The sequence below is a fragment of the Pseudomonas sp. FYR_5 genome, from assembly GCF_043106315.1.
GTDB lineage: Bacteria > Pseudomonadota > Gammaproteobacteria > Pseudomonadales > Pseudomonadaceae > Aquipseudomonas > Aquipseudomonas putida_Y.
On sequence record NZ_JBICMK010000059.1, the window covers coordinates 57672 to 114519 of the forward strand.

Sequence of the window (56848 nt, forward strand, 5' to 3'; positions counted from 1 at the left end):
CGTACGTTGAACGCTTACGTGCGCGGCGGCTACCTGCTTGACCCGTTCTACGTTGCTTGCGTCAACGAGCACCCATCCGGGCTATGGCGCATGAGCGAACTGGCACCTGACTGCTTCTTCTCTTCAGGGTTTGCCATTTCCAAGGACATCCACCCCTGTGTGTCGTCCGACTATGGGACGGCGGTGGATGAGGTGGGCTTCATCATTCCCCTGCGGCCCCAGTTGGCGATCGTCTATTCGCTGATGCGCAACCACGGCAGTGGGGATTTCGATGCAGGGGAAATGGAGCTGTTGGCGGCAATGTCGCCGCTGCTGGCTTCGGTTTTTGGTCAGCACTGTCGATTGCGTTACGCTGATATCCTGCGCGCGGCACCAGAGGGGGTGGTGCTGGAGGACGCCTTCGTAGAGATCTTGCAAGGGCAACTGACTGAAACCCAGCGCCTTATCGCCAAGTTGTTGTTACAGGGGCACAGCAATGCGTCGATTGCGCGGCAGCTGAATATTTCCGATGGGACGGTAAAGGTGCACAAGCACAACATCTATCAGCGCCTGGAAATTTCATCCAACGCCGAACTGTTTCGCCTGTTTATCGATTATCTGGCCAAGGGCTGATACAGCAAGGGGCTGCAAAGCAGCCCCTTGCTGTATCAGGTACAGGTCACCTGAACAGCGGACTCAGGTGCTCGCTGAGGTAGATCCCTTGCGGATCGAGCTGGCGGCGCAGCTTACGGAAGTCCTCGGCACGCGGGTATATTGCACTCACATCTTCACCCGTCAGGAAATGCAGCTTGCCCCAGTGCGGCCTGGCGCCATAGGAACGCAGGATCTGATCCACCGCCCGCAGATAGTCCCAGTAGTCGGTACCCGGCTGGCCGGACACCGAAATGGTCACGCTGTCCTGCTCGAAGAATGGGCTCATCCACGCCCCGTCTCCGGCAGTAAAGCGGTACTCGATGGGGTAGATGGCCTCGGGGAAGTCCTCCAGCATCAGCTTGCGCACGGCCCGCAACGCTTCCTTGCTGTGGCGCAACGGCACAGCGTATTCCAGTTCGTGAAAGTTGGGCAGGTACTCGATCGGGTACACATCCGAGCTGTAGGCCACTTTCTCGAACTCGCTTTCCCAGATCGGGTGGTCGGTGATGTCCATGACCTTCACTTCGCAGACATCGGTGGTGCGCCCGCTTGTAGAGGTGGCGGCGGTATCGGGTAGGCAATAGCAATGGCGGCTTTGCTCGTAGGGGCACCAGAAGAAGCTGAAGTGGCGGTGTTTGCGTGCCAGTTCGTCGTGCTTTTCCATCACGCTTTCGAAGTCTTCGCGCCAGATGCGCTCGTGCAGGTTGAAGCTGTCGGTCACCTGCAAGGTCAGTTCGGAAACAATGCCCAGTACGCCCAGCGACACCCGGCCCGCCTGTAGCAGGTCGGGGGTGCTTTCGTCGACCACGAGTATTTCGCCATCGGGTTGCACCAGCTTCATGCCGACAATCGACGAGGCCAGGTTGCCGAGGGTCAGACCGGTGCCGTGGGTACCGGTAGTCAATGCGCCTGCAATAGACTGGCTGTCGATGTCGCCCTGGTTGACCATTGACAACCCGGCGGCACGCAATGTCTTGCCCAAGGCATTGATGGTGGTGCCGGCGGCAGCGGTGACGCGCTTTTTCTCGTGGTCGACATGGCGTACGCCGCTCATGTTGGCCAGGGTCAGGTGCAGGCCATTGGTCAGTGCCACCGGGGTGAAGGAATGCCCCGAGCCGGCCACGCGCACGTTCATGCCATTGCTGCTGGCCTGGCTGACCATTGAGCACAATTCGTCCTCGCTGGCCGGTGCCCCGCGTGCTGCACGGATGCAGGACTGGTTACCGGCCCAGTTGCGCCAGTGCGCGTGTTCAAGGCCGAATTCGTTGATATGCATGTTGTTGGAAGAGGTACTCACATCGTTCTCCTGCCGGTTGTTCTTGTAATCAGAGGGCGGTGTAGCCATTGTCGGCAAACAGGTGCGCGCCGTTGACGAAACTGGCGTCGTCACTGGCCAGGAACAAGGCTGCGCTGGCGACTTCCGAGGGTTGGCACAAGCGCCCCTGGGCGGCAGCGATGGCCTGTTCGCTGACGTCTACGCCATGCTTGCGCAACATGTCGATCTCGCGCAGGCCGTGGGCGGTGGCGATGAAGCCCGGGCAGATGGCATTGGCGCGAATGCCTCGGTCGCGAAACTCCACAGCGATGGCCCGGGCGAACATATGCGTGGCACCCTTGCTGGTGCAATACAGCACCTCCATCGGCGTGCCCACCACTGCCGAGATTGATGAGGTGCAGACGATACTGCCGCCGCCGGCCGCAAGCATGCCCGGCAACACCGCGCCGGTGACCAGGAACATGCTCTTCACGTTCACGGCCATGATCCGGTCCCATTCTTCTTCACTGGTTTCCAGGAAGGGCATGGCCGACAGGATGCCCGCGTGGTTCATCAGCACGGTGATGTGGCCGAAGGCCTCTTCTACGGCCGCCACCGCGGCCTTCACTTGCTGTGCGTCCGAGACATCGGCGGCAGCGAAGATGGCCTGGTAACCTGCATCACGCAATCGCCTTGCAACTTCGGCGCCCTTGCTGCCGGGCAGGTCGACAATGCCCACCCTGGCCCCTTCTGCCGCGAACAGCTCCGATGCGGCCAGCCCGCAGCCACCCGCACCGCCAGTAATCAGCGCCACCTTGCCGTTAAGACGTCCAGCCATGTTCGACTCCCGATGATTTTTGATTGACTGTCTTGAGCCCGGGCGTTTCGCGATTCGCGTGCTGGAGCATGAAACAGATCATCGGGAACATCCATATACCGATGGGTATACGGGGCACGCATAGGCAATGGGGCAGGGCTATACAGCCCCTGTGGGGCGCGCCCGCTCCCACAAGGTGCATGGTGTGTTCATATGGCCTGTTGCTCGATCAACGCCAGGCACCGCTGCACGATCGGGCTTACATCACCCTTGCGCCGGCTGAGGATGATCGGGCTGACGGCGCCGCTATCAAGCAGGTCGACATACTCGATATCGGTACGGTGCTGCTGCTGTACCGTTGCCGGCACCAGGGTCACGCCGACGCCAACCGCTACCAGGCCGATGGCGGTCTGCAGTTCGTTGGCCCACTGGCTGACACGAATGCTCATGCCGTGGTGGGCGAACAGCGCCAGCACGTGGTCGGCATAACTGGGCCGGGGATTGGCCGGATAGAGGATGAACGCTTCGCCAGCCAGCTGGGCCAGACTGAGCGGGCGGCCCGCCAGGGGGTGGCCCTTGGGTAGCACGGCCACCAGCGGGTCCTCGCACAGCACCTGCTGGTGAATCACCGGGTCGTCGATGCGAATGCGCCCGAAGCCAATGTCGATACGCCCGCTTTTAAGCGCCTCCACCTGTTGCAAGGTGGTCATCTCGTTCAGGCCCAGTTCCAGCTCGCTGTCCTGGCGCAGTTCGCGGATCAGCTCCGGCAGCACGGTGTACAGGGTAGAGGGAGCAAAGCCGATGCCCAGCCACTGGCGCTGGCCCTGGCCGATGCGGCGGGTGTTGTCGCTGATGTTCTGCAACTGCTGCAGCACAGTGCAGGTCTGCTCGTAGAAGAAGCGGCCGGCTTCGGTCAGCCGCAGCGGACGTTCGCGCACCACCAGCAGGGTACCGAGCTGGTCCTCCAGTTGGCTGATCTGCCGACTCAGGGGTGGCTGGGCGATGTGCAGCAGCTCGGCGGCGCGGGTGAAGTTCAGGGTCTCGGCCAAGACTTTGAAGTAACGCAGGTGGCGCAGCTCCATCAGACCTCCAGGGTATGGTGGGAGATTCATTTGATATTGGACGGTCGTCAGGGTCTCGCGCAATCCTTCAACAATCAAGTAAACGCATCACTCGGGCCTGCAACTGAAAGCCCGACCTGACGGGACCTGGCAACAATGACAAGCGCGCTGATTGAACACATAGATGCAATTATCGTCGATCTCCCGACCATTCGCCCGCACAAGCTGGCGATGCACACCATGCAGCAGCAGACCCTGGTGGTATTGCGCCTGCGCTGCAGCGATGGCGTGGAAGGCATCGGCGAAGCCACCACCATCGGTGGCCTGGCTTATGGCTACGAAAGCCCCGAAGGCATCAAGGCCAATATCGACGCGCACCTCGCCCCGGCGCTGATCGGCCTGCCAGCAGACAACATCAACGCCGCCATGCTCAAGCTGGACAAGCTGGCCAAGGGCAACACCTTCGCCAAGTCCGGCATCGAAAGCGCCTTGCTCGACGCCCAGGGCAAACGCCTGGGCCTGCCGGTCAGCGAACTGCTGGGGGGGCGCGTGCGTGACAGCCTGGAAGTGGCCTGGACCCTGGCCAGCGGCGACACCGCTCGCGATATCGCCGAAGCCCAGCACATGCTGGACATTCGCCGGCACCGGGTGTTCAAGCTGAAAATCGGCGCCAACCCGGTGGCCCAGGACCTCAAGCACGTGGTCGCGATCAAGCGCGAGCTGGGTGACAGCGCCAGCGTGCGGGTCGACGTCAACCAGTACTGGGACGAGTCCCAGGCCATCCGCGCCTGTCAGGTACTGGGCGACAACGGCATCGACCTGATCGAGCAGCCGATTTCGCGCGTCAACCGCGGTGGCCAGGTGCGCCTGAACCAGCGCAGCCCGGCACCGATCATGGCCGATGAGTCGATCGAAAGCGTCGAGGACGCCTTCAGCCTGGCCGCCGACGGCGCCGCCAGCATCTTCGCCCTGAAAATCGCCAAGAATGGTGGTCCGCGCGCGGTGCTGCGCACTGCACAGATCGCCGAGGCCGCTGGCATCGCCTTGTACGGCGGCACCATGCTCGAAGGTTCGATCGGCACCCTGGCTTCGGCCCATGCATTCCTCACCCTGCGCCAGCTCACCTGGGGTACGGAGCTGTTCGGGCCGCTGCTGCTGACCGAGGAGATCGTCAACGAGCCGCCGCAATACCGCGACTTCCAGCTGCACATCCCCCATACCCCAGGCCTGGGCCTGACGTTGGACGAACAGCGCCTGGCGCGCTTCGCCCGTCGCTGATCAGCAAGCAAGGAGATAACCATGTTGTTCCACGTGAAGATGACCGTGAAGCTGCCGGTCGACATGGACCCGGCCAAGGCCGCCCAGCTCAAGGCCGACGAAAAGGAACTGGCTCAGCGCCTGCAGCGCGAAGGCATCTGGCGTCACCTGTGGCGCATTGCCGGGCATTACGCCAACTACAGCGTGTTCGATGTGCCCAGCGTCGAGGCGTTGCATGACACGCTGATGCAGCTGCCGCTGTTCCCGTACATGGACATCGAGGTCGACGGCCTGTGTCGGCATCCCTCGTCTATCCACAGCGACGATCGCTGATTCGCACCTGTATGCCTGACAAGAACAATACGAGGTAAGCACGATGACCGTGAAAATTTCCCACACTGCCGACATTCAAGCCTTCTTCAACCAGGTGGCTGGCCTGGACCATGCCGAAGGAAACCCGCGCTTCAAGCAGCTCATTCTGCGCGTGCTGCAAGACACCGCTCGGCTGATCGAAGACCTGGAAATCACCGAGGACGAGTTCTGGCACGCCGTCGACTACCTCAACCGCCTGGGCGGTCGTAACGAGGCGGGCCTGCTGGCTGCTGGGCTGGGCATCGAGCACTTCCTCGACCTGCTGCAGGATGCCAAGGACGCCGAAGCCGGCCTTGGCGGCGGCACCCCGCGCACCATCGAAGGCCCGCTGTATGTTGCCGGGGCGCCGCTGGCCCAGGGCGAAGTGCGCATGGACGACGGCACTGACCCGGGCGTGGTGATGTTCCTTCAGGGCCAGGTGTTCGATGCCGACGGCAAGCCGCTGGCCGGTGCCACCGTCGACCTGTGGCACGCCAACACCCAAGGCACCTATTCGTACTTCGATTCGACACAATCCGAGTTCAACCTGCGCCGGCGTATCATCACCGATACCGAGGGCCGCTACCGCGCGCGCTCGATCGTGCCATCGGGGTATGGTTGCGACCCGCAGGGCCCAACCCAGGAATGCCTGGACCTGCTCGGCCGCCACGGCCAGCGCCCGGCGCACGTGCACTTCTTCATTTCGGCACCAGGGCACCGCCACCTGACCACGCAGATCAACTTTGCGGGCGACAAGTACCTGTGGGACGACTTTGCCTATGCCACCCGTGACGGGCTGATCGGCGAACTGCGTTTTGTCGAGGATGCGGCGGCGGCGCGCGACCGCGGTGTGCAAGGCGAGCGCTTTGCCGAGCTGTCATTCGACTTCCGCTTGCAGGGTGCCAGGTCGCCTGACGCCGAGGCGCGAAGCCATCGGCCGCGGGCGTTGCAGGAGGGCTGAGTCCGAGGTTCTGTCACTGTGATTTTGCCTGGGGCTTTCCGTGCGGGGAGGTCCCGGGCTTTATGCTGCAAGGGCCTAGAATCGTCCTTTTGCTCAGGCCCCACACCATGCTCCCCCTCGCGCTGCTGCCAACCACCATCGAACAGGCTCCGCTGATCCGCAATCTCTACCAGTTCTATTGCTACGAGTCCTCCGACTGGGAACAGGAAGACGTTGAGGCGGACGGCCGCTTCTACATCCATGAGGAGCACCTGCAACGCTACTGGCAGGACGACGGCTGGGGCGCGTATCTGGTGCTGGCGGACGGGTTCATCGCCGGCTTCGTGCTGTTAGAGCGCAGCGAACTGCCTGGTATCGATGCGCAGGAGCTTGCCGACCTGTTCATCTTGAAGAAGTACCGCCGCCAGGGCATCGGCCAGGCGGTGGCGTTGCAGCTGCTGGGGGGCGAGGGTGACTGGCTGCTGCGCTGCTATGCACAGGATCTGGCCGCTGTGGCTTTCTGCAATGCAGTGCTGGCCAACCTGCCGCGGCCGGCGCAGGCTATCGCCTTGGGGGATGAGCCGGACTTGCTCAATTTTCTGGTGACCGGCACCCGCCATTGAGGGTTGGTGCGCTTTCGTTCGTCCTGATAAGGGGACGCGTCATTTTTGTGAGTTGCTTCACAAAATTTTCATGGGCAGCATAATGCCATTATCGCTTTCCAAGACTCGGCCGCCGCTTGCCGGGCCCCTTTTCATGCGTTTCGAAGGTTCAGGTAAAGTTCATGTCGCTCGCAGCAAACCCCGACATCATGTACCGGCTATTGATCCAGAGCGTGGTGGATTATGCCATCTACCTGCTTACCCCTGAAGGTATCGTCGCCAACTGGAACCCCGGCGCCCAGCGCGCCAAGGGGTACCATGCCGATGAGATCGTCGGCCAGCACTACTCGGTGTTCTACACCGATGGCGAGCGCGCAGCCGGGTTGCCGACGTTAAACCTGGAGCAGGCGCGCAGCACCGGACGCTTTGAAGAAACGGGCGTGCGCCTGCGCAAGGACGGTACGGCCTTCCACGCCCATGTGGTCATCGAAGCGGTATACGACGATGCCGGACACCTGGTGGGTTTCGCCAAGGTCACCCGCGACATTTCCGAACGCCACCGCCAGGAACTCGAACTGCTGCAGGCCAAAGAGCTGGCCGAGCAGTACAGCCAGGAGATGGCCAAGCTGTCGCAGTTCCTCGATTCGGTCATTGCCAACATTCCCGCGAGCGTCATCGTCCAGGACCTGGAAAGCCAGCGCATCCTGTTGGCCAACCAGCAGGCCGAACGCCTGTTCGGCGGGCCGCAGCGCAGCATGATCGGCCAGTTGCCCCGGGAATGCCTGGCACCGGCTGCCGGTGACTACCTGGAGCAGCAACTCGTGCGTGGTGCCCGCAGTACCAAGGGGCACGCCGCCGAAACCCGCGTCGACACTGCCCGTGGCCCCCGCACCCTGCGCAGCCGTACCCTGCTCAGCCAGAGCCGCGAGGGGCAGGCCGATTACGTGTTGTTCGTGGCTGAAGACGCCACCGAAGAGCTGGCCGCCCATGCGCAGATTCACCACATGGCGCACCATGACGCGCTCACCGGGCTGCCCAACCGGACGCTTTTCCACGAACGGCTGCGTCAGGCCTTGTTGCGCGGCAGCGAAAACGCCAAGCTGACCGCTGCCCTGTGCCTGGACCTGGACAACTTCAAAAACATCAACGACTCCCTTGGCCATGCCTTTGGCGACAAGCTGCTACGCGAGTTGGGCAAGCGTCTGCGCCGCGAACTGCGTGAGCACGACACCTTGGCCCGCCTGGGTGGCGATGAGTTTGCCGTGGTGCTGACGGGCCTGGAAGGGCGGGATGCCGCATGTAATACCGCGCAGCGCCTGATCAAGGCCATCAGCCCGCCGTTCCAGATCGAAGGGCATCAGTTCGCGGTGGGGGTGAGCATCGGGATCGCCATCGCGCCTGATGACAATGACCAGGCAGAGCAACTGTTGGGCTACGCCGACATGGCGCTGTACCAGGCCAAGCGTAACGGCCGTAATCGTTATGAATGCTTCGATGTCGAACTGGACGTTGCCGCCCGCCAGCGCCGCCTGGTGGAAACCGACCTGCGCACAGCGCTGCACCTGGGGCAGTTGCAGCTGCACTACCAGCCGGTAGTCGATCATCAAACCAGCAGCGTTACCGGTTATGAGGCGTTGCTGCGCTGGGAACACCCGACCCGGGGCATGGTCATGCCGATGGATTTCATCCCCATTGCCGAAGAAACCGGGTTGATCCACGAGTTGGGCAACCGTGCGCTGAATCTGGCCTGCCAGGAGGCGGCCAGTTGGGACGGTGAGCAGACGGTGTCGGTCAACCTGTCGGCGGTGCAGTTCAAGAACGGCGATCTGGTGCATACCGTCGCCCTCGCGCTGGCCGACTCGGGCCTGCCGCCGCAGCGACTGGAGCTGGAAATTACCGAATCGGTGCTGCTGGGCAACAGCGAGGAAAACGTGCGCACCTTGCGCGCCCTGAAAGACCTGGGCGTGTCCATTTCACTGGATGACTTTGGTACGGGCTACTCATCGCTGGGCTACCTGCGCTCGTTCCCCTTCGACCGGATCAAGATCGACAAGTCGTTTGTGCATGACATGTGCGACAGCCGCGAGGCCATGTCGATCATTCGCGCCATTACCGAGCTGTCCAACAGCCTGATGATCAAGACCACGGCCGAAGGCGTGGAGTCGGAGGAACAGATGCGCCGGCTCGCGGCGGAAGGGTGTTCGCACTTCCAGGGCTACTTTTACGGGCGGCCGGCACCGGCGAGCGAGCGGTTGAAGCAGGTCATCACGCAAGAACAATGACTTGCGCGGCGGCCTCAGCTGTTCCAGTCCGGGGCAAACGGCGGGCTAACCACGCGCTGGTCTTTCGGCAGCCCGGCGATGGCTGCGCGGTCTTCGTCATCCAACTGCACGGTCAACGCGGCCAGGTTGGCCAGCTGGTTTTCGCGGCTGCTGGCTTTGGGGATCGCCGCCACGCCGTCCTGGTCCAGCAGCCATTTCAGCGCTACCTGGCTGGGCAGCATGCCATGCTTGCGGGCAATCGCCTGGATCACCGGCTGCGCCGCTGCCTGGCCGCGTGCCAGCGGGGTATAGGCGGTGAGCAACAAATCATGGCTGCGGGCGAAGTCGAGTAGCGGCTGCTGGTTGAGCAGAACATGGTACTCCACCTGAATCGCCGACAACGGCGCGCCCAGGGTTTCCACCACCTGGCGCAGTAACCCCAATGGGAAGTTGGCCACGCCAATGTGGCGCGCCTTGCCTTCGTCACGCAGGGCTATCAGGGTGTCGATGCTGCGGGCCAGGTCCCAGTCTGTGCCTGGCCAGTGGATGTGGAACAGGTCGACCTGTTCGGTACCCAGCGCGCGCAGGCTGTCTTCCAGCGACTGACGCATGGCTTGGGGCGCCAGACGGTCCCACCAGACCTTGGTGGTCAGATGGATCTGCTCGCGTGGCACGGCGCTGTCACGCAGCGCCCGGCCAACGGCTGCTTCGTTTTCGTAGGCGGTGGCGGTGTCGATGTGCCGGTAACCCACGTCCAGTGCCTGGCGCACGGCCTGGGTGCATTCACTGCCGGTCATTGGCCAGGTGCCCAGGCCGATGGCGGGCAGGTCCAGGCCGGTTCGGGTGGTGAGCCGTTGCATGTAAATTCCTTGTAGGGTGCAGGGGGCGGTCGATGGTCAGCGATCAACCGTGCACGGGCCATGCATGCCAGATGGAAAGTGGTCGATCAGCGAACAGAAATTGCACTTGGCCGGGGCAAGCGGCAAATGAACTTCCTTATTCTGCGGCATCTCTTCTAGAATCCCAGCTGTTTCATCCGCCGGGCAATGCCTGCGCGTCCTTCCCCGGGCGCGGCTTGCTGCCGCGCCGTCATCGAGAGAGCCATGAGTTCCAGCACACCGCTGTCCGGCGTCAACCAACCCCTGCGCGGCATCGCGTTGGTGGTGGTAGCGACGTTCCTGTTCGCCAGCCACGATGCCTTGTCCAAATTTCTGGGTGGCCTGTACCCGATAGTCATGGTGGTGTGGGCGCGTTATGTGGTGCACACGTTGCTGATGGCCGGCATCTTCCTGCCCAAGTCTGGGCTCAACGTGTTGCGCACCCGCCGGCCGGTATTGCAGACCTTGCGGGCCCTGAGCCTGCTGAGCACCAGCCTGCTGTTCACGACCGGCTTGCAATACCTGCCACTGGCAGAGGCCACGGCCGTCAACTTCCTTGCCCCGGTACTGGTCACCGCGCTGTCGGCGCCGCTGCTGAAAGAGCGAGTGACAGTCGGGCAGTGGGTGGCGGTGGTCATGGGCTTTATTGGCGTGCTGGTGGTGGTGCACCCTGGCGGGGCGATGTTTACCCCGGCCATTCTGTATCCGTTCGGTTCGGCGTTGGGCTTCTGCTTCTATCAGTTGCTGACGCGCATTCTGGCGGCGCATGACAGCCCGACCACCAGCAACTTCTATGCGGGGTTGTGCAACACCTTGGCGATGAGTGCGCTGGTGCCGTTCTTCTGGGAGGTCCCGCGCTGGGACCATGCCCTGTTGATGCTGGCACTGGGCGGCTTTGGCATGACTGCGCACCTGCTGTTGACCCAGGCCTTCCGCCATGCAGCGCCAGCGTTGCTGGCACCGTTCAGCTATTGCCAGATCGTGTTTGCCGGGTTGCTTGGCTTCGTGGTCTACAGCCAGGTGCCGGATACCCTGAGCCTGGTAGGGATTTTGGTGATCTGTCTCAGCGGGCTCGGTGCAGCGTGGATGCAGCGCGGCAAATAGTAGCCGCGTGCTTCAGGCTGTACGGGCGGTAGGCGCAGCGTTGCGCTGCGAAGAGGGCATCACTGCGTGGCCATGAACTGCAGGATGCGGTCGCGCAGCCAGCGCTCGGCGGGGTCGTTGTCCTGGGCGCCGCTCCAGACCATCGACAGCTCGGCCTCGGTGATGTCGAACGGCGCCGGGTCGGCGCGCAGGCTGCCGTCGTCGGCGAGAGCGCAAGCGGCGTAGTCCGGCACCGTGGCGATCAGCTCGGTGTTGCGCAGCAGGGCGCGCAGGCTACCGAACTGCGGCACCGCCAGCACCACCTTGCGGCAACGACCGATGCGTGCCAGATCGAGGTCGATGTTGCCGCTCATGTCACCGGAGAACGACACCATCACATGCGGGCGGGCGCAGTATTCGTCGAGGGTCAGCGGCCCCGGGCGGTCGTCGGCGCGCAGCACCCGTACGCCGATGTCGCGCAGCTTGCGGCGTTTGGCGGTGGCCGGTAGGTCGGTGGTATAGCTCACGCCTACCGAGATCTCGCCGCTGGCCAGCAAGCCGGGCATCAGCAGAAAGTTGGCCCGCCGCACTACCACGCTGATCTCCGGGGCCTCTTCACGCAGGGCCTGCAGCAGAGCCGGAAACAGGCCGAACTCGGCATCATCGGAAAGCCCCAGGCGGAACACGTTGCAGCTGTTGGCCGGGTCGAATTCGCGGGCGCGACTGATGGCGGCGGAAATCACGTCCATGGCCGGGCCAAGTTCGGCAAAGATCTGCAGGGCCCGTGGCGTGGGCTCCATGGCCCGGCCGTTGCGTATCAGCAGCGGGTCGTCGAACAGTTCGCGCAGGCGGGCGAGGGCGGCGCTGACGGTGGATTGGGTGATAAACAGCTTTTCGCCGACGCGGGTCAGGTTGCGTTCGATCATCAGGGCTTCGAACAGCACCAGCAGGTTCATGTCGACGCGGCGCAGGTCGTTGCGGTTCATGAGGGCTCGGCGTCCGGGGCAAAGGGTATGGCTGTGTATTTAAGCAGGGTGCCGGGCCTTGTGCCTTGTATGGATGTGCCGGCTTGGTCGCGGGCTTGATCGCGATGCGGCCGATACAGGCCAGTGCCTGACAGAGCCAGCCTATCAGGCTCCAACAGCCACTCTATTAGAACTCTGCCCAAGCTCGACTAGTCTTTCCCGTGGCCCCGCGAATTCCGCGACCGGGCAGCGCGTCAGCACCTGTGTGCAAGACCGTGGCCCCCCGGCGTGACAGCTTCGCAAGCCCCGTGTACACCTGATGAGGGGTAGTACGAGCCCACCCGCTCGGCTGAAAGAACACTGGCATAGACCGGAAATCTGGATAACCGACCCAAAGGTACCCGCAGATGTCGAACGAATCGAAATGCCCGTTCCATCAAACCGCAGGTGGCGGCACCACCAACCGTGACTGGTGGCCTGACCAGCTCAACCTGAGAATTCTTCACCAGCATTCCTCCAAGTCCAGCCCTGACCCGGACTTCGACTATGCCAAGGCGTTCAAGAGCCTCGACTTCCAGGCCCTGAAGAAAGACCTGACCGCCCTGATGACCGACTCGCAGGACTGGTGGCCGGCCGATTTCGGCCACTACGGCCCGCTGTTCATCCGCATGGCCTGGCACAGCGCCGGCACCTACCGCATTGGTGACGGCCGTGGGGGGGCGGGCTCCGGCCAGCAACGCTTCGCCCCGCTCAACAGCTGGCCGGACAACGTCAGCCTGGACAAGGCCCGGCGCCTGCTGTGGCCGATCAAGCAGAAGTACGGCAACAAGATTTCCTGGGCCGACCTGATCGTACTCACCGGTAATGTTGCCCTCGAATCCATGGGCTTCAAGACCTTCGGCTTCTCCGGCGGGCGTGCCGACGTGTGGGAGCCGGACGAAGACGTGTACTGGGGGTCGGAAAAGGAGTGGCTGGGCGGCGATACCCGTTACGGCAAGGATCAGGCCAAGGCGCAGGCGCCAGGGCAGGGTGACCTGGTGGCCGAGCCGGCCAAGCATGGTGAAGAGCAGAATCGCAACCTGTCGGCCGAGCGTAACCTGGAAAACCCGCTGGCCGCCGTGCAGATGGGCCTGATCTACGTGAACCCGGAAGGCCCGGAAGGTAACCCCGACCCCGTGGCCTCGGGCAAGGACATCCGTGAAACCTTTGGCCGCATGGCCATGAACGATGAAGAAACCGTGGCCTTGATCGCCGGTGGGCACGCGTTCGGCAAGACCCACGGTGCCGGCCCCGCCGACAACGTCGGCCCCGAGCCGGAAGCGGCAGGCCTGGAGATGCAGGGCCTGGGCTGGCACAACACGTTTGGCTCCGGCAAAGGCGGGGATACCATCACCAGTGGCCTGGAAGTGATCTGGACCTCCACCCCGACCCAATGGAGCAACGAGTACCTGAATAACCTGTTCGACTTTGAGTGGGAGCTGACCAAAAGCCCGGCCGGCGCGCACCAGTGGCGGCCGAAAGACGGCAAAGGCGCAGGCACGGTGCCAGATGCACACGATCCCGGTAAAAGGCATGCACCGTCGATGTTGACCTCCGACCTGGCATTGCGCTTCGACCCTATCTACGAGCCGATCGCCCGCCGCTTCAAAGACAACCCTGACCAGTTGGCGGATGCGTTCGCCCGTGCATGGTACAAGCTGATCCACCGCGACATGGGCCCGCTGGCGCGCTATCTGGGCCCGGAAATGCCCAATGAAGAGTTGCTGTGGCAAGACCCGTTGCCCAAAGCTGACCCATCCACGATCAGCGAGCAAGACATCGCGACACTCAAGGCCAGGATCCTGGCCTCGGGTTTGAGCGTGGGCGAACTGGTCTCCACCGCCTGGGCATCCGCGTCGACCTTCCGCGGCTCCGACAAGCGCGGTGGTGCCAACGGCGCCCGTTTGCGCTTGGCGCCACAGAAGGACTGGGCTGCAAACCAGGGCGTGGACAAGGTGCTGGTGGCATTGGAGAAGATCCAGGGCGAGTTCAACAGCAGCGGCAAGAAGGTTTCCCTGGCTGACCTGATCGTGCTGGCCGGTACCGCGGCAGTCGAAAAAGCTGCCAAGGATGCGGGCTACAGCGGCAGCGTAGGGTTCCGCCCGGGCCGAGTCGATGCGTCGCAGGAGCAGACTGACGTCGAGTCGTTCGCCGTGCTGGAACCGCTGGCCGATGGCTTCCGCAACTTCACCAAGGCACGCTACAGCGTCAAGGCCGAGAAACTGTTGCTGGACAAGGCGCAGTTGCTGACCCTGACCGCGCCAGAGCTGACCGTGCTGATCGGTGGCCTGCGGGTGCTCGGTGCCAACCATGGTGGCAGCAAACTCGGGGTGTTCACCGACAAGCCGGGGACGCTGAGCAACGACTTCTTCCGCAACTTGCTGGATATGAGCGTGGAGTGGAAACCGACCTCGGCGGACAACGAGACCTTTGAAGGCCGCGACCGCAAGACCGGGCAGGTGAAGTGGAGCGGTAGCCGAGTAGATCTGGTGTTCGGTTCGCATGCCCAGTTGCGGGCGTTGAGCGAGGTGTATGCCAGCAGTGATGGCGGTGACAAGTTTGTCCGGGACTTTGTGGCCGCCTGGCAGAAGGTCATGGAGCTGGACCGCTTTGATCTGAAATAGCGTTGCCTGGCGGGGGGCGCTCAGCGCCCCCTTGGCCAGTGGTCATCCCGCCAATTCCAGGTCGGATAGATACAAAAGTGTCCTCGTCGGTTCTGTTGCAATGCTTCTCAGGCGGCCGGCCTGAACAGCGTGCTCACAACGACAAGGAACCCCGACCATGCAAATGCCCAAGACCCTGAAAATCCGCAATGGCGACAAGGTGCAGCCAACCTTCTCCGCCCAGGAATACGCTGCTCGCCACGCCCGGCTGCGGGCCTATATGGCCGAGCAGGACATCGAGGCGGCAATCTTCACCTCGTATCACAACGTCAACTATTACAGCGATTTCCTCTACTGCTCGTTCGGCCGCCCTTATGCGCTGGTGATCACCCAGGACAAGGTGGTCTCGATCAGTGCCAACATCGACGGCGGGCAACCCTGGCGGCGCACGGTGGGCACTGACAACATCGTCTACACCGACTGGCAGCGCGACAACTATTTCGTCGCCATCCAGCAAGCGTTGCCGCTGGCCTCGCGCATTGGCGTGGAGTACGACCACCTGAACCTGCAAAACCACGGCAAATTCGCCGCCTGCTACCCCAAGGCCGAGCTGGTGGACATCGCTGCGCCGTGCATGCGTATGCGCATGATCAAGTCGGCCGAGGAGCAGGCGCTTATCCGTCACGGTGCGCAGGTGGCCGACATCGGCGGGGCGGCAGTGGTCGAGGCCCTGCGTGAGCATGTGCCCGAGTACGAGGTGGCACTGCATGCCACCCAGGCGATGGTGCGCGAAATTGCCAAACGCTTCCCGGACGCCGAGCTGATGGACACCTGGACCTGGTTCCAGTCCGGGCTCAACACCGATGGCGCGCACAACCCGGTCACCAGCCGCCGTGTGGGCAAGGGCGAGATCCTCAGCCTCAACTGTTTCCCCATGATCGCCGGCTACTACACCGCGCTGGAGCGCACCTTGTTCCTTGACCACTGCCCGGACGAGTACCTGCGCCTGTGGCAGGCCAACGTCGAAGTGCACGAAGCCGGGCTGCAACTGGTGCGCCCAGGCATGCGCTGCAGCGATATCGCCCGCGAACTGAACGAGATCTTCCTGCGCCACGACCTGCTGCAGTACCGCACCTTCGGGTATGGCCATTCGTTCGGCACGCTCAGCCATTACTACGGCCGTGAGGCGGGGCTGGAGCTGCGCGAGGACATCGATACCGTGCTGGAGCCGGGCATGGTGGTGTCTATCGAGCCGATGATCATGCTGCCTGAAGGGCGACCGGGGGCGGGCGGTTATCGCGAGCATGACATCCTGATCGTCAACGACAACGGCGCCGAGAACATCACCAAGTTCCCGTATGGGCCGGAGCACAACATCATTCGCCAATAAGCATCGGCGTCGGCTGCTTCGCGGGCAAGCCCGCTCCTACGGGGGTTTCCCCGTTTTCGTAGGCGCGGGTTCACCCGCGAAAAGGCTGGCCCAGACAACAACAAGATCCCCGTATGACCACCAGACCCTGCCTCCAATTAAAAGAATCAGAGGGTACCCGTCATGTCCAGCACCACCCTTGACCCGTCCGCTATTGCCGGCCCCGCACACAACGCCGAACGCCAGGCGCTGCGCAAGGCCGCCCGAGCCAGCTTCATGGGCAACTTCGTCGAGTGGTTCGACTACGCTGCCTACGGCTATCTGGCCACCATCATCGCCGCCAACTTCTTCCCGCAAACTGACAAGACCACCGGTTTGCTGGCCACCTTCGCGGTATTCGCCCTGTCGTTCCTGGTACGCCCGCTGGGTGGCATCGTCTGGGGCCATTTCGGTGACCGACATGGTCGGCGCAACGCGCTGTCGTGGTCGATCCTGATCATGTCGGTATCCACCTTCTGCATCGGCTTGTTGCCGGGCTATGCGCAGATCGGGCTGTGGGCGCCGGCCTTGCTGTTGCTGATCCGCCTGGTACAGGGGTTTTCCGCCTCGGGTGAGTACGCCGGGGCCGCTGCGTTCCTGGCCGAGTACGCGCCGCCTGGGCGGCGTGGCTTGTACACCAGTATCGTGCCGGCCAGCACGGCGGCGGGGTTGTTGTTCGGTGCGGCGTTCGTTGCGGTGCTGCATGAGCTGCTCAGCAGTGAAGCCCTGCATGAGTGGGGCTGGCGCCTGCCTTTCCTGCTGGCGGCGCCGTTCGGTCTGGTAGGGCGCTATATCCGCATGAGCCTGCAGGACACGCCCAAGTTCCTGGAGATGGAGCAGCGCCTGGAAACCAAGGCCGGCATGGCCACGACGCCGCTGCGCGAACTGCTGGGCCAGCACCGGCGCAGTCTGGCGATCGGCATAGGTGTCACCTGCCTGAATGCGGTTGCGTTCTACCTGTTGCTCAGTTACATGCCGACCTACCTGTCCAGTGAAATGGGCATGAGCGAGCGGGATTCGTTCATCGCCTCGACGGTGTCGCTGGCCACCTATATCGGCTTGATCTTCCTGATGGGGCGGCTGTCCGACCAGTTTGGTCGCAAGACCATGCTGGTGGTGGCCTCGCTGTTGTTCCTGGGGTTGACCGTGCCGTTGTTTCGCCTGCTGGACGGTCAACCGCTGCTGGTGATTCTGGCCATCCAGATCCTTTTCGGTGCGATGCTGGCGATGAATGACGGGACCTTGCCGTGCCTGCTGGCCGAAATCTTTCCGACCCGGGTGCGCTTCAGCGGGTTTGCCTTGAGCTTCAATGTGGCCAATTCGTTGTTTGGCGGGACTGCGCCGTTCATTGCCACCTGGCTGATTCAGGTGACGGGCAGCAAGCTGGCCCCGGCAGGCTACTTGCTGGTGGCAGCACTGGTGGCGCTGGTGGCCATGCTGATGTGTCGGGAGACGGCGCACGCGGCCCTTGAAGATTAGTTGACCTGCACTGGCTTCTTCGCGGGCAAGCCCGCGCCTACAACGGCCTGTGCCGGACCACCGATGTGCGTGTAGGAGCGGGTTTACCCGCGAATACGGTGGCGGCGGCAACGGTGAGCGGCGGGTGGAGATTGGCCAGCAGGTCCGGCCCTTTCGCGGGTGAACCCGCTCCTACAACAGCCTGTGGCGGACCACGTGCGTGTAGGAGCGGGCTTGCCCGCGAAGAGGCCAGCAATGCCAATACCTGACCCAAGTCAGTGGAGAGAGGCCTGTCGCCGCTCCCCTAAAGGCGACAGCCCGAAGAACCGGCTGTAACTCTTGGAGAAATGCGCAGGCGAACTGAAGCCGCAAGCCAGCGCTACCTCACGGACTTGCACGTCACTGCGCAGCAGTAACTCCCGCGCCCGCGACAACCGCAGCTCCAGGTAGTACTGGCTGGGCGTGCGCTGCAGGTACTTGTGGAACAGCCGCTCCAATTGGCGCACGGTCACTTCGTTGAGGTTGGCCAGTTCCTCCAGCCCCAGCGGTTCCTCCAGATTGGCCTCCATGATCGCCACCACCTGGCTCAGTTTGGGCTGAGCGCTGCCGAGCAGGGTGCGCAGCGGCACACGCTGGCGCTCACGTTCACCGCGTACGCGGTCGCACAGCAACAGTTCGGCGGCCTTGGCCGCGATGTCCTGGCCGCCCGTGTCCCGGGCCACCAGTTGCAACATCATGTCCATGGCCGCCACGCCGCCTGAGCAGGTGTAACGGTCGCGGTCCAGTTCGAACAGCTGGCTGGAGATCACGATACCGGGGAAGTGCGCCTGCAACGTCGGCAGGTCTTCCCAGTGGATGGTGCAGCGGTAACCCTTGAGCAATTCGGCCTTGGCCAGCAGGTAACTACCGGTGCAGATACCGCCCAGCGGCAAGCGCTGGCGGGCCAGTTGGCGCAACCAGTCGATCAGTGGGCGGTTGCTACGGCTTCGGTCGATCGGGTTGGCGCCGACCACCAGCAAGGCATCCAGCGCGGGGGCGTTGGCGATGTTGTAGTCGGGCAGTACGCGCATGCCGTTGCTGGCCACCACCGGCGCGTCGTCTGCGGCGATCAGCACACTGCGATACAGTGGCTTTCGTGCGGCCAGGTTGGCCATGCGCAGGGTCTCCACCGCCGACGCAAGGCCGATGGTGGTGAAATTGGGCAAAATCAGGAAGCCAAAGGTCTTTGCCGAACAACCCTTTACAATAGACGGCGATAGGTTTGCAGAAGCGGGGTGGACCATTGCGCTGTTCCTGTGCAAGCTGAGGCCTGGTTGGTCAGGGGCAGTGAGAAAGCAGAGCCTCGCGTGGTTCTTGTTGTTATGTGTCGTTGCGGGGTCGATCATACACCCCGGATGCAGCGGCCAGGAATGGCCCCGCCGGCTGGCAGGGCCGACAGTGATTGCACAGAGAAGGTGAGCGTCAGTGAACCCCGAAACCATGCTGGCGGGCTTGCCAGGCTATGCCATGGCCCCCGAAGCGATCCAGGTGCTGCCCGATGCCAGGGCCTACCGCGCCTGCCTGTTCGAGCGTATCCGTACGGCGACTCGGCGCATCGTTATCGTTGCGCTGTACCTGCAGGAGGACGAGGCCGGCCAGGAAGTGCTGGATGCCTTGTACCAGGCCAAGGCCGCGCGGCCAGGCCTGGAAATCACCATCGTGGTCGACTGGTTCCGCGCCAGGCGCGGGCTGCTGGGGGCCGGGCGTCAGCCGGGCAATGCCGCCTGGTATCAGGCCCAGCGCCAGTTGCGCGGGCTGGACATCGCGATCCATGGCGTGCCAGTGCAGACCCGCGAACTGTTCGGGGTGTTGCACCTCAAAGGCAGCATCATCGACGATTGCGTGATCTACACCGGCGCCAGTCTGAACAATGTCTACCTGCATCGTTTCGACCGCTATCGCCTGGATCGCTACCACCTGTTCCAGTCACCGGCACTGGCTGATGCCATGGTCGGCCTGGTTCAGCGTTTGCTGCACCATACCGCCACACCGCGCCTCGACCTGCCGGCGCCACCTTCTACCCGCAGCTTGCGCGGTGACATTCGGCGCTTGCGCGCACGGCTGCGGCGCATGGCCTACGAGGTACCGGCCAGCGTGACGGGGCAGGGCCTGCAGGTGATCCCGTTGCTGGGTGTGGGCCGTGGCAATCCACTGAACCGGGCGCTGTGCGCCTTGCTGGCAGTGGCGCGCACGCAGATCATCATCAGTACGCCGTATTTCAACCCGCCGCAGGTCGTGATGCGCGAGCTTGACCATGCCCTGGCGCGGGGGGTTGGGGTGGAACTGATTGTCGGTGACCGCACCGCCAACGACTTCTACATCGCCCCTGGCGAACCGTTCAGTGCCAGTGGAGCATTGCCCTATCTGTATGAGGACAACCTGCGCGCCTTCGCCCGCCGCCGCCACGCCGCGATTGCCAGTGGCCAGCTGCAAGTACGCATCTGGAACGATCCTGGGCATACCTTCCATGCCAAGGGCGTGTGGATCGACCAGCGTTATTCGCTGTTGACCGGCAACAACCTGAACCCGCGCGGGTTCAACCTGGACCTGGAGAACGGCCTGCTGATCGACGACCCGCAGGGTCAATGGCTGGCGCCACGGGAAGCAGAGTTGACCGAACTGCGGCGCTTTGCGCCGAGAATCGGCTCGGCAGAGGCGCTGGGGGCGAAGGCCGAACATCCCAAGCAAGTGCGCAAGTTTCTGCGCCGGTTGCGCTACAGCCGGTTGGAACCGTTGATCAAACGGGTGCTCTGACGGCGCCTGGACTTGCCCTGTCACCGGCAAGCCAGCGACAGGGCCAGAGTGGTGCGCACTGCGCATTGATGTCATTATGATATTGCTGCCCGCGGCCCTTTGTCAGGGCCTGGATTACAATGTGCAGGCAACCGTGCAAGGCCCCTCTGAACGTGATCACGATCGCATACAGTCGGGCCTTTTCCCGTTAACCAGACAGGCCAATGCGTATATGGCGTTAGATCCACCCACGATGCTGACTATTTCAGTCGCTTTGGCCGCTGCGGCCGCCTTGTACCTGGCGATTGAATGGCGCAGTGTGCGCGAACCCTCGTTGCTGTACTGGAGTGCGGGTTTCGCCACGATTACGGTTGGTAGCACCCTGGCATTGTTGCGCGGGGTCGGCTTGCTGTTCATCGGTATCTGGTTCGCCAATGGCTTGCTGGTGGTGGCCCACGTGTTTTTCCTGATCGGCGTGCTGCGCTTCACCCAAGAGCGCTTGTCACGTGCCTGGCTGATGATCGTGGTGGTCTGGTTCGCCTTGCTGCTGCTGCCCGTGGGCCCGCAGTGGTCGAAGGTGATGCTGATGGTCAACTCGCTGTTGGTGGCCTCGCTGACGCTCAAGGCCAGCTTCCTGCTGCGGCCACATGGCAAATCGCTGAGCGTCGGGGCCGTGCAACTGCGCTATGTGTTGCTGATTCATGGGCTGTTCTATGTGGCCAAGGCAGCCATCGCGATCACGCCAGGCACACTGATTGACCTGGCGACCTTTGGCGGGCTGATCATTCAGGTTTCGCTGGTGGAAGGCGCGATGGCGATCATGTTGATTGCCTTGTCGATGACCGGCACCGTACGTTACCGGCGTGAAGAGCGCATTGCCCGGCTGGCAGCCCGTGACCCGCTGACTGCGCTGTACAACCGGCGTGCGCTGGAGGTGCGGGCGGGGCATTTCTTCAAGGACGTAAGCCCCGCGCAGCCCGGGGCATTGCTATTGATCGACATCGACAACTTCAAACTGGTCAACGACCTGCACGGGCATATAGCCGGCGACCGATTGCTGATTGCCTTGAGCGAGATGATTCGTACGGCGCTGCCCGAGCGCTCGCTGGCGGCGCGGTTGGGCGGGGATGAGTTCGTCATCTTGCTGAGTGGCGCAAGTAGTGAACGGGTCATGGAACTGGGGAGTGGGCTGCGTGAGCAGTTCCAGCATTACGCCGACAAGACCGTGCCTACGCCCCAGGCGGTTACCTTGAGCATTGGTGCCAACCTGTTCGATCAGCCGCCGGCGAGCCTGGCGGCGTTGATCGAGCAGGGGGATGTGGCGTTGTACCAATCCAAACGTGGGGGGCGCGACAGCATTCGGTTTTTCGAGCGGGCGATGGCTGAACTCCGCCAGTGAGCGAGTCACCTGGGTGGCTGAGCTTTCATGAAACCGATGTGGGTGATCCGTGCAGGCGCTCCTGTTACCCGGCCCCTGCCGTTGACGGGCATCCATGCCCGTCATCAGCAAAGCAGATTGGTCAGGTCGCCACCTGATAGCACGGCACATACTCCGCGCCACCGGGCAGCTTCATCCGGTGCTGGTCGACGAATGCCTGCAGCAGCCGGCCCAGCGGGTCCAGTACGGCGCTGTCGCCGTGGATCTGATACGGCCCGTGTTCCTCGATCAGGCGGATGCCTTTGTCCTTGACGTTGCCTGCGACAATGCCGGAAAACGCCCGGCGCAGGTTGGCCGCCAGTTCATGGGGCGGCAGCTCGCGGCGCAAGTCCAGTTCAGCCATGGCCTGGTGGGTCGGGTCGAACGGTCGCTGGAAGCTCTCCTCGATCTTCAGCAGCCAGTTGAAGTGGAAGGCATCGTTGCGCTCGCGGCGGAACTGCTTGACCGCTTTGAGGCCGTCGACCATGTGCCGGGCGACTTCCGCCGGGTCGTCGATGATGATTTCGTACAGGCGATGGGCGGCTTCACCCAGGGTGGCGCCGACGAAAGCGTGCAACTGTTGCAGATAAGGCTCGGCGCTGCGCGGGCCGGTAAGCACCACCGGGAACGGCAGGTCCTCGTTGTCCGGGTGCATGAGGATGCCCAGCAGGTACAGGAACTCCTCCGCTGTGCCGGCCCCGCCCGGGAAGATGATGATGCCGTGGCCGACACGCACGAAAGCCTCCAGGCGCTTTTCGATGTCAGGCAGGATCACCAGTTCGTTGACGATCGGGTTGGGCGCCTCGGCGGCGATGATGCCGGGCTCGGTGAGGCCCAGGTAGCGGCTGCCATGCATGCGTTGCTTGGCGTGAGCGATGGTGGCGCCCTTCATCGGGCCTTTCATCACGCCCGGGCCGCAGCCGGTGCAGACATCCAGCTTGCGCAGGCCCAGTTCGTGGCCGACCTTCTTGGTGTACTGGTATTCCTCGGTGCTGATCGAGTGGCCGCCCCAACACACCACCATCTTCGGCTCCACGCCCGGGCGCAAGGTGCGCGCGTTGCGCAGCAGGTGGAAAACGTAATCGGTGATGCCCTGGGAGCTTTCCAGATCGATGCGCTGGCTGGCCAGCTCGCTTTCGGTGTAAACGATGTCGCGCAAGGCGCTGAACAGCATTTCACGGGTGCTGGCGATCATTTCGCCATCGACGAAGGCGTCGGCTGGGGCGTTCAGCAGCTCCAGGCGTACGCCGCGGTCCTGTTGGTGGATACGCACCTCGAAGTCCTTGTAGGCCTCAAGGATGGTCTTGGCATTGTCGACATGGGCGCCAGTGTTGAGGATTGCCAGGGCGCACTGGCGGAACAGTGTGTAAAGGCTGCCGGTACCGACTTCACTCAGTTGCTGCACTTCACGTTGTGACAGCGTCTCCAGGCTGCCTTTGGGGCTGACGGATGCATTGATGACATGGCGTTGAGGCATCTAAGTCTTTCCTGTGCGGGTAAAACATCCTTCTTTGGCACCACCATACCGAGAAATGTGGACGGCAACGAGGGGGGCTGTGAAAAACCTTGAGACCGGGTGGCCTGCTTCGCGGGTAAACCCGCTCCTACAGGGGCCTTGCCGTCTTCAAGGCAGCACCCACCTGTAGGAACGGGTTTACCCGCGAAGCAGCCAACCCGGCCTCGAATCAGCCCAAAAGCTTCTGCACCCCCAGGGTAATCGCCAGCCCCCCGCCAACCAGCCACAGGTTCAGAATCGCCCCGGTAGCCAGCGCCCGTGGCCCAGCCTGGCGAATCTGGCTGAAGCGCGTTTCCATTCCCAGCGCGGTCATGGCCATGGTCAAGGCAAAGGTGTCCAGGCTGTTCACTGCCTGGGTCACGCTGCCGGGCAGCACGTGCAGCGAATTCACCAGGACCAGTGCCAGGAAGCCGAAAGCGAACCAGGGCATGGTAATGCGCCCGTTGCCCTGCGCCTGGCCAGCCTTGCGCGAACGGCTGATCCACAGGCCCACCACCAGCAGTACCGGTACCAGCAGCATGACCCGGGTCATCTTGACGATGGTGGCGACGTGCGTGGCTTCGGGGCTGACATTGCTGGCCGCGCCTACCACCTGAGCCACTTCGTGGACAGTGCCGCCCAGCAACAGCCCGGCGCCCATGGTATCCAGATGCAGCCAGCCGGCATTGATCGCCAGTGGGTAAAGGAACATCGACAAGGTACCGAACAGCACCACGCTTCCGACTGCCATGGCGCTTTTATGGGGGGCGCTGCGCAGCGCCGATTCGAATGCCAGCACGGCGGCCGCGCCGCAGATGGCGCTACCCGCGGCGGTCAGCAAGGCGGTATCGCGGTCGAGCTTGAACACCTTCATGCCACACCACAGGCCGATCAGCAGGGTACTGGTGACTACCAGCACCGATACGATAAGCCCCGACCAGCCGACTTCGGCAATTTCCTGCAGGCTTACCCGCAAACCAAAGAACGCCACGGCGATACGCAACAGGCCGCGAGCGGAAAAGTTGATACCGGCTGCCCAGCTTGCCGGTACACCGTCACGCAGCGCGTTGCCATACAAGGCACCTGCGACGATACCCACGATCAGCGGGCTGATGCCCAGGTTGGCGATAGCGGGCATGGCCGCCAGTTGCGTGACTGCGACCGCGAACAGCGCGACGAACAGAATGCCATTGAGCCGCCCTCGGGTGGAGAGGGTAGGGGCAAAGGCGGGGTTGGACGGAACCGTGGCCATGTGAGTCCTCCGGAAAAGGTGTTTCGACAAGGCCTACGTTAATCTGGTTATAAGCTTATAAAAAATCGTAATTTAGGATGGCAAATATCCGAATAGCTGATATTTTTGAAGAATGACCCCAGAGCAACTGATAACGTTCGCCACGGTTGCCGAACACGGCAACATCAGCCATGCGGCCCAAGCCCTGCACCTGTCGCAGCCGGCGGTGTCCGGCCAGCTCAAGCTCTTGCAAGAGGCGTTTGGCGAACCCCTTTACCAACGTGCCGGTCGCGGCGTGCGGCTGACAGCGGCCGGTGATCAGTTGCTGGCGCATGCCGAGCGCCTGCGCGAAACCTTCCGCCAGGCCAAGGCGCTGCGCGAGGCCATGCGCGGGCTGGAGCGCGGCACATTGCGTATTGGCGCCAGTACCACACCCGCCAGTTACCTGCTGCCTTACCTGATCGCCGATTTTCACGGGCGTTATCCGGATGTGCTGGTCAGCACCTCGCATGGCAACACGGCGGAGATCGTCGCCGCCCTGGACAGTGTCGATATCGCCCTGATCGAGGGGCCGCCCGGGCAGGAGTTGCCGTTGGGTACGCAAGTCACGCCGTGGCGCGAGGACGAGATCGTGGCAATTGTGCCCCGTGGGCATCCCTTGGCAGGCAGTGGCCCGCAGACGCTGGCGGAACTCGGCGCCTACCCGTTGGTGCTGCGTGAAAGCGGCTCGGGTGTGCGGCAGATCGTCGAGCGGGCGTTTGCTCGTGATGGCGTGGCGATGCGTGTGGCGCTGGAGATCGCGGGCGTTGAAGGGGTAAAAGAGGCGGTCCGCGCCGGGATGGGGGTTGGCTTTGTGTCGGCGATGTCCATTCGTCATGAGGATGGGGCGCTGCACCGGTTGCAGGTTGCGCCGCAGGCGCTGGTGCGGCGTTTCTCCATTCTGTTGCCGCATGGGGCTACGCCTTCGCGGGCTGCCTCGCGGTTTCTTGAATTATGTGTTGCCATGCAAGAGGTGGGTTGATTGTAAAGGTCTCTTCGCGGGCGCGATCCAAAACGTTTTGCAATAAAAAACAAGGAGTGTTGACATCTGGCATAGTGATATTGGTACAGAGACGTTCTGTGGGCTTGTATGCTTTGCAAGGCAGCCTTCGGTATCAAGTTAGCAACGGAGCCCCGGATGGATTTTTCTGCCCACAAAGGCACCACGTCGATCAGCCTCGTGCGGGACGCACTTCAAGGAGCAGAACTGCGTGGCCTGGATGTTTCGACTGTACTCCGCCACGCACATATTGATCCGCTGTTGCTGGCCCAAAACTATGCCAGGGTACCTGCTGGTACGTTCTCCAGATTGTGGATTGCGTTAGCGGATTTGCTCGACGATGAGTTTTTCGCGGCAGACAGTCACCCCCTTCGCAGAGGTAGCTTCAAGCTGATGGCTCAGTTGGCCCTCGGCTGCGACACCCTTGGACAGGCGCTCAAACGGATTCTGGCGTTTCTCAGGACTGCCCTTGATGACATCTACGGGGCGGTGGAATGCGAGGGAGAGCATGCTGCAATTATCATTCATGATCATGGTGAGTTGCGAAGGGTGTTTTGTTACGGTGCCTGGCTGGTGCTCGTGCACGGCCTGCTTTGCTGGCTGTGCGACCGGCGCATCCCTATTTTGAAGTTATCGATGCGTCCTCCTCGGCCGGTGGACGACAGCGACTATCGAATGCGCTTTTGTGAGGAAATCGAGTGGAGGGCCGATAGAACCACCGCTGTTTTCGAGAAGAGCTTTCTGGAGTACAAGGTTTGCCAAACACCTGGTTCTCTTCCTGCCTTTTTAAAAGGAACGCCAAGTAACTTCCTTGTGAAATACCGTAACGACGACAGTACGAGCATTATGATCCGGCGGCGATTGAAACTGCTCTCTCCCCACACCTGGCCTGAACTCGATGAGCTCGCACGCGACTTGAGCATGTCCAGTTCCACCCTGCAACGAAGGCTCTATGCTGAGGGTTTCACCTACCAACGGCTCAAAGACAATCTCAGGCGGGATATTTCCATCAGTCTGCTGTGCCGAGCAGGTATGACAGTGGATGGCGTTGCGTCAGAGGTTGGCTTCATTGAGACCAGTGCGTTCCACCGGGCATTCAAGAAATGGACGGGTATCACCCCTGGTGCTTACAGACGCTCGTTGCGTAGCCATCGAGGGAACTAGTCCTCTGCGCGTGGGCTGATCACACTCAGTCTGAAGCCATCGGGCTCCAAAACTGCCCGTTCCGGTCAAGCAGAATGATGCCATTGGGCATGGTTGGCGCTTGCCATAAGGCCTACGATTTTCCTCGGGCGCCGTCTAGTTGGTGCCTCTCAACTCTCCCGACTCACACCCGGAACCATGCGTACCTGTGCGTGTGGTCGAGTTGTGCCAGATCGCTATACGTATGTGGACTTCAAAAACACAACAATAAGATTGAAGGAGACACGGTATGAGTTCTTTGAATATGTACACGTTGACCGAAGAGTCGAAGTTCAACCGCTTTCATGGAATTATTCTGTTCTGGTGCGTGTTGATTCTGATTATCGATGGTTACGACTTGGCAGTGGTGGGGGCTGCCCTGCCAGCCATCATGGCCGATATGCAAATTGACGCAACCAGCGCCGGGGTAATGGCTGGCTCAGCATTGTTTGGGACAATGCTGGGCGCCATTTTTTTAGGCACATTGGCAGATCGAATTGGCCGGCCGAAAATGATCGCGATGTGTGTAGCGCTGTTCAGCGTTTTCACCGCTGCGGCAGGGTTCACTGACAGCCCGCTGACCTTCAGTATCATGCGCTTTATCGCCGGCTTGGGAATCGGCGGTGTGTTGCCCATCTGTACGGCGCAGATGGGTGAGTTCTCACCCTTGAAAGTTCGCACCCGGCTGGTGACCATCGTTTTCGCAGGCTATTCGGTGGGGGGGATTCTGGTAGCGCTTACGGGTAAACAACTGATCGAAAGCTACGGTTGGCAATATGTGTTTTACGTGGCAGTCCTGCCAGTGGTTTTGATTCCTTTCATTCTCAAGACAATGCCCGACTCTATCGGCTTTATGTTGAAGCAGGGTCGACAAGACGAGTTGAAAGTCATCGCGCGTCGCCTTCGTCCTGACCTTGTGATCAAGGATGACACGCAGCTCGTTGGCAATCCGCAGATTATCTCTGCTCAAGACAAGCCGGTACGAAGCCTCTTCCTGGAAGGCCGTGGATACAGCACGGTCATGATCTGGATGGCATTCATGACCGGGCTGTTCATGGTGTATGCACTCAATTCGTGGCTCACCAAGTTGATGGCCATGGCGGGCTTCAGCCTCGGTTCAGCCCTGAATTTCGTCATCGTGTTCAACCTCGGTTCGATCTTCGGTGCAATTCTGGGTGGATGGCTTAGCGACAAATTCAGCATCAAGCACGTCTTGGTGGTGTTCTATGTAGTGGGCGCGGTCGCACTCACCTTGCTGGGATATACCCGCTCCACCGAACTGCTCTTTGTCGTCGTGTTCATCGTGGGGGCCTCGACCCTTGGCACCCAGCTTCTGGCCTATGCATACGCCGGCGATTTCTATCCCTCCACCATCCGCTCGACTGGCGTCGGTTTTGCATCGGGGGTCGGTCGCGTCGGGGCGATTGTCGCACCTGTTTTGATTGGTGCCTTGGTGTCGATGGCGTTGCCGCTGGAGCAGAACTTCATGGCAATCGCGCTCGCCGGCCTGGTAGGGGCTGTTGCAGTGACCATGATCAACCAATCTCGCTCGGACTCGGCTGTAGTGAGGAAGAAGGCCACGGTTGCCCACGAGCTGACCTGACCGTAATTCTGAGAGACAGGTTCCACGTATGCTTATTGATCGTTTGCGCAAATCACCGGTAGGTTCGGACGAAACAGCCCGTTTGATCGACTGGGCAATTGTCTCTCGTCGGAGCATCAGGTCGTTCCTCCCAACCCCAGTTCCGCTAGAGGAAATCGAAACGATGCTGAACGTTGCTCGCTTTAGCGCAACAGGCGTCAACCTGCAGCCCTGGAACGTGCATGTTGTTACCGGTGATATGAAGGCACGGTTGTCCGCAGCACTTGCTGAGGTTGATGACCATCCGGCTGATGACCAACGCTTTTCTGATCCCTACGCGTATTACCCCAGGGAGTGGACATCTCCCTACATCGAACGGCGCAGGGAGGTAGGGTGGGGGCTCTATAGCCTGTTGGGCATCAGTCGAAGCGATAAACAAAGGATGCACGAGCAACACGGCCGGAATTATCGCTTCTTCGGGGCGCCTGTTGGCCTGTTCTTCACGATTGACCGCGTGCTCCAGGAAGGGAGTCTGCTGGACTATGGCATGTTCCTGCAAAGCCTCATGATTGCCGCACGGGGAAGAGGCTTGCACACCTGCCCGCAGGCAGCATTCCTTAAATATCACAGCATCATCACTGAAATGCTGGAAATACCGAAGAGCCAAATGCTCGTCTGTGGGATGAGCTTGGGTTACGCCGATGATGGCAGCATTGAGAACACGCTGGTTACTGGCCGTGAACCCGTGCGTGCATTCACTACCTTTCACTCAAAATAAAAACCGGGCGTCCGCCCTGTCCACGTTTGGCGTCGGGCAGGGTGATGCTGTTTCGATCATTCCGCTAAAGCGGGCCTTAACCCATTTGTAGGACTGGCATTGCATGGGGCGCTTCGCTGCGGTCCATGCTCAAGCACACAACAAGAACAAGGTGCCTGTGATGTCTATTGCTTTTAAAAAATCGTTGGCTTGTTCAGCAGCACTGCTGGTCGCGCCTTATGCTTCTGCCGCGTTCGTGGAAGACTTCAAAGGCAGTCTCGAGCTCCGAAACTTCTACTATAATCGCGATTTTCGCAATGACGGTGCCACTCAGTCCAAGCGCGATGAGTGGGCGCAAGGCTTTATTTTGAACCTGCAGTCCGGTTTTACAGAAGGACCGGTGGGCTTCGGTATTGATGCGATGGGCTTGCTGGGGGTGAAGCTTGATTCCAGCCCGGACAGAACAGGATCAGGGCTGCTGGCCTACGATTCCGACAGGAATGTTGAGGATGAATACGGCAAGTTCGTGGCCACCGCCAAAGCAAGGATGGGCAAGACGGAATTGAGGATAGGGGGAGTAAACCCTCTGATGCCGCTACTCTGGAGTAATAATAGCCGCCTACTGCCTCAGATCTTTCGCGGTGGCTCGCTGACCGTCAACGACATCGATAAATTGACGGTAACGGCTACAAGGGTCAACGCAGTGAAGCAGCGTAATTCCACCGATTTCGAATCACTCACAGCCACTGGCTATGCCCCGGTTGAGGCGGATCACTACAACTACCTGGCATTTGACTTCAAGCCTGCGAAGGACATGACCTTCAGTTTGCACGCCGCCGAACTTGAAGATCTCTATAAATCCTACTTCGCCGGCATTAAAGTCATCAAGCCGTTGTGGGAAGGCAATGTGATCGCGGATGTTCGCGTGTTCGATGCCAGCGAGACGGGCTCCAAAAAACTGGGTGAGGTGGACAACAGAACGCTGAGTAGCTACTTCGCCTACAGCATCAAGGGGCACACCATCGGCGGCGGTTACCAGAAGGCTTGGGGCGACACCTCGTTTGCGTTCGTAAACGGCGCGGATACCTATTTGTTCGGCGAATCGCTGGTCAGTACATTCACTGCCCCTAACGAGCGAGTGTGGTTTGCGAGATACGACTTTGATTTCGCTGCTTTGGGTGTACCGGGCTTGCTGTTCACCACCCGGTACATGAAAGGTGATGATGTCGATCCTGATCTGTTGACGAGCCGCCAAGCCGCTTCACTCCGCCTCAACGGGGAGGAGGGCAAAGAATGGGAGCGGGTCACTGATATCTCTTATGTCATTCAGAGTGGGCCGGCGAAGGGTGTTTCGTTCCAGTGGCGTAACTCCACGAACCGCTCGACCTACGCTGACAGCGCTAATGAAAATCGCCTGATCATGCGCTACACCTTCAACTTCTAAATAGCGAAACGGGCCGGCCTTCTGAAGCCGGCCCATTTTTTTGAGCCGCCTCCGACATCTCCAGCGAGGTCAAGGAGGGGCGTGGGCATTCGCAGGCCTCCCCGGTGGCCGCAAGTGCGCCGGTGAGGGCAATTCGGAAAGGTCACGCGTGTTGAGGTGTTGGGCATGCCTTGGCGGGGCGCGCCGACTGGGCGATCCATCCTGGATTGCTCGCAAGGCAGTGCGCCACTGTTCTCGAAGGAGGCGGCTATGGGTCAATAAATCCCGATACGCCAGTGTTTGTTGTTATGGTATAACATCATTTGCCATAAGGTAGACGCAGATCTTGCCTTCTTCATCTGTGCGCCAACACACACTCAACCCCGCGTCAGGAACCTCCATGCGATTCACCCCAGCCTCATTTGCCATCTTCACGGCAATGTTCACACCTGAAGTCCTCGCCGAACAGACCGGTACCTCCACCATCGTCCTCGGTGAAGTGAATATCACCCAAACGGCCGGTACCGCCTTGAGCACTGAAAATGTGCTTACGTCGGTCGACGTCCTGGGCGGCGACCAGGTGCGAGATAAAAATGTGATGAACAGCTGGCAGTTGTTGGGGCAGATGCCGGGCATCCAGCTGACCGAAACGGGGCAAGGTGCCGAGTCCGGCAAGGTCACCTTCCGCGCGTTCAATGGTGAGGGCTACATCAACGGCATCAAGACCCTGATCGACGGTGTGCCGAGCAACGTCAACAGTGGCAACCAGCGCTTCATCGATATGATCTTCCCGCTGGACATCGAGTACATCGAGGTGGTGCGCGGTACCAACGATCCGCGCTATGGGCTGCACAATATCGGCGGCAACATCAACTTCGCGACCCGCCAGGGGGGGAACTATGTCGATAGCCGTGTGACTTACGGCAGCTTCGATACGCGCGAAGTGCAGTTGGCGGTCGGGCACGAGGAGGGGAATTTCGCCCAGAACTATATCCTCGCCAAGCAAGACAGCAACGGTTACCGCGACCACAGCGAATCCAACAAATACACGCTCGGCGGCAAGTGGTTCGTCAGCAACGACGAACAAGACTTCCGTGTTGGCCTGATCGCTCGCCTGTACCACCACCAGGCCCAAGAGTCAGGCTTCCTCACCCGCGAGCAACTGCACGCCAGCCGTACCCAATCGCCGGCCAAGAACGCCAATGATGGTGACGATCGTGACATGAAGCAGCTGAGCCTGCACGCCGACTGGCAGCTCGACGACGACCTGAGTCTGAGCAGCAAGCTGTACTACAACAGCTACAACGATGATCGAACCATCACGTTCACCGATTACCAGCCCGGCAACGCGCCACGCCAGCGTCGGCAGTGGGATGAACAGCAGCGAGGGATGCTCAGCAACCTGACCTGGCGCGCTGACGATCTGCTGACGCTGGATGGCGGCATCAACTACGAGGAGCAGGACAACCAGTATCGTCGCCTGCGCTACAGCTACGGGATCCCGACCGATTTCGACGCCACGCCGGCACGTGTGCAGAACGACGACACTTACACCCTGCGCAATATTGGCGGTTATGTGCAGGCGGTCATTCAGCCGACCGACGCGCTGAAGATCATTCCTGCCATGCGCGTCGACAAGTTTTCGGGTAACAGCGAAACGCTCGGCGGTGTCAAGGCATCCCTGCAGGATTATGGCTGGATCCGCCAGCCGAAGCTGAGCGTAATCTACAGCCTCACGCCCGAGATCGACCTGTACGCCAACTGGGGGCGTACCTTCCAGATTCTTACGGGCTCCGGCGGGCCAGCTTATAGGGTGCCAGGGCAAGCCTCGTACGACCCGTCGATCAACACCGGCAAGGAAGTGGGCATCAAGTTTCAGCCATTCCCGGGCGCTCAGGCGCGGGTTGCGCTGTGGCAGCAGGACGCGACCGATGAAGTCGCGAACATGCCCAGCACTGGCACCACGGTCGGCCTTGGCGAAACACGCCGGCGTGGCGTGGACATGCAGATCAGTGCGCAGCTGGACGATCAATGGACGGTATGGGCGTCCCACGCGATCCAGGAGGCCAAGGTGGTCAAGGCCTACGCTGCAAACGGCCAGTCATTGTCGGGCAAAGAGGTATTTTCCACCCCGCGCTACATCAGCAATGTGGGTGTCGACTACCGGTACAATGATGACTGGAAGTTCGGTGCGCAGGGGCGGGCGCAGGGCAGCTACTACATCGACGAGCTGAACGAGCAGGGTAAGTACGGCGGTTTCGTGGTCGTGGACGCCAGTGTCAGTTACCGTATTACCTCGTCGACCAGCGTCGACCTGCAGGTTAAAAACCTGTTTGACCGTGAATACGAATACGTCTGGTACGACAACTTCTTCTGGGGCGGCGACGACCAGGCGATGTTCTCGCCAGCACCTGGCCGCTCAGCGTTCGTGTCGATAAACATGAGCCTTTGACGGGAACCTCTTGAGGGCGAAACCTATCACCCTCAAGAGGTCTGCAGGATCTTAGGCCAGTTCACCTTGTGCTGCGAATGGCCAGTGCAGCTTAAGCCACTGCTGCCAGCTTGGCGCTGGTTTGCCGACGACGGTAGGCACTGTCACGGCTCGCCAGCCACCAGTACAGCGGCGAGGTGATCGCCAACCCTACCAGCCACGACAGGTCAGCCCCGTTGATGTGCTCGGAAATCGGCCCGACGTACAGCGGGGTGTTCATGAACGGTATCTGCACCACGATACCCACAGCGTAGGCGATCAGTGCCTGCGGGTTGTAGCGCCCATAGATCCCACCATCGACCTGGAAGATCGACTGGATGTCGTAGTCGCCTTTGTGAATGGCGTAGAAGTCGATCAGGTTGATCGCCGTCCACGGCACCAGCACTACCAGCAGTACCAGCACCATGTCAACGAAGTGACCGATGAAGTCTGCCGAAGCGAACACTGCCACCACGCAGCAGGCCGACAGCACGATCAGCGACAACACCGCCCGGCTTTTGGCGGTGGGGATCCAGCGGTAGGCGAAGGTTTGCACCAGGGTGATGATCGACAGCACCGCGCCATACAGGTTGAGGGCGTTATGGCTGATCACGCTGAGCAGGAACAGCACCAGCATGATCGGGCCGAGCGTGCCGGTGGCCAGCTTGACCGCGTCCATGGTGTCCATGCCGGCCGGGATCGCCAGCACGGCCACGGCGCCGAAGATGAATGACAGACTTGAGCCCAGGGCCGAACCCAGGTAGGTGGTCCAGAAGGTCGAACTGACTTTGACATCTGCCGGCAGGTAGCGCGAGTAGTCCGACACATAGGGCGCAAAGGCGATTTGCCACAACGCCGCCAGCGACACGGTGGCCAGCCAGCCGGCCAGGTTGAAGCTGCCACGGGTGAGGAAATCGTCGCTCTGCACATGGGTGAAGATGTAGCCGAAGCCGACCACGATACCGATGCCCAGTACCCAGGTGCCAATGCGATTGAGCACGTGGATGAAGCGGTAGCCGATGATGCCGATGATGCCTGAGCCCAGCGCACCGATGACGATGCCCACCGGTACCGGAACGGCGTCGACCACGCCATGCAGTGACTTGCCGGCAAGGACGATGTTGGAAGCGAAGAAGCCGATGTACATGACGCCGGCGATCACCACCACCAGCAGCGCGCCGAGGGTGCCGAACTGAGCGCGGCTCTGGATCATCTGTGGAATGCCCATTTGCGGGCCCTGGGCCGAGTGCAGGGCCATCAGCACCCCGCCGACCAGGTGGCCGACAAGGATGGCGACGATGCCCCATACCAGGTTCAGGTGGAACAGCTGCACACCCAGCGCGCCGGTGACGATGGGCAACGGCGCGATGTTGCCGCCGAACCAGAGTGTGAACAGATCCCTTACCTTTCCATGGCGGTCTTGCGGGGGCACGTAGCCGATCGTGTGTTTTTCTATCAGGGGTGCCGAATTGGCTGCACTGGTCATGACTGACTCCAAGGCAAGGTAGGGCATTGGGAACTGCCCGGGGGCGTGCCGGCGGTGGGCGACGCGTTCTTGTTGGAGCGATGATGAGGGGCGCGGGGATAACGAGAAATTAGTAAATATGTGCCCATAAGCGTTAAAAAAACTAAGGCTGACAAAAGCTTAAGCGGGTGACGGTAGCAAGGAGAGTGCCAGCTGGCTGAAGGCCTTGGGGTAGAGGGGCGGCGGGGGTGGCAACCGGATCACGGTGGGCTGGGCTGGTGCGATGTGCGCGTTTTCAGGGCAGATGAAAGGTTGCCTAGGCCGGCCCCTTCGCGGGTAAACCCGCTCCTACAGCAGGCGCGGGTTTACCCGCGAAGAGGCCGGCACAAGAGGAAACAGCTACATGGGGAGCAACCGATCCTGAAGCACTTCCTTCATCACCAAGGTCGAGCTCAAGCGTTTCACATTGGGAATACTGGTCAGGTGCTCGTCATACAGCTTCTGAAACGCCGGCAGGTCCTTGGCCACCACATGCAGCAGGTAATCCGGGTCGCCGAACAGCCGCTGCGCTTCGACAATCTGCGGGATCTGCGCCAGTGCCGTTTCAAAGTCCGCCACCGGCTGGCGGGTTACCTCGCGTAGCGTCACGAATACCAGCGCGGCAAAGTTCAGCCCAAGGGCGCTAGGTGCCAGCCGTGCGTGATAGCCCAGAATGGCTCCGGACTCTTCCAGTGTCTTCAAACGCCGATGGCAGGGTGACAGGCTGAGCCCTACGCGGTCGGCCAGTTCGGTTACCGACAGGCGCCCGTCTTTTTGCAGCTCGGCAAGGATTTTTCGATCAGTTCTATCCATTGGGAAGAATCTTCCAATTCATGAATGCTAAGGGGAAATATACGAAAGAAAATCCCCAGGCGAAATCCGTAATCTTTCGACATCCCAATGCAGTAGATAAGGAAGATTCAAGTGGCTATCAGTGTGCTGACGGCGTTCTGGGCTGTGTCGATGCTGTTCGTGATGACCCCGGGTGCAGACTGGGCCTATGCCATCTCTGCAGGTATGCGCGGTCGCTGGGTGATGCCAGCGGTGGCGGGGATGTTGTCGGGGCACTTCCTGGCCACGCTGGTGGTGGCGGCCGGGGTCGGCAGCCTACTGGCTGGTCACCCGTTGGCGCTGACCTTGCTGACCCTGGCGGGGTGCACCTATTTGCTGTGGCTGGGCGGCAACCTGTTGCTCAGCCCGGCATTGCCGGCGGCCGGGCAGGGTGGCGTGGGGGAGTCGGGCTCGCGCTGGGCGTTGAAGGGTTTTTGCGTCAGCGGCCTGAACCCCAAGGTATTCCTGCTGTTCCTGGCCCTGCTGCCGCAGTTCACCGACCCGCAGTCGAGCTGGCCCGTACCGTTGCAGATCTTGTTGCTGGGGCTGGTCCACCTGTGCAGTTCGCTGGTGATCTACACGCTGGTCGGCTATGGCGCCAAAGCTGTGCTCAGCACCCGGCCGGGAGCGGCAAAGCTGGTCGGGCGGGTGTCGGGGATGGCGATGATTACCGTGGCTCTGGGCTTGATAGCCGGGCAAATAAGCTGACTACGCGAGGCTGGTTTGGTTTGTCTTGGCCGTGTGGTTTTGAGCTTCGCGGCGCCGTTGATCGCCCATCGCGATGCAAGGTATCAGTGGCCGAGTACTTTCCCGAGCATCTGGCACACCTGTTCTGCCGAGTAGGGTTTGGCCAGGAAGGTGAACCCTTGGTGCCCGCCTTCGGCAATCGCATCGCTAAAGCCCGAAGTAAGGATCACCGGCAACTGCGGGCGCTGGCGGCGAAGTTCGCGGGCCAGTGCCAAGCCACCCATGCCGGGCATGACCACATCGGAAAACACCGCATCAAAATCACCTGCCGGGCCAGTCAACTGCGCCAACGCTTCTTCTGCCGAACGCGCATAGCTGACCCGGTAGCCGTGGTCCTCGAGGAACTGAGCCGTGAAGCTGCCCAGGTCGGGGTTGTCTTCTACCACCAGTATTCGTTGCCGCTCGCCCTGTACCTGCGCCTGGCTGCCGGCCGAGGCGTCTTCGGGCAAGGTCGCAGGTGAGTCCTCCTGCGGCAGGTACAGGGTAAAGGTGGTGCCCTGACCGGGGATGCTGTTCACCTGTACATCGCCCCCGGATTGCTTGGCGAAACCGAACACCTGCGACAACCCGAGCCCGGTACCTTCACCCGGGGCCTTGGTAGTGAAGAAAGGGTCGAAGATGCGCTCCATCAACTCGCTGGCAATACCGACCCCGTTGTCGCTCACCGATATCGCCGCGAATGGGCCTGGCAGTGGAGGCTGACCGCGCAAGGCCGGCAGGCACTGGTCGGCCTGCAGACGCAGCTGCAAGGCACCTTCACCCGCCATGGCATCGCGGCCGTTGAGCATCAGGTTGATCACCGCGGTTTCCAACTGGCTGAGGTCGGCGCGGATGTGGCAGGGCGCTTGCGGTAACTGCAGCTCGACCCGGATGCGCGCGCCAGTGACGGTGTCGAGCATGTCGGCCATGGCTTCCAGCCGTGGCCCGGCTTCGAACACCTGCGGGCTGAGGGCTTGGCGGCGGGCGAAGGCCAGCAGCTGGCCGGTCAGTTTGGCACCACGATCGACCGTATCGGATATGGTCTTGAGGTAGCGCTCGCGGCGCTCCTCGGCCAGGTTGGGGCGCTGCAGAAAGTGCAGCGACGAGCGGATGATGGTCAGCAGGTTATTGAAGTCGTGGGCTACACCACCGGTCAGCTGGCCAATGGCTTCCAGCTTCTGGGCCTGGCGCAGCACGGCCTCGGTGTGCAGCAACTGAGTGGTGCGTTCTTCGACACGATGTTCCAAGGTGGTGTTGAGCGCTTCAAGGGCCGCCATCGCTTCGCGCACTTCGGCATGGGCCTGGGCCCGTTGTATGTGCGCCCAGCATCGTTCGGTCACTTCGCTGATCAGTGTTTGCTCGTAGTCGGTCCATGCCCGGGGTACGCGGTCATGAATCGCCATCAGCGCGGTCAGTCTGCCACCCTTGATCAGTGGCATGCAGATGGTGGCCGTAATGCCGATGGCCTGAAAAGTCGCCGCCTCGTCAGTGGCGAGTTCGCGCAGGTTGTCATTGATCACCAAGGCCAGGCCGCTGCGCAGGCGGCTGACCGCCAGGCTGCCGAAGTCATGCAGGTGATAATGGCCCACCAGACGCGGTGAGCCGGGTGCCACCGCATCGCCGCAGATGGTGAAACCGTTCTCGTCGGGGTCCATCACCGCATAGGCGCAGCTGGACAGGCCAAGGTGTTCGACCAGCATGCGGGTGGTGATGGCCATGATCTGATCCGGGTCGGCCGCCTCGGTCACGGCTCGCCCGAGGGTATCGAGAAAGTGCAGGCGCTGGTTGGTGACCACGCTGGCGGTGGTTTCGGTGACCGTGTCGAGCATGCCCAGTATCTCGCCATCATGGCTGCGAATCGGGCTGTAGCAGAAGGTGAAATAGGCCCGCTCCAGGCCGCCGTTGCGGTCGATCGTCAGCGGGAAGTCCTCGATGTACACCGCTTCACCGGCCAACGCACGTTCTGCCATATGGCGGATCTCGTCCCAGGCTTCGTGCCACACGTCGCGAAAGGGGATGCCCAAGGCCAGGGGCTTGCGACCCAGAATCGGGGTGAAGGCATCGTTGTACAGGGTGATCAAGTCCGGGCCCCAGAGCACGGCTTGCGGAAAGCGCGAGGCAAGGCACAGAGCCATCGTGGTTTTCAGCGCGTCGGGCCACTGTTCCAGCGGGCCCAGCGGGGTGGTGGCCCAGTCGTGGTTGCGGATGCGTTCGGCCATTAGCCCGCCGCCGTCTAGCCATCTAGCCATGTGCTTTGCCGGTCCTCTTTCTCAAGGCCCTTAGGGTGCACCGAGAATAGACCGTTGGCGAGGGTTTTGTGAGTGGCCGTGCCACTGCACAAGCCTCTGCAACTGCGCGATCCGAGTGAGTGCAGGTTCACCCGCGAAGCGGCCGGACAGGCTAGCGCATGAAGTGCACCTTGCCGGTGTCATCATTGCCCATGTAAATGCCATACACCCCGGCCTGCCGCTCGAGGATGTAGCGCTCGAGAATTTGCCGGATGGCCGGATAGTAGATCTCATCCCAGGGGATTTCATCCGGTTCGAAGAACTTGTACGCCAGCGTCTCCGGCCCGTACTGCCCGGTCTCTTCGGTAACGATGGCACGGAAGATGATGTACACCTCGCTGATCTTTGGCACGCTGAAGATCGAATACGGCGAGACGATGTCCGCACGTACGCCGCTTTCTTCCCATACCTCGCGCAGCGCTGCCTGTTCGGTGGTTTCGCCAGCCTCCATGAACCCTGCAGGCAAGGTCCAGGTGCCGGGGCGAGGGGGGATGGCGCGCTGGCACAGCAGGTACTTTCCATCGCGCTCGATGATGCAGCCGGCGATGATCTTGGGGTTGATGTAATGGATATAGCCGCAGCCGGTGCAATGCAGGCGTTCGTGGGTATCGCCTGTGGGAACGCCCCGGGCCAGTTCCTTGGTGCAGTGCGGGCAGTAGCGCGGGGCATTGGGCATGATCAGCGACCTATGCGGGGTTCCTTCAGGGCCAAGGGTTCGACAATGTCGCGCACCTTGGCGTTGTCATCCTGCTTCTGGCGCAGGTAGTCCAGGGCCACCTTGGCGGCGGCGCGGACGTGGTCGACCGAGGCCTGGTGGGCCACCAGCGGGTCGCCGCCCTTGATGGCCTCGACGATCTTTTCCATTTCGCGGTTGCTGGCGCCGCGGCGGTTTTCCTGCGATACCGAGGTGGCGCGCAGGTAGCTGATGCGGGCTTGCAACTGGCGCAACTGCTGGGCCGCCACCTGGTTGCCCGAGCCTTCCAGCAGCACATCGTAGAAACCTTGTACCGAATCCAGCACCTGTTGCAGCTCGCCTTCTTCCAGTGCCTCGCGGTTCACTTCCAGCGCGCGCTCCAGCGCACGGATGTCCTTGGTCTTGGCGTTGAGGGTGAACAGTTGCACGATCAGGCCTTCGAGCACACAGCGCAGCTCATAGATGTCACGCGCGTCTTCCAGGGTGATGATGGCCACGCGCGGGCCTTTGGCGTCAGCGAACTCGACCAGGCCTTCGGATTCCAGGTGACGCAGCGCTTCACGTACTGAAGTGCGGCTGACGCCGAGGCGGTCGCACAGGTCGCGCTCTACCAGGCGGTCGCCGGGCAGCAGGTGAAAGTTCATGATTGCGGTGCGCAGCTTGTCGAGCACGATTTCGCGCAGAGTAACGGGGTTGCGGTTGACCTTGAAGCTGTCGTCGAGTGGCTGGCGTTTCATCAGGTGCGCTCTTTATGAGGCTGTTGCGCCAACATCGCGGAATGCCCCGAACCGAGGCTTTCCATGCAGTGGTTCGAACAGCCCGTTGTTAACGGGTTGGCTCCGCATCGGCTTCGGCAAACGCTTCACGGGCCAGGCGGAAACTGTCCACCGCCGCGGGTACGCCGCAATAAATGCCGACCTGGAGCAGGATTTCGCGAATCTGTTCACGGCTCAGGCCATTGCGCAGGGCACCGCGAATGTGCAACTTGAGCTCGTGGGGCCTGTTGAGCGCGGAAATCATGGCCAAGTTTATCATGCTGCGCTCTTTCAGCGACAAGCCTTCGCGGCCCCAGACGTGACCCCAGCAATACTCGGTGACCAGCTCTTGCAACGGTTTGGTGAACTCATCTGCGTTCTGGATCGAGCGGTTGACGTAGTCCTCGCCCAGCACCTGGGTGCGGATTTTCAGACCCTTTTCGTACTTTTCATTGCTCATGTGCAGTACTCCGGCAAAAACAGGGGCCGCAACCGAGGGTGAGACGATTAGCGCGACCCCTGAAAACAGGGGCATCGGTGTTGGCTTCTTCGCGGGCTTGCCTGCTCTCACAGGTTCCGGAATCTGTGGGAGCGGGCAAGCCCGCGAAGAGGCCAACACCGACTTCAAGGTATATCAGCCGAGGGGCGGCAGGGCGCCCAGCTTGCCTTTGTGGTAGACCATCGGGGTCACCGGCTCGGCCGGCAACACCAGGTTCTTCACCGCGCCGACAATGATCGCGTGGTCACCGCCGTCGTACTCGCGCCACAACTCGCATTCGATGATCGCCGTGGCCTTGGCCAGCAGGGGGTTGCCCAGCTCGCTCAGGTGCCACTCGATGTCCTTGGCCTTGTCCTTGCCCTTGCCTGCGAAGGCATAAGCTTCGGCGGTCTGGTCGGCGGACAGCAGGTGGATGGCGAACTGCTTGCTATCGCGCAGAATCGGGTAGGTGTCGGAGGCATAGTTGGGGCAGAACAGTACCAGCGCCGGGTCGATCGACAGCGCGCTGAACGCACTGGCGGTGATGCCAACGATGCCGCCATCGGCGTCCAGGGTGGTGACTACCGTGACGCCGGACGGGAAGGAGCCCATCACGTCTTTGTAGATGCCGGGTTCGATCATCTTGTGTTCCTCCTAGCGCATCACGAACGGGTCGGGCATCGGCGCGGTGGACAAGTTGATCCACACGGTCTTCAGCTCGGTATAGGCCAGCACCGAATCGATGCCGCTCTCACGGCCGTAGCCGCTGTTCTTGAAACCACCTATCGGTGCCATGGCCGACACGGCGCGGTAGGTGTTGACCCAGATGATCCCCGAACGCACGTCACGGGCCAGGCGATGGGCACGGCCCAGATCGCGCGTCCAGATGCCTGCAGCCAGGCCGAACTGCGAGTCGTTGGCTATGGCCAGGGCTTCTTCTTCGGTTTTGAAGCGGATCACCGCGGCGACCGGGCCGAACACTTCTTCCTGCATGATGGTCATCGCGTTGCTGTCACACTCGAACAGGGTGGGCTCGTAGAACCAGCCGTCACCTTCAACGTCGGCACGCTTTCCACCCATATGCAGTTTCGCGCCTTCGGCCTTGGCTGCTGCCACCAGGCCTTCGACGACTGCCAGCTGCTGTGCGGTGGCCATCGGGCCCATTTCGCTGGCGTCGTCCTGCGGGTTGCCGATGCGGATGCGCTTGGCGCGGGCAATCAGGCGCTCGACGAATACGTCGAAAATTTCATCCTGCACCAGCAGGCGCGAACCGGCCACGCAGCTTTGCCCGGAAGCGGCATAGATGCCGGCCACGGCGCCATTGATGGCGCTGTCCAGGTCGGCGTCGGCGAAGATGATGTTCGGCGACTTGCCACCCAGTTCCAGCGACAGCTTGGCGAAGTTTTCGGCACTGCTGCGCACCACGTGGCGGGCGGTGGCGGCACCGCCGGTGAAGGCGATCTTGCGCACCAGCGGGTGGCGGGTCAGCGCCGCGCCGGTGCTGGGGCCGTAGCCGGTGACCACGTTGACCACCCCGGCCGGGAAGCCGGCCTCGAGGGCCAGACGGGCCAGCTCGAGGATGGTCGCCGAGGCGTGCTCGGACGGTTTGAGTACGATGGTGTTGCCGGCAGCCAGGGCAGGGGCCAGCTTGATCGCGGTGAGGTACAGCGGGCTGTTCCAAGGGATGATCCCGGCAACCACGCCGATTGGCTCGTGCACGGTGTAGGCGAACAGGTCGGGTTTGTCCAGCGGCAGGGTGCCGCCTTCGAGCTTGTCGGCCAGGCCCGCAGTGTAGTGGAAGAATTCCGGCAGATAGCCGACCTGGCCGCGCGTTTCGCGGATCAGCTTGCCGTTGTCACGGCTTTCCAGTTGGGCCAGGTGCTCTTTGTTCTCGGCAATCAGGTCACCCAGACGACGCAGCAGCTTGCCGCGCGCGGTGGCGCTGATGCTGCGCCACGCCTTGCTGTCGAAGGCACGCTGGGCGGCCTGAACGGCCAGCTCCACATCGGCTTCATCGGCGTCGGGCAGTTGCGCCCAGGCCTGGGCGGTGGCCGGGTTGAGGCTGTCGAAGGTCTTGCCGCTCTGGGCATCGCGCCATTGGCCGTCGATGCACATCTGGAAACGAACGAGGGTCATGCAACAATCCCCTTGGCGGATTCGGTGAGGGTGCGGGCTTGGGTGAGGAAGTCCAGCAGCATCTTGTTGACTTCACGCGGTGCTTCCACCGGCATCATATGCCGTTGCTCGGCGAGGACCACGCTCTGTGCGCCAGGAATACAGGCGGCGAGCTGGCGGGTCATGGCCGGGGTGGAGCCCGAGTCGAGTTCGCCAGTGGCGATCAGCGTCGGCACCTGGATACTGCCCAGGTCGTCGGCGCGGTACATGTCCTGAGTGGCGAACAGCGAATAAGTGGTGTGGTAGCCTTGCGGGTCGTTGCTCGCCAGCACCTGGCGAATGGCGGCGACCTGCGCCGGGTTGGCAGCCTTGTATTCACGGCTGAACCAGCGGTCCAGGGCAGCATCGACGTTGGCGTCGGGGCCCAGCTCCGCCGCCTGGGCGGCACGCGCGATCACCCCGGCACTCTGCTCGGGGGTACGGTTGAACACACTGTTGAGCACGACCAGTGCAGCCAGGCGCTGCGGGTAATTGAGGGCGAATGCACGGGCAACCAGGCCACCCATGGAGAAGCCGATCACGGTGGCTTGTGCGACTTGCAGGTGGTCAAGCAGTTCGGCGAGCTGGTCGGCATAGCCTTCCAGCGGTGTGTCGGCAGCCGGTACGCGGCTTTGACCGTGGCCGAGCATGTCGTAGGCGATGACGCGGTAGTCGTTGGCCAGGCCAACGAACTGACCGCCCCACATTTCCTTGTTCAGGCCCACGCCGTGGATCAGTACCACGGGTTGGCCCTGGCCGACATCCAGATAACTGGTGCCGGCAGGTGTGCGTTCAGCGACAGGCTGAATCATGGAGGGCGCTCCTTGAAGGTCGGGCGCGGCGGGTAAGCACGCCACGCCCCGGCCCGTCTTGGTTATTGTTATTGAGCGTTGGCTTTTTCGGCAGCCAGTTCTTCCAGGTCGATGTAACGGTTGCCGATGCGCGGGTGCAGGCGGCCGCCGTCGGCTGCGCCCAGGACCACGACGATTTCATCGGCACGCGGTGCGTCTTCGATCTGCATTTCCAGGGTGATGTAGTGCGAACGCAGGCCTTCGTCGTCCTTCTGCATCATCGGGATCTGAATCGAAGTGCCTGGGCCGCCGCGCTTGTTGGTGAAGCTCAGGTAGCTCTTGGCCTGCACTGCCTCGCGGTAGTGGTTGCCGAAGCGCAGGGTGTGGATCACGGCCGAGGCGTGCTCGATTTCGCCATCGGCGCCGACTACGGCGGCCTTGCCGTAGGCTTCGATCTTGTCGGCACCGCCGATGGCAGCAGTCAGGCGCTCGACCATCAGGGCGCCCAGCTCCGAGCAGTTGGCGCGAATTTCCGGCTTCAGATCTTCAACGAAACCGCGACCGGCCCATGGATTCTTGATTACGACGGCCAGGCCGACCATGGTCACCGGCTTGTCGGTGGCCTTGCCGCCTTCGATGCGGGTCTCTTCGGAGTAGGTGACGATCTTGCGGATTTCGAAACTCATGGTTGGCTCCTGGTGAGGGTTATCAGCTCTTGTTGTCTGATGGTATACCATAATATTTGTTGTGCAAGAGGTGTCAGGAAATTTCTCTTGTCGGGGGACGAAAGGTGGCCTGATGCCTTGATTTCTCTGTTGTCTGTACTGGTCTCTTCGCGGGCTTGCCCGCTCCCACAGGGACTGCACAGGTTTCAAAAAAAAGCCCGCTCACGCAGGCCGAAGGGGCCCACGGGAGCGGGCGCGTCCCGCAATGTTTCAGGCAATGGGAATTCAGGCGAACGCCGGCACCACTTCCTTGATGAACAGCTCCAGTGACTTTTTCTTCTCGGCGTGGGGCAGGCTGTTGTCGCACCAGAAGCTGAACTCGTCGACGCCCAGTTCCTGGTAGTACTTGATGCGTGCGATGACTTCTTCCGGGGTGCCGATCATGGTGTTCTTGCGGATGTTCTCCAGCTGGAACGCCGGCACTTCGGCAAATTTCGACTCCGGGCTTGGCTCGAGGAAGCCGTTTACCGGGGTGGTCTTGTTGCCGAACCAGGCATCGAACGTGCGGTAGAAGCGCGATATGGCCTGGGCGCCGACCTTCCAGCCCTCCGGTTCGGACGGGCTGTGCACGTGAGTGTGGCGCAGCACCATCAGTTGTGGGCGCGGCACGTCCGGATTATTGTCCAGGGCGGCCTGGAACTTGTTCTTCAGGTCCAGCACTTCTTCGTCCCCCTTCATCAGCGGGGTGACCATGACGTTGCAGCCGTTGGCCACGGCAAAGTTGTGCGAGTCCGGATCGCGTGCGGCGATCCACATGGGCGGCGTGGCGTTGAACGGCTTCGGCACGCTGGTAGAGGTAGGGAACTTGTAGACTTCGCCATCGTGGGCGTAGTCGCCTTCCCACAGCTTGCGCACGACGGGCACCATCTCGCGCAGCGCCTTGCCTCCATCGGTGGCGGGCATGCCATTGGCCATGCGGTCGAATTCGAACTGATAGGCGCCGCGGGCCAGGCCCACTTCCATACGACCGTTGCTGATCACGTCGAGCAGCGCGCATTCGCCCGCAACGCGGATCGGGTTCCAGAATGGCGCGATGATGGTGCCGGCGCCCAGGCGGATCCTCTCGGTGCGTGCGGCCAGGTAGGCCAGCAGTGGCATCGGGCTTGGCGAAATGGTGTATTCCATGGCGTGGTGTTCGCCGATCCACACGGTGCTGAAACCGCCGTTCTCGGCCATCAGGGTCAGTTCGGTCAGGTCTTCGAACAGCTGGCGGTGGCTGACCTGTTCATCCCAACGTTCCATGTGCACGAACAACGAAAATTTCATGGGTTTTTCCTCAACGCTTGTTGTTACCCGTCAGTAAAGCGGGCTTCAGTGTGGGAGCGGGCTCGCCCGCGAAACAGAACACGCGGTGGGTGGCACCGGCTTCGCCGGTGTTCGCGGGCAAGCCCGCTCCCACTGGGGTCTGCGTCGAATTGCAGGCTTCAGGCAAAGGCCGGCAGGCTGGCCATTTTGCCGCGGCAGTACACCATGGGCCGTGGTGCTTCTGCCGGGACGATCAGGTTGTGCACCTTGCCGACCATGATGGCGTGGTCGCCACCTTCGTATTCACGCCACAGTTCACATTCGATCACCGCGGTTGCGCCGGCCAGGATCGGATTGCCCAGTTCACTCAGGCTCCACTCGATACCGCAGGCCTTGTCCTTGCCCTTCTTGGCGAACGCGTAGGCTTCTGCCTGCTGTTCACCCGAGAGCAGATGAATGGCAAAGCGCTTCTGTTTGATCAGTATCGGGTAGGAGTCGGAGGTGTAGTTGGGGCAGAACAGCACCAGTGGCGGGTCCATCGACAGGGAGGAGAAGGCGCTGGCGGTCAGGCCGACGACCGAGCCGTCGTCGTCCTGGGTGGTGATGACGGTAACGCCGGACGGGAAGGAGCCCAGAACGTTCTTGTAGACAGTTGCGTCGATCATCGGGAATACCTCTGAAGGGCTGCGGTGGTCCGCGGTTTTTATCGTTGATGTGTCTGATGGTATACCGTAATACCTATTTTGCAAGCGGAATTTTCAACCTGGCTTTTCCACGATGAACGGCTCAAGGCCACGTATACCGTGGCCTTGAGCGATCAGGTGGTTTGCCGCCAGGGTTGCGCAAGCGGATCAGCGGGCTTTTTTTACTGCGGATCAGTGTTGTCAAAAGTTTGGAATACCATAATATGGTCCGCAGCTGAGAGGCCGCCTAGATGCGGTTTCCTTACAAAGATAAAAACGACCTTTCGAGCTGAAAACCATGTCCCAACCGTCGTCGCAACACCAGTTTGTCGAGAATCACACGGTCGATTACGTTCCACCTGCCGAGCGCCATGGGAAGGCGCGCGACCTGTTCACCCTCTGGTTCAGTACCAACATTGCACCACTGCCCATCGTCACCGGTGCCATGGTGGTCCAGGTGTTCCACCTGAACCTGTTGTGGGGGTTGATAGCCATCGTCCTGGGCCATCTGGTCGGGGGCGTGGTCATCGCCCTGGCCTCTGCGCAGGGGCCGCAGCTGGGCATTCCACAAATGGTTCAAAGCCGTGGCCAGTTCGGCCGTTACGGCGCCTTGCTGATCGTGTTCTTCACCGCGCTGATCTATGTCGGCTTCTTTATTTCCAACATTGTCCTGGCAGGCAAGACCATCCACGGCATCGCCCCGAGCGTGCCGATGCCCGGCGCGATCGTGATAGGCGCCCTGAGCGCTACTGCCATCGGCGTGATCGGCTATCGTTTCATCCATATTCTCAACCGCATCGGCACCTGGGTGATGGGTTCGGCTTTGCTGGCCGGTTTCATCATGATGTTCATTCAGGACCTGCCGGCAGACTTCTTCAGCCGCGGCGCATTCAACCTGTCGGGCTTCATCGCCACCGTGTCGCTGGGCACCATCTGGCAGATCAGCTTCTCGCCGTACACGTCAGACTATTCGCGCTATCTGCCGCGTGAAGTGGGCATTGCCAAACCGTTCTGGGCGACCTACCTGGGCGCCACCCTGGGTACCATCCTGTGCTTCAGCTTTGGTGCAGTGGCCGTGTTGTGCGTACCGCAAGGCACCGACGCAATGGACGCGGTGAAGCAGGCTACCGGCTGGCTGGGCCCGATCCTGATGGTGCTGTTCCTGCTCAACATCATCAGCCACAACGCCCTCAACCTGTATGGTGCGGTGCTGTCGATCGTGACCGCAATCCAGACTTTCGTGGCCGAGTGGACGCCGAGCGTCAAGGTGCGGGTGATCCTGGCCTCGGTCATTCTGGTGGGCTGCGGGATGGTTGCACTGAATGCTTCGGCGGACTTCATCGGCCAGTTCATCGGCCTGATCCTGGCGCTGCTGCTGGTCCTGGTGCCGTGGGCTTCGATCAACCTGATCGATTTCTACCTGATCAAGAAGGGCCAGTACGACATCGCCTCGATCTTCAGTGCAGACGGCGGCATCTATGGCCGTTTCAACCACCACGCGATCATTGCCTATGCCTGCGGCATCCTGGTGCAGCTGCCGTTTGCCAATACTTCGCTGTATGTGGGGCCGTACTCGAACATTGTCGAAGGGGCCGACCTGTCGTGGCTGTTCGGCTTGCTGGTGACCGTGCCGCTGTACTACTGCCTGGCGACGCGCGGCAAGGCGGTTAACAGTGCGCGGGTTATCAGCGTCAACGACTGACAACTGCAACGGGGGCTGCAAAGCAGCCCCGACTATGGCCGCTTGGTCGATTTCCGCGCTTTGCTGGGTCAGGTATTCCCGCGCCCGTCATGCTGCCTGCGATACGCCCCCGGCTGCACCCCCACTGCCTTGGCAAACGCCCGGGTGAATGCGGCCACCGATTGATACCCCACCTGCGCGCCTACCTGCTCAACGGTATGCCCCGCCTGCAGCAACTGGCTGGCATGGCGCATGCGCAGCGCCAGCAGCACTTGTCCCGGCGATCGCCCGGCCAGTTCGCTGAAGCGCTTGAAAAATGCCGAGCGTGACAATCCGGTGCAAGCAGCCATGTTCTCCATGGTCCAGGTTTGCCCCGGCTGCTCGATCAATTGCTCAAGCAATCCGGCAAATGCTGGCTGCCGGGCGAGGGCGACCAGCCCGCCCAGCGATTGCCCTGCGTGCACCTGCTGGCGCAGCACGTACAGGAACAACAAGTGCGTCAGCCGTTCCAGTAGCATCTGTGATGGCCCGGCATCTCGCCGGCATTCTTCCAGGATCAGCCCGAACAGCGCCCGCGCTGCGCTGCCGCTGGGATCTTCAGCGCGTAACAAGATCCAGTCAGCGAGACCCTCGACAATCAGCGAGCAGAGGCCCGACTGAAAATGGAAGAAGCCGCAGACCAAGCCAACGCCGTCGGCGGCCTGGCTATCCAGCGCCTGCATGGCCTGGCGCGGCTGGGCACAGGCGTCGACCGGGTCCTGATCGCTGGACAAGCGATAGGCAAGGTCGCGCAACAGGAATACGGCATCTCCCTTCTCCAGGCGCACCGGTTGCGGCTGGCCGTCAATGTGCAGCCAGCAATGGCCTTGCACCACCAGGTGGAAGCTGGCGCGGCCCATGCCCTGGGTACTGGCATGCCAGCCGCCGCAATAGCGGCCTACATGAAACAGGCTGGCATCGAGCTCCAGGCCTTCTAATAACCAATCGACAAGCGGGCTGGACGAAATCATCTAATGCAAAGACTCAGGAGCAAGGAAAGGCGACTGACGAATATGGAGGGTAGTTCTTATAACCAACAGACTGTAGTGACACTCATCAAAGGAGATCACTGCATGTCCTCGCGCATTACTTTACACACGCTGCAGAGCGCCCCGGAAGCGGCACGGCCGTTCCTTGAGAACGCGCAGAAGAATTCCGGCTTCATCCCCAACCTGCTCGGCGTGCTGGCCAACGCCCCGGCGGCGCTGGAAACCTACGTGACCGTTTCGGCACTCAATGGCAAGTCTGAGCTTGGCCTGGCCGAGCGTGAAGTGGTGCAACTGATCGCTGCCACCCAGCATGGCTGCGACTTTTGCGTGGCCGGCCATACGGCCGTCGCGCTGAACAAGGCCAAGCTGCCGCAGGAGGTGGTCGATGCTCTGCGTGCCCGTGGCGAACTCCCGAACGCCCGCTACGAAACCCTGGCCGCCTTTGCCCGCGAAGTGATCGCCACCCGTGGCAATGTCAGCGAAGCCACCTACCAGGCTTTCCGTGAGGCCGGCTTCAGTGAAGGCAACGCCTTGGAGGTGATTCTGGGCGTAAGTCTCGCAACCCTGTGCAACTTTGCTAATGTTTTCGCCCAGACGCCACTCAACGAAGAGCTTGGCAAATACCGCTGGCAGCTTTCTGCGTAGTCCACCTGTGATAATGGCCATTACCAGGCCGTTGTAGGAGCGGCCTTGTGCCGCGAACGGGCCGCAGAGTGGCCCCGGCGTTCCCTAAGGAGCAAGACCATGCAAGATTGTGCATTTCGACACTGGCTGGATGCCAATGCCGAGGCCATCGATCGGGGCCTGTGCGAACCGCAGCAGGTGCTGGCCCAGATCGCAGAATCGCAGTTGCTGCGCACGGGAGTCGACCCAGCGCTGGGCGGTACGGGCGGGCAGGTGACCGACGCGGTCGAGGCCATCGCCGCCATTGCCAGCCGCTCATTGGCTGCGGCGTTCGTCTGCTGGGGTCAGCGTGCCTTCATCGAATACCTGCTGCACAGCCCCAACCAGCCCCTGCGTGAGCGCCTGCTGCCGCGCCTGTTGACCGGTGAACTGGCCGGTGCCACCGGGCTGTCCAACGCCATGAAATTCCTGTCCGGCATCGAAGCGCTGCAGGTGCGTGGCCGCCCGACAGCCGATGGCTGGCACCTGGAAGGGCGACTGCATTGGGTGACCAACTTGCGCAAAAGCGGCTTCGTGGTGGCGGCGGCCATCGAGGATGAAGCCGGCGGCGCGCCGTTTGTGCTGGCCATTCCTTCCGACGCTCCAGGCCTGGAGCGCTCTGATGATCTACAACTGATGGGCCTGCAGTCGAGCAACACGGCAGCACTGGCTTTTCACCAGGTGCCGCTGGCGCGCGACTGGCTGCTGCATGAAAATGCACGCGAATTCCTGCCCCGGGTACGCCCGGCATTCCTGGCGCTGCAATGTGGCATGGCCATTGGCCTGGCGCGACGGGCGCTGGAAGAGGTTCAGGCGCACCTGCATGGCCGAGCCTCGTTCCTCGATGAAGCCCGTCAGGTGCTCAGCGAACGCCTGGAAAACACCGTCAGCGAGCTCAAGCAGGGCTTGCTCGAAGGTCGCTTCCAGCAGCAGCCGGCGGCCTTGTTCAAGCTGCGCATCATCCTGGCTGAAAGTGCTGCCGACGCGGTACAACTGGAATTGCAGGCCAGTGGCGGCAAGGCTTACCTCAGCGAATATGGCGAAGGGTTCGCCCGCCGCTGGCGCGAGTCGGCCTTCGTTCCGATCGTCACGCCCAGCCTGGTGCAGTTGCGCGCCGAACTGCAACGCCAAGCAGGCGTTGCATGAGCGCAGTATTGCTGGAGGCCCGTGACATCCGCCTGGGCTACCCGCGTGAGGATGGGTGGCAGCAGGTACTGGCGCAGTTCGACCTGCAGCTGGCGCCGGGTGAAGTCGTGAGCATTCTTGGCCCTAGCGGTGTGGGCAAGTCAAGCCTGCTGCGGGTGTTGGCAGGGCTGCAGCAGCCTGGCGGCGGCAGCGTGAGCTTGCACGGCCAGACCCTGCAGGGGCCGCACCCGCGTCTGGCGGTGGCCTTTCAGGACCCCAGTCTGCTGCCATGGCTGAGCCTGGAGAAAAATGTCGCCTTCGGCCTGGATTTCGCCCGTCAGCCCAGGCTGGCTGATGCCGAACGACGTGCACGCATCGACCATGCGATTGCCGCTGTGGGCCTGGCCCACGCCCGTGGCCAGTACCCGGCGCAGTTGTCTGGCGGCATGGCCCAGCGCACCGCGCTGGCCCGCTGTCTGGCACGCCAGCCCGAAGTGCTGCTGCTCGACGAACCGTTCGGCGCGCTGGATGAAGTGACTCGCGCCGACATGCAGCAACTGCTGCTGCAACTGATCGCCACCCACAACACGGCGGCGGTGCTGATTACCCACGATATCGACGAAGCCTTGCTGCTGTCTGACCGGGTTCTGCTACTGGGCAACCACCCAGCGCACATCCTCGGCCAGTGGCACATCGACCTGCCGCAACCACGGACGCAGCGGGTCGAAGAACTGGGTGCTTTGCGTATCGAAATCCTGAAAACCCTTCGGCGGGCAAGCCGCACAGTCGAACCTACCCCAACCCCGTTGCCCTCGGAGGCTGTCCATGTGCATGGATGACTGCTGTTCCTCTTCTTCGCGTCGTGATCTTCTCAAGCTCGGCGTCATGCTCACTGCTGCCGGTGCATTGCCGTTGCTGTCGAGCTTGCAGGCGCGTGCCGCTGCCGAGCCGGACGCGCCGGTGCGCATCGGCTACCTGCCGATCACTGACGCCACGCCGCTGCTGGTGGCACATAACAACGGCCTGTTCGAGGCCGAAGGCATCAAGGCTGAGCGCCCGGTGCTGCTGCGCAGCTGGGCGCAGGTGATCGAGGCATTCATCTCCGGCCAGGTCAATGTCATACACCTGCTTTCGCCGATGACGGTATGGGCGCGCTATGGCAGCAAGGTGCCCGCCAAGGTGGTGGCCTGGAACCACGTGGGCGGTTCGGGCCTGACTGTTGCGCCGGATATATCCGAGGTGAAACAGCTCGGTGGTAAGACAGTGGCCATTCCGTTCTGGTACTCGATCCACAATGTGGTACTGCAACAGATGCTCAACGACAACGGCCTGACGCCGGTGTCGAAGCCGGCCAATGCGCAACTGGCCGCCAACGAAGTCAACCTGCTGGTGCTGCCGCCATCCGACATGCCACCCGCCCTGGCCAGCAAGCGCATTGCCGGCTACATCGTTGCCGAGCCGTTCAACGCACTGGCCGAGAACCTCAAGGTAGGCCGCGTGCAGCGCTTTACCGGCGATGTATGGCGCAATCATGCGTGCTGCGTGGTGTTCATGCACGAGCATGACCTGAATAACCGCCCGGAGTGGTCGCAGAAAGTGGTCAACGCCATCGTCAAGGCCCAGCAATGGACCCGTGACCATCGCACCGAAGCCGCCGCATTACTTTCCCGGGCGGGCCCCAACAAGTACACCCCCCACGAGCCAGCGGTGCTGACCAAGGTCCTGGCGCCAGCCGCCGAAGACCGTGCTGGCTACATTGCCAGTGGTGCCATTCGCCATCAGCAGTGGGACGAAAAGCGCATCGACTTCCAGCCATACCCGTTCCCGAGTTACACCGAAGAGCTGGTCAAGCGCCTGAAAAGCACCCTGATCGAAGGCGACAATGCGTTCCTTGCCGGGCTGGATCCGGCGTATGCCGCCCGCGACCTGGTCGACGATCGCTTCGTGCGTAATGCCATCGCGACGGTGGGGGGACCGTCGGTATTCGGCATTGCCGACAACTTCGAGCGTAGCGAGGAGTTTGCGGTCTGATGCGCACGCATGTCGTACATGCCGGCCTTGGGCTGGTCGGGTTGCTGGCCTTGTTGCTGCTATGGTGGGCCGGTGTTGCAGTGTTTGGCCAGGCCGACGGCCTGTCGGCGCGCTTTTCGCCGGCGGCAACCCTGGCCAGCCTGGTCGAGCTGCTGGGGCAGGGCGAGGTCTATGGGCATATCTGGGTCAGCCTCAAGCGCATCCTGATTGGGCTGCTGCTGGCGCTGCTGATGGGGGTACCGTTAGGCTTGCTGGTAGGCAGCTACCGGCACCTGGAGGCGGCGACCACGCCGGCATTCCAGTTTCTGCGCATGATATCGCCATTGTCGTGGATGCCTGTGGTGGTGATGCTGATGGGCGTGGGTGACCAGCCGATCTACTTCCTGCTGGCGTTTGCCGCGTTGTGGCCGATCTTGCTGAACACGGCGGCAGGGGTGCGTCAACTGGACCCGCGCTGGCTGCAACTGAGCCGCAGCTTGAGTGCCACGCGCTGGGAAACCTTGTGCAAGGTGATCGTGCCGGGGGTGATCGGTCACGTGCTGACGGGGGTGCGCCTGGCCATCGGTATTCTGTGGATTGTGCTGGTGCCGTGCGAAATGCTTGGGGTGAGTGCGGGGCTTGGGTATTTCATTCTTGATACCCGCGACCGGCTGGCGTATTCCGAACTGATGGCGATGGTGCTGCTGATTGGCGTGCTGGGGTTTGTGCTGGATGCCCTGGCGCGTGGGCTGCATCGACGCTGGGTGCATGGCTGAAAGGCCAATGGGGCTTCTTCGCGGGCTCGCCCGCTCCCACAGGTACATCACCGGCCTTGGGCCTTACGGTATTCCTGTGGGAGCGGGCAAACCCGCGAACAGGCCCTTGGATCAATGCACGGTTTTGCGCTGGCGCACACAATCCCGGGCTTGAGCGGCCAGTTCATCCAGCCGCTCATCGCGCATCTGCTCCGCTTCGATCATCGCATCCTCACCCTGCTGGTTAAGCAGATAGGTGTGAATCTGCAGCACTTCAGCCGTCTGATAGATGGGCGCAATGTCCAGGCGCCCGATCAGCGCACCACTGGGCTGGCCGGTACTGCTCATCAGCACCTGCGGGCCGTTGGCGGCCACCACTTGCATGCCCATCGCCTCGAACCATGGCACTTGGTTGGCAAAGGCGTTCAGCTCCACGCAGGCATGGCGCGACTGCAGGTCGCCCAGCAGAGCACGGGCGATGCCCTGGCGGCGATGGTTGGCGGAAACGGCCAGAAAGGCCAATGCACAGGCCTGCCCATCGTCCTGGGCTGGCAGTGACAGAGCAAAGCCCAGCAACTGGTCCGGTGCTTCGGCATCCAGCGCCAAGGTAAGCGCCACCGCCAGACCGCGGGTACCGTCCAGCGCTTGCAGGTACTGGTGGACTTCCATGCCGACGCCATACTGGTAGAGCGGGTACAGCGGGTTGTCGACGGCGATGGCGACACTGCTCAATTCGCCGACATTGTGAATGACCAGCTCGCGGATCTGGTTCTGGAAAGATTCGGGCGGCACGCTGTCGAGGCGGCTCAGGATGAACATCTGGGGGGCTCCGGCGGATGAAAATACAACCCGCGCTGTGTTGGCGCGGGTTGTACAGTCTAACCGGTTTTGCCGTATCAGCCGTGTGCCTGTAAGGCACCGAGCATCAGGTCGAGGTTTTGCACGGCAGCACCAGAGGCACCTTTGCCCAGGTTGTCGAACACTGCGGTGAGCAGTACCTGGCCATGCTCGGGGTTGGCGTACAGCGCCAGGCGCAGGTCATTGCTGTCATTCAATGCCTCGGGATCGAGGTTTGCCGCAGCGCCGCACTGATGCAGGGGCATCACCTGGACATGGCGGGCACCCTGGTAATGCTGTTCCAGGCAGGCTTGCAACTGCTCGACGCTGATGTGTCCAGGCAGCAGGCGAAGTTGCAGAGGAATGCTCAGCACGATGCCTTGGCGGTAGGCGCCATAGCCGGGCATGAACATCGGCCGCACCGACAACCCCGCGTGCTGCTGGATTTCCGGTACGTGCTTGTGCGCCAGCTCCAGGCCATACAGCTGTAGCGCAGGGGCTTTGGCGGCGCCGGGCTGTTCGTGCCGCTCGACCGCCGCGCGACCACCGCCGGAGTAGCCTGACACGGCGTGGATGTTCAGCGGGTAGTCCGCAGGCAGCAAGCCGGCCTTGACCAGTGGGTGCAGCAGCGCGATGGCGCCGGTGGGATAGCAGCCGGGGTTGCTGACACGCTTGCATTGCGCGATACGCTCGGCTTGCTGTTCGTCCAGTTCCGGCAGGCCATATACCCAACCTGGTGCGGTGCGGTGCGCCGAACTGGCGTCGATCACCCGCACCTGCGGGTTGTGGATTGCGGCCACGGCCTCGCGGGCGGCGTCGTCGGGCAGGCACAGCAGGGCGATGTCGGCGCTGTTGATCGCTTCGCAGCGGCGTTGCGGGTCCTTGCGCTCTGCCTCGGGGAGGGTCAGCAGGCGAAGGTCGGTACGACCCTTCAGGCGGGCATGGATCTGCAGGCCTGTGGTGCCTTGGTCGCCGTCGATGAAAACAACAGGGGTGTGCATGGTCGGGGTCCGGTTGGAGAAAGATGGCCTATGCTCGCCCGTAGCTTTGGTAATGAAAATTTGAATATGATGATCGATATATTCAGGTTTTCTGAATGACTTTTTGAAATGCGTGGTGACCCTTCGGGTGTGCCCGCGAAAGGGCCGGCTCTGACAATGCGCGAAATCAGCCTCGACCGCCTCCGCACACTGGTGGTCATCAGCGACCTGGGCTCCTTTGCCGAGGCTGCCCGCCAGCTTAACCTGGCGCCGCCCACCATCAGCTTGCACGTGGCCGAGTTGGAGGCGCGTATCGGCGCCCCGTTGCTCACCCGCACCCGCGGCCAGGTGCGGCCTACCGTCATCGGTGAAACACTGCTGGGGCGTGCCAGGCGCCTGCTGGCGGACGCTGACTTGGCGCTGGACGAAGTACGCCGGCAGGTCGAAGGGTTGACCGGGCGTGTGCGTCTGGGCGCTTCCACCGGTGCCATCGCCCATTTGCTGCCGCAGGCATTGGCGCGCCTGCGTGTGGAGCACCCGGGGATCGACGTCCAGGTACAGGTGCTGACCTCCCAGGCGTCGCTCACGCGCTTGCGTGAGGGCACACTGGACATCGGCCTTGTGGCCTTGCCGCAGGTGGCCGGCAAAGGGCTGACGGTCACCCCCTGGCGGCGCGACCCGATCCTGGCGTATGTGCCGGCCGACTGGCAGCCGCCGGCCAGGATCACCCCGGCGTGGCTGGCGCAACGGGCGTTGATTCTCAACGACAGCACCACCCAGCTGTCGCGGGTTACCGGCGAGTGGTTTGCAGCGGCGGGGTTGTACCCCGAGCCGCGGATCGAGCTGAACTACAACGATGCAATCAAGAGCCTGGTCGGCGCCGGCTATGGGGCGACATTGTTGCCGCAGGAGGGGGAGGCGACCGAGTTGGACCGGCGCATTGCCCGCCGACCGCTGCGGCCCGGGTTGTGGCGGCAGTTGGGGATCGCTTGTCGGGAGGGGCAGGTGGAGCGGGCCACGGGGTATGTGCTGGAGGCGCTGGAACGGTTGTTGTAGGGGCGACTCCACTATTCCGCTATAGCAAGGCCTGTGGCCAGGCCTGCACGTTCCAGCTCCAGCTCCAGCGCCTTGCCGAACTCAGAACCAGCGATCGTTCTTCTTGCGCCCACGGGTCAGTGCCGGCAGGATCAGCCCCGCCAGCAAGCCTGCACCGGCAATGCTGCCGCCATACACCATGTAGCGCATCATCACCTGCTTGTTCTCATCCCCCAGGCGGGCCTGGGTATCGCGCAGGTCCGATTGGCTCTGATCGAGCTGCTCGTTCAGTGCCTTGTTGCGCGCCTCCAGCTCGTCAATCAGCTGCTTGCGCGAATCAAGTGTTTCCTGCATGCCCTGCACACGGTTCTTCCAGTTGTCGTCGATGGTCTTCAACTGCCCGGTCAGTTCGGCGACCTGGGCATCGAGCAATGGCAGGCGTTCGTTCTGCCCGGGTACCGTCTGCAGGTCGTTGCTGAGGATCCACACCACATCTCCGTTCTGCCCACGCACCCGGCTGTAATTGCCCTGGCTGCCGAGCAAGGTCAGCTTCTGACCGGACTTGAGCGTGCCGACAATGCGGTGCCCGTCGGTCGGGCCGCTGCGCACATAGGTGCTCAGGCTGTCGCTGACCCAGCGTGCGTCGCTGGCAGGCTCTTCGGCGTGCACGGGGGCGGCAATACCCACCACGGCGGCAATCAGGCCGATGCGCAGGGCAGGGAGGGCGGAAGCATTTGGGCGGGAATCGGGCATGTTGGGTCTTCGCTGAATTCGCTGGAACAGGACAAAAAGTAGGCCCGGTGACTGGGCCGATGAACCGGTCGGTGAGTTGACCGTCAGCGAAAGACCGTTTTTTTGTCAGCAGGTTCACTGCCTGACGT

At 61.9% G+C, this 56848-nt stretch carries 50 protein-coding genes (1 of these 50 running past the window's edge); 26 read left to right on the top strand and 24 right to left on the bottom strand.

The window, feature by feature from the left end; all coding sequences use genetic code 11:
• Positions 1-612, top strand: the 3' portion of a protein-coding gene (locus ACF8RA_RS09340; RefSeq protein WP_176682455.1) for a LuxR family transcriptional regulator. The gene continues 186 nt to the left of window position 1, outside the view; only the last 612 of its 798 coding nucleotides appear in the window; its start codon lies beyond the left edge, outside the window; its stop codon occupies positions 610-612.
• Between the two features lie 46 nt (positions 613-658).
• On the opposite strand, the gene ACF8RA_RS09345 is transcribed toward ACF8RA_RS09340, so the two are convergent.
• From ACF8RA_RS09345 to catR, 3 genes are all read right to left on the bottom strand, one after another.
• Positions 659-1930, bottom strand: a complete 1272-nt coding sequence (locus ACF8RA_RS09345) for a D-arabinono-1,4-lactone oxidase (protein WP_176682456.1) — start codon at positions 1928-1930, stop codon at positions 659-661.
• A 28-nt stretch (positions 1931-1958) separates the two neighbouring features.
• Positions 1959-2726: an SDR family NAD(P)-dependent oxidoreductase gene (locus ACF8RA_RS09350; RefSeq protein ID WP_012051983.1), complete on the bottom strand. Its 768-nt coding sequence runs from the start codon at positions 2724-2726 to the stop codon at positions 1959-1961.
• A 188-nt stretch (positions 2727-2914) separates the two neighbouring features.
• Positions 2915-3787: an HTH-type transcriptional regulator CatR gene (gene catR / locus ACF8RA_RS09355; RefSeq protein ID WP_176682457.1), complete on the bottom strand. Its 873-nt coding sequence runs from the start codon at positions 3785-3787 to the stop codon at positions 2915-2917.
• A gap of 135 nt (positions 3788-3922) precedes the next feature.
• On the opposite strand from catR, the gene ACF8RA_RS09360 reads away from it, so the two are divergent.
• From ACF8RA_RS09360 to ACF8RA_RS09380, 5 genes are all read left to right on the top strand, one after another.
• Positions 3923-5044, top strand: a complete 1122-nt coding sequence (locus tag ACF8RA_RS09360; protein WP_176682458.1) for a muconate cycloisomerase family protein — start codon at positions 3923-3925, stop codon at positions 5042-5044.
• A 21-nt stretch (positions 5045-5065) separates the two neighbouring features.
• Positions 5066-5356 carry a muconolactone Delta-isomerase gene (gene catC, locus ACF8RA_RS09365; protein WP_010954550.1) on the top strand — a complete coding sequence of 97 codons (291 nt, stop codon included), beginning with the start codon at positions 5066-5068 and terminating at the stop codon, positions 5354-5356.
• A 43-nt stretch (positions 5357-5399) separates the two neighbouring features.
• Positions 5400-6335, top strand: coding sequence for a catechol 1,2-dioxygenase (gene catA, locus ACF8RA_RS09370; protein WP_392514650.1), 936 nt, complete (start codon positions 5400-5402; stop codon positions 6333-6335).
• A 107-nt stretch (positions 6336-6442) separates the two neighbouring features.
• Entirely contained in the window at positions 6443-6937 is a 495-nt protein-coding gene (locus ACF8RA_RS09375; protein ID WP_392514652.1) for a GNAT family N-acetyltransferase, read from the top strand.
• Between the two features lie 161 nt (positions 6938-7098).
• Positions 7099-9198, top strand: a complete 2100-nt coding sequence (locus tag ACF8RA_RS09380; protein WP_392514654.1) for a putative bifunctional diguanylate cyclase/phosphodiesterase — start codon at positions 7099-7101, stop codon at positions 9196-9198.
• A 14-nt stretch (positions 9199-9212) separates the two neighbouring features.
• Here ACF8RA_RS09380 and ACF8RA_RS09385 read toward each other — a convergent pair whose 3' ends face one another.
• A complete protein-coding gene (locus ACF8RA_RS09385; protein WP_392514656.1) occupies positions 9213-10037 on the bottom strand; it encodes an aldo/keto reductase in 825 nt (274 codons plus the stop codon).
• Positions 10038-10280: 243 nt separating this feature from the next.
• On the opposite strand from ACF8RA_RS09385, the gene ACF8RA_RS09390 reads away from it, so the two are divergent.
• A complete protein-coding gene (locus ACF8RA_RS09390) occupies positions 10281-11159 on the top strand; it encodes a DMT family transporter (RefSeq protein ID WP_010954509.1) in 879 nt (292 codons plus the stop codon).
• A 59-nt stretch (positions 11160-11218) separates the two neighbouring features.
• Here ACF8RA_RS09390 and ACF8RA_RS09395 read toward each other — a convergent pair whose 3' ends face one another.
• Positions 11219-12124 carry a LysR family transcriptional regulator gene (locus ACF8RA_RS09395; RefSeq protein ID WP_021782048.1) on the bottom strand — a complete coding sequence of 302 codons (906 nt, stop codon included), beginning with the start codon at positions 12122-12124 and terminating at the stop codon, positions 11219-11221.
• 386 nt (positions 12125-12510) lie between these two features.
• Between ACF8RA_RS09395 and katG the strand changes: the two genes are divergently transcribed.
• The 3 genes from katG to ACF8RA_RS09410 all read left to right on the top strand — a co-directional run bounded on the left by katG (position 12511) and on the right by ACF8RA_RS09410 (position 17632).
• On the top strand, positions 12511-14766 hold the full coding sequence (katG, locus tag ACF8RA_RS09400; RefSeq protein WP_392514658.1) for a catalase/peroxidase HPI: 2256 nt from the start codon (positions 12511-12513) through the stop codon (positions 14764-14766).
• A gap of 157 nt (positions 14767-14923) precedes the next feature.
• A complete protein-coding gene (locus ACF8RA_RS09405) occupies positions 14924-16135 on the top strand; it encodes a M24 family metallopeptidase (RefSeq protein WP_392519112.1) in 1212 nt (403 codons plus the stop codon).
• A 162-nt stretch (positions 16136-16297) separates the two neighbouring features.
• Positions 16298-17632, top strand: coding sequence for an MFS transporter (locus ACF8RA_RS09410; protein ID WP_392461210.1), 1335 nt, complete (start codon positions 16298-16300; stop codon positions 17630-17632).
• 254 nt (positions 17633-17886) lie between these two features.
• On the opposite strand, the gene ACF8RA_RS09415 is transcribed toward ACF8RA_RS09410, so the two are convergent.
• Positions 17887-18894 carry a GlxA family transcriptional regulator gene (locus ACF8RA_RS09415; RefSeq protein ID WP_392519113.1) on the bottom strand — a complete coding sequence of 336 codons (1008 nt, stop codon included), beginning with the start codon at positions 18892-18894 and terminating at the stop codon, positions 17887-17889.
• 181 nt (positions 18895-19075) lie between these two features.
• On the opposite strand from ACF8RA_RS09415, the gene pssA reads away from it, so the two are divergent.
• A complete protein-coding gene (gene pssA / locus ACF8RA_RS09420) occupies positions 19076-20404 on the top strand; it encodes a CDP-diacylglycerol--serine O-phosphatidyltransferase (RefSeq protein WP_392461211.1) in 1329 nt (442 codons plus the stop codon).
• A gap of 232 nt (positions 20405-20636) precedes the next feature.
• Complete coding sequence (locus ACF8RA_RS09425) at positions 20637-21782, top strand: GGDEF domain-containing protein (RefSeq protein ID WP_176682467.1); 1146 nt, start codon at positions 20637-20639, stop codon at positions 21780-21782.
• Positions 21783-21903: 121 nt separating this feature from the next.
• Here the strand turns inward: ACF8RA_RS09425 and ppnN are convergent, their stop codons facing one another.
• Together ppnN and ACF8RA_RS09435 are read right to left on the bottom strand one after the other, a co-directional pair.
• On the bottom strand, positions 21904-23277 hold the full coding sequence (gene ppnN, locus ACF8RA_RS09430) for a nucleotide 5'-monophosphate nucleosidase PpnN (RefSeq protein ID WP_392514666.1): 1374 nt from the start codon (positions 23275-23277) through the stop codon (positions 21904-21906).
• 208 nt (positions 23278-23485) lie between these two features.
• Complete coding sequence (locus ACF8RA_RS09435; protein WP_392487905.1) at positions 23486-24547, bottom strand: YeiH family protein; 1062 nt, start codon at positions 24545-24547, stop codon at positions 23486-23488.
• A 112-nt stretch (positions 24548-24659) separates the two neighbouring features.
• Between ACF8RA_RS09435 and ACF8RA_RS09440 the strand changes: the two genes are divergently transcribed.
• The 6 genes from ACF8RA_RS09440 to ACF8RA_RS09465 all read left to right on the top strand — a co-directional run bounded on the left by ACF8RA_RS09440 (position 24660) and on the right by ACF8RA_RS09465 (position 32961).
• Positions 24660-25547, top strand: a complete 888-nt coding sequence (locus ACF8RA_RS09440; protein WP_392514668.1) for a LysR family transcriptional regulator — start codon at positions 24660-24662, stop codon at positions 25545-25547.
• Positions 25548-25703: 156 nt separating this feature from the next.
• Positions 25704-26729, top strand: a complete 1026-nt coding sequence (locus tag ACF8RA_RS09445; protein ID WP_176682471.1) for an AraC family transcriptional regulator — start codon at positions 25704-25706, stop codon at positions 26727-26729.
• Between the two features lie 268 nt (positions 26730-26997).
• The gene (locus ACF8RA_RS09450) at positions 26998-28350 is read left to right on the top strand and encodes an MFS transporter (RefSeq protein WP_392519114.1); all 1353 of its coding nucleotides are present in this window, start codon (positions 26998-27000) and stop codon (positions 28348-28350) included.
• 28 nt (positions 28351-28378) lie between these two features.
• Positions 28379-29107: a nitroreductase gene (locus ACF8RA_RS09455; protein ID WP_392519115.1), complete on the top strand. Its 729-nt coding sequence runs from the start codon at positions 28379-28381 to the stop codon at positions 29105-29107.
• A 103-nt stretch (positions 29108-29210) separates the two neighbouring features.
• Positions 29211-30530, top strand: a complete 1320-nt coding sequence (locus tag ACF8RA_RS09460; protein ID WP_392519117.1) for an OprD family porin — start codon at positions 29211-29213, stop codon at positions 30528-30530.
• A 379-nt stretch (positions 30531-30909) separates the two neighbouring features.
• Positions 30910-32961: a TonB-dependent receptor gene (locus tag ACF8RA_RS09465; RefSeq protein ID WP_392519118.1), complete on the top strand. Its 2052-nt coding sequence runs from the start codon at positions 30910-30912 to the stop codon at positions 32959-32961.
• A 91-nt stretch (positions 32962-33052) separates the two neighbouring features.
• On the opposite strand, the gene ACF8RA_RS09470 is transcribed toward ACF8RA_RS09465, so the two are convergent.
• The gene (locus ACF8RA_RS09470; RefSeq protein ID WP_014590635.1) at positions 33053-34465 is read right to left on the bottom strand and encodes a cytosine permease; all 1413 of its coding nucleotides are present in this window, start codon (positions 34463-34465) and stop codon (positions 33053-33055) included.
• A gap of 378 nt (positions 34466-34843) precedes the next feature.
• Complete coding sequence (locus ACF8RA_RS09475) at positions 34844-35296, bottom strand: Lrp/AsnC family transcriptional regulator (RefSeq protein ID WP_209966767.1); 453 nt, start codon at positions 35294-35296, stop codon at positions 34844-34846.
• 111 nt (positions 35297-35407) lie between these two features.
• Between ACF8RA_RS09475 and ACF8RA_RS09480 the strand changes: the two genes are divergently transcribed.
• Positions 35408-36022: a LysE family translocator gene (locus ACF8RA_RS09480; RefSeq protein ID WP_392487901.1), complete on the top strand. Its 615-nt coding sequence runs from the start codon at positions 35408-35410 to the stop codon at positions 36020-36022.
• A gap of 83 nt (positions 36023-36105) precedes the next feature.
• On the opposite strand, the gene ACF8RA_RS09485 is transcribed toward ACF8RA_RS09480, so the two are convergent.
• From ACF8RA_RS09485 to ACF8RA_RS09530, 10 genes are all read right to left on the bottom strand, one after another.
• Positions 36106-38289 carry an ATP-binding protein gene (locus ACF8RA_RS09485; protein ID WP_392487900.1) on the bottom strand — a complete coding sequence of 728 codons (2184 nt, stop codon included), beginning with the start codon at positions 38287-38289 and terminating at the stop codon, positions 36106-36108.
• A 151-nt stretch (positions 38290-38440) separates the two neighbouring features.
• On the bottom strand, positions 38441-39004 hold the full coding sequence (locus tag ACF8RA_RS09490) for an NUDIX hydrolase (RefSeq protein ID WP_010954491.1): 564 nt from the start codon (positions 39002-39004) through the stop codon (positions 38441-38443).
• 2 nt (positions 39005-39006) lie between these two features.
• Complete coding sequence (locus ACF8RA_RS09495; protein WP_392519120.1) at positions 39007-39759, bottom strand: GntR family transcriptional regulator; 753 nt, start codon at positions 39757-39759, stop codon at positions 39007-39009.
• Between the two features lie 88 nt (positions 39760-39847).
• Positions 39848-40237 carry a carboxymuconolactone decarboxylase family protein gene (locus ACF8RA_RS09500; RefSeq protein ID WP_003256073.1) on the bottom strand — a complete coding sequence of 130 codons (390 nt, stop codon included), beginning with the start codon at positions 40235-40237 and terminating at the stop codon, positions 39848-39850.
• 174 nt (positions 40238-40411) lie between these two features.
• Positions 40412-40897 (bottom strand): flavin reductase family protein, encoded by a 486-nt coding sequence (locus tag ACF8RA_RS09505; RefSeq protein ID WP_028697722.1) that lies wholly within the window; start codon positions 40895-40897, stop codon positions 40412-40414.
• A 12-nt stretch (positions 40898-40909) separates the two neighbouring features.
• Positions 40910-42391: an aldehyde dehydrogenase gene (locus tag ACF8RA_RS09510; RefSeq protein ID WP_176682479.1), complete on the bottom strand. Its 1482-nt coding sequence runs from the start codon at positions 42389-42391 to the stop codon at positions 40910-40912.
• The gene (locus ACF8RA_RS09515; protein ID WP_176682480.1) at positions 42388-43221 is read right to left on the bottom strand and encodes an alpha/beta fold hydrolase; all 834 of its coding nucleotides are present in this window, start codon (positions 43219-43221) and stop codon (positions 42388-42390) included. Before ACF8RA_RS09515 ends, ACF8RA_RS09510 begins: the two co-directional genes overlap by 4 nt.
• A 68-nt stretch (positions 43222-43289) precedes the next feature.
• Positions 43290-43886: an amino acid synthesis family protein gene (locus ACF8RA_RS09520; RefSeq protein WP_003256068.1), complete on the bottom strand. Its 597-nt coding sequence runs from the start codon at positions 43884-43886 to the stop codon at positions 43290-43292.
• A gap of 264 nt (positions 43887-44150) precedes the next feature.
• Positions 44151-45191 carry an LLM class flavin-dependent oxidoreductase gene (locus ACF8RA_RS09525; protein ID WP_339443362.1) on the bottom strand — a complete coding sequence of 347 codons (1041 nt, stop codon included), beginning with the start codon at positions 45189-45191 and terminating at the stop codon, positions 44151-44153.
• A gap of 158 nt (positions 45192-45349) precedes the next feature.
• A complete protein-coding gene (locus tag ACF8RA_RS09530; RefSeq protein ID WP_176682482.1) occupies positions 45350-45835 on the bottom strand; it encodes a flavin reductase family protein in 486 nt (161 codons plus the stop codon).
• A 316-nt stretch (positions 45836-46151) separates the two neighbouring features.
• Between ACF8RA_RS09530 and ACF8RA_RS09535 the strand changes: the two genes are divergently transcribed.
• Positions 46152-47555, top strand: a complete 1404-nt coding sequence (locus ACF8RA_RS09535) for a cytosine permease (protein ID WP_010954483.1) — start codon at positions 46152-46154, stop codon at positions 47553-47555.
• Between the two features lie 68 nt (positions 47556-47623).
• Here the strand turns inward: ACF8RA_RS09535 and ACF8RA_RS09540 are convergent, their stop codons facing one another.
• Positions 47624-48544: an AraC family transcriptional regulator gene (locus ACF8RA_RS09540; RefSeq protein ID WP_392487899.1), complete on the bottom strand. Its 921-nt coding sequence runs from the start codon at positions 48542-48544 to the stop codon at positions 47624-47626.
• 102 nt (positions 48545-48646) lie between these two features.
• Here ACF8RA_RS09540 and ACF8RA_RS09545 point away from each other — a divergent pair, with 102 nt between their 5' ends.
• From ACF8RA_RS09545 to ACF8RA_RS09565, 5 genes are all read left to right on the top strand, one after another.
• Positions 48647-49207, top strand: a complete 561-nt coding sequence (locus ACF8RA_RS09545; protein ID WP_392519121.1) for a carboxymuconolactone decarboxylase family protein — start codon at positions 48647-48649, stop codon at positions 49205-49207.
• A gap of 99 nt (positions 49208-49306) precedes the next feature.
• Positions 49307-50371 carry an acyl-CoA dehydrogenase family protein gene (locus ACF8RA_RS09550; RefSeq protein WP_392519122.1) on the top strand — a complete coding sequence of 355 codons (1065 nt, stop codon included), beginning with the start codon at positions 49307-49309 and terminating at the stop codon, positions 50369-50371.
• A complete protein-coding gene (locus ACF8RA_RS09555) occupies positions 50368-51189 on the top strand; it encodes an ABC transporter ATP-binding protein (RefSeq protein ID WP_176682486.1) in 822 nt (273 codons plus the stop codon). The genes ACF8RA_RS09550 and ACF8RA_RS09555 overlap by 4 nt, the downstream gene beginning before the upstream one ends.
• On the top strand, positions 51176-52381 hold the full coding sequence (locus ACF8RA_RS09560; protein ID WP_176682487.1) for an ABC transporter substrate-binding protein: 1206 nt from the start codon (positions 51176-51178) through the stop codon (positions 52379-52381). The genes ACF8RA_RS09555 and ACF8RA_RS09560 overlap by 14 nt, the downstream gene beginning before the upstream one ends.
• Complete coding sequence (locus ACF8RA_RS09565; RefSeq protein ID WP_176682488.1) at positions 52381-53136, top strand: ABC transporter permease; 756 nt, start codon at positions 52381-52383, stop codon at positions 53134-53136. The genes ACF8RA_RS09560 and ACF8RA_RS09565 overlap by 1 nt, the downstream gene beginning before the upstream one ends.
• Before the next feature lie 111 nt (positions 53137-53247).
• Here the strand turns inward: ACF8RA_RS09565 and ACF8RA_RS09570 are convergent, their stop codons facing one another.
• Positions 53248-53934 (bottom strand): GNAT family N-acetyltransferase, encoded by a 687-nt coding sequence (locus ACF8RA_RS09570; protein ID WP_392519123.1) that lies wholly within the window; start codon positions 53932-53934, stop codon positions 53248-53250.
• Between the two features lie 77 nt (positions 53935-54011).
• Positions 54012-54953 carry an N-acetyl-gamma-glutamyl-phosphate reductase gene (gene argC / locus ACF8RA_RS09575; RefSeq protein WP_392519124.1) on the bottom strand — a complete coding sequence of 314 codons (942 nt, stop codon included), beginning with the start codon at positions 54951-54953 and terminating at the stop codon, positions 54012-54014.
• A gap of 156 nt (positions 54954-55109) precedes the next feature.
• Here argC and ACF8RA_RS09580 point away from each other — a divergent pair, with 156 nt between their 5' ends.
• Positions 55110-55988, top strand: a complete 879-nt coding sequence (locus ACF8RA_RS09580) for a LysR family transcriptional regulator (protein WP_176685732.1) — start codon at positions 55110-55112, stop codon at positions 55986-55988.
• Positions 55989-56069: 81 nt separating this feature from the next.
• On the opposite strand, the gene ACF8RA_RS09585 is transcribed toward ACF8RA_RS09580, so the two are convergent.
• Complete coding sequence (locus tag ACF8RA_RS09585; RefSeq protein ID WP_176685731.1) at positions 56070-56720, bottom strand: TIGR04211 family SH3 domain-containing protein; 651 nt, start codon at positions 56718-56720, stop codon at positions 56070-56072.
• Positions 56721-56848: the final 128 nt, after the last annotated feature.

Excerpts from the sequence above, each read along its gene's own strand:
- ACF8RA_RS09460 (WP_392519117.1), top strand. The coding sequence starts at position 29,211 with ATGGGGCGCTTCGCTGCGGTCCATGCTCAAGCACACAACAAGAACAAG.
- ACF8RA_RS09380 (WP_392514654.1), top strand. The coding sequence starts at position 7,099 with ATGTCGCTCGCAGCAAACCCCGACATCATGTACCGGCTATTGATCCAG.
- ACF8RA_RS09450 (WP_392519114.1), top strand. The coding sequence starts at position 26,998 with ATGAGTTCTTTGAATATGTACACGTTGACCGAAGAGTCGAAGTTCAAC.
- ACF8RA_RS09455 (WP_392519115.1), top strand. The coding sequence starts at position 28,379 with ATGCTTATTGATCGTTTGCGCAAATCACCGGTAGGTTCGGACGAAACA.
- ACF8RA_RS09435 (WP_392487905.1), bottom strand. The coding sequence starts at position 24,547 with ATGGCCACGGTTCCGTCCAACCCCGCCTTTGCCCCTACCCTCTCCACC.
- ACF8RA_RS09530 (WP_176682482.1), bottom strand. The coding sequence starts at position 45,835 with ATGATCGACGCAACTGTCTACAAGAACGTTCTGGGCTCCTTCCCGTCC.
- ACF8RA_RS09505 (WP_028697722.1), bottom strand. The coding sequence starts at position 40,897 with ATGATCGAACCCGGCATCTACAAAGACGTGATGGGCTCCTTCCCGTCC.
- ACF8RA_RS09440 (WP_392514668.1), top strand. The coding sequence starts at position 24,660 with ATGACCCCAGAGCAACTGATAACGTTCGCCACGGTTGCCGAACACGGC.
- ACF8RA_RS09500 (WP_003256073.1), bottom strand. The coding sequence starts at position 40,237 with ATGAGCAATGAAAAGTACGAAAAGGGTCTGAAAATCCGCACCCAGGTG.
- ACF8RA_RS09535 (WP_010954483.1), top strand. The coding sequence starts at position 46,152 with ATGTCCCAACCGTCGTCGCAACACCAGTTTGTCGAGAATCACACGGTC.
- catC (WP_010954550.1), top strand. The coding sequence starts at position 5,066 with ATGTTGTTCCACGTGAAGATGACCGTGAAGCTGCCGGTCGACATGGAC.
- ACF8RA_RS09580 (WP_176685732.1), top strand. The coding sequence starts at position 55,110 with ATGCGCGAAATCAGCCTCGACCGCCTCCGCACACTGGTGGTCATCAGC.
- ACF8RA_RS09470 (WP_014590635.1), bottom strand. The coding sequence starts at position 34,465 with ATGACCAGTGCAGCCAATTCGGCACCCCTGATAGAAAAACACACGATC.
- ACF8RA_RS09360 (WP_176682458.1), top strand. The coding sequence starts at position 3,923 with ATGACAAGCGCGCTGATTGAACACATAGATGCAATTATCGTCGATCTC.
- ACF8RA_RS09560 (WP_176682487.1), top strand. The coding sequence starts at position 51,176 with ATGTGCATGGATGACTGCTGTTCCTCTTCTTCGCGTCGTGATCTTCTC.
- ACF8RA_RS09585 (WP_176685731.1), bottom strand. The coding sequence starts at position 56,720 with ATGCCCGATTCCCGCCCAAATGCTTCCGCCCTCCCTGCCCTGCGCATC.
- ACF8RA_RS09350 (WP_012051983.1), bottom strand. The coding sequence starts at position 2,726 with ATGGCTGGACGTCTTAACGGCAAGGTGGCGCTGATTACTGGCGGTGCG.
- ACF8RA_RS09525 (WP_339443362.1), bottom strand. The coding sequence starts at position 45,191 with ATGAAATTTTCGTTGTTCGTGCACATGGAACGTTGGGATGAACAGGTC.
- ACF8RA_RS09510 (WP_176682479.1), bottom strand. The coding sequence starts at position 42,391 with ATGACCCTCGTTCGTTTCCAGATGTGCATCGACGGCCAATGGCGCGAT.
- ppnN (WP_392514666.1), bottom strand. The coding sequence starts at position 23,277 with ATGCCTCAACGCCATGTCATCAATGCATCCGTCAGCCCCAAAGGCAGC.
- katG (WP_392514658.1), top strand. The coding sequence starts at position 12,511 with ATGTCGAACGAATCGAAATGCCCGTTCCATCAAACCGCAGGTGGCGGC.
- catR (WP_176682457.1), bottom strand. The coding sequence starts at position 3,787 with ATGGAGCTGCGCCACCTGCGTTACTTCAAAGTCTTGGCCGAGACCCTG.
- ACF8RA_RS09385 (WP_392514656.1), bottom strand. The coding sequence starts at position 10,037 with ATGCAACGGCTCACCACCCGAACCGGCCTGGACCTGCCCGCCATCGGC.
- ACF8RA_RS09465 (WP_392519118.1), top strand. The coding sequence starts at position 30,910 with ATGCGATTCACCCCAGCCTCATTTGCCATCTTCACGGCAATGTTCACA.
- ACF8RA_RS09445 (WP_176682471.1), top strand. The coding sequence starts at position 25,704 with ATGGATTTTTCTGCCCACAAAGGCACCACGTCGATCAGCCTCGTGCGG.
- ACF8RA_RS09475 (WP_209966767.1), bottom strand. The coding sequence starts at position 35,296 with ATGGATAGAACTGATCGAAAAATCCTTGCCGAGCTGCAAAAAGACGGG.
- ACF8RA_RS09390 (WP_010954509.1), top strand. The coding sequence starts at position 10,281 with ATGAGTTCCAGCACACCGCTGTCCGGCGTCAACCAACCCCTGCGCGGC.
- ACF8RA_RS09395 (WP_021782048.1), bottom strand. The coding sequence starts at position 12,124 with ATGAACCGCAACGACCTGCGCCGCGTCGACATGAACCTGCTGGTGCTG.
- ACF8RA_RS09570 (WP_392519123.1), bottom strand. The coding sequence starts at position 53,934 with ATGTTCATCCTGAGCCGCCTCGACAGCGTGCCGCCCGAATCTTTCCAG.
- argC (WP_392519124.1), bottom strand. The coding sequence starts at position 54,953 with ATGCACACCCCTGTTGTTTTCATCGACGGCGACCAAGGCACCACAGGC.
- ACF8RA_RS09485 (WP_392487900.1), bottom strand. The coding sequence starts at position 38,289 with ATGGCTAGATGGCTAGACGGCGGCGGGCTAATGGCCGAACGCATCCGC.
- ACF8RA_RS09565 (WP_176682488.1), top strand. The coding sequence starts at position 52,381 with ATGCGCACGCATGTCGTACATGCCGGCCTTGGGCTGGTCGGGTTGCTG.
- ACF8RA_RS09425 (WP_176682467.1), top strand. The coding sequence starts at position 20,637 with ATGCTGACTATTTCAGTCGCTTTGGCCGCTGCGGCCGCCTTGTACCTG.
- ACF8RA_RS09495 (WP_392519120.1), bottom strand. The coding sequence starts at position 39,759 with ATGAAACGCCAGCCACTCGACGACAGCTTCAAGGTCAACCGCAACCCC.
- ACF8RA_RS09540 (WP_392487899.1), bottom strand. The coding sequence starts at position 48,544 with ATGATTTCGTCCAGCCCGCTTGTCGATTGGTTATTAGAAGGCCTGGAG.
- ACF8RA_RS09375 (WP_392514652.1), top strand. The coding sequence starts at position 6,443 with ATGCTCCCCCTCGCGCTGCTGCCAACCACCATCGAACAGGCTCCGCTG.
- ACF8RA_RS09550 (WP_392519122.1), top strand. The coding sequence starts at position 49,307 with ATGCAAGATTGTGCATTTCGACACTGGCTGGATGCCAATGCCGAGGCC.
- ACF8RA_RS09490 (WP_010954491.1), bottom strand. The coding sequence starts at position 39,004 with ATGCCCAATGCCCCGCGCTACTGCCCGCACTGCACCAAGGAACTGGCC.
- ACF8RA_RS09415 (WP_392519113.1), bottom strand. The coding sequence starts at position 18,894 with ATGGTCCACCCCGCTTCTGCAAACCTATCGCCGTCTATTGTAAAGGGT.
- ACF8RA_RS09405 (WP_392519112.1), top strand. The coding sequence starts at position 14,924 with ATGCAAATGCCCAAGACCCTGAAAATCCGCAATGGCGACAAGGTGCAG.
- ACF8RA_RS09555 (WP_176682486.1), top strand. The coding sequence starts at position 50,368 with ATGAGCGCAGTATTGCTGGAGGCCCGTGACATCCGCCTGGGCTACCCG.
- ACF8RA_RS09410 (WP_392461210.1), top strand. The coding sequence starts at position 16,298 with ATGTCCAGCACCACCCTTGACCCGTCCGCTATTGCCGGCCCCGCACAC.
- ACF8RA_RS09520 (WP_003256068.1), bottom strand. The coding sequence starts at position 43,886 with ATGAGTTTCGAAATCCGCAAGATCGTCACCTACTCCGAAGAGACCCGC.
- ACF8RA_RS09515 (WP_176682480.1), bottom strand. The coding sequence starts at position 43,221 with ATGATTCAGCCTGTCGCTGAACGCACACCTGCCGGCACCAGTTATCTG.
- ACF8RA_RS09545 (WP_392519121.1), top strand. The coding sequence starts at position 48,647 with ATGTCCTCGCGCATTACTTTACACACGCTGCAGAGCGCCCCGGAAGCG.
- catA (WP_392514650.1), top strand. The coding sequence starts at position 5,400 with ATGACCGTGAAAATTTCCCACACTGCCGACATTCAAGCCTTCTTCAAC.